Source organism: Paenibacillus shenyangensis (genome assembly GCF_000346635.1).
In the GTDB taxonomy this organism is placed as follows: Bacteria; Bacillota; Bacilli; order Paenibacillales; family Paenibacillaceae; genus Saccharibacillus; species Saccharibacillus dauci.
This window is the reverse complement of the sequence record NZ_AOIG01000006.1, coordinates 115343-173013: the sequence shown is the minus strand read 5'-3', so window position 1 is coordinate 173013 and position 57671 is coordinate 115343. Positions and strand designations below refer to the sequence as shown.

The following is a 57671-nucleotide window of genomic DNA, read 5'->3' as shown; positions in this document are numbered from 1 at the left end:
TCCCCAAGAGCAGTCTGCTCAGAATGGATGCGGCTTTTTGGATACTGGTGGGACTGCCTCTGTTATTTATAGTGTACCAGTATGTACTGGAACATACCGATCGCCGGTTGATTGGCCTGCTGACCATGAATAATGTGCTAAATGGCATTATGAATGGACTGGCAGCTTCCATTATTGTGGAATCACTGCTGAGCCGGGTAGCGATTGGGCATCGGCCATTTTATCCGATATCGCTGGGACGTATTATTTTCAAATATTTGCTGGCATCGGTTGTGCTGACTTCTGTGCTGGTTATGTTCGTTAACGGACGTCAGCAATTTGAAGATATATTGGGGTACGGCTCGGAATATATGACTCGTTCATCGCGGCTCTATATACAGCAGATTCAGCAGAATTTGCTCGTACGCCCTGACCGGATTCAACTGTTAATGATCGATTACAAAAAGGACTTTGCTATTGATTCGTTGCTGGTCGATGATACCGGCCAGACGCTGTATACTACGATGAAAGCACCAATGGCAGAACGGTTTGCAGAAAATACAGGATATCAGACGCTGCTGCTGGAGCATCAGCCTATGCATGGAAGCATGTATCAGCAGTTTCCTGACAGGCCCCTGTACAAGCTGGAACGATGGCAGGAGTCTTATCTGGTAATGAATGTACCATTGTTGCAACAATATCGTCTCATCTTAACTATGCCGCTTAACTTTTATTTAAACCCATATTATGTATTTTATCTATGCAGTATTATAAAAATACTACTCGTCGTTATTTTGGCACTTATTCTGGCCTGGCCGATCAGCCGCAAACTAAACCGTCCGCTGATGCAGCTAGCACAGGCTTCTAATAATATTCCGTCCAAAATCAAAGAGAACCGCGCTCTTCACTGGCCGGAGACGAATATTCTGGAAGTGCGGAGGCTGATTCGGAACTTCAAGTCCGTTGTCAGTACGATGGAATATCAGTATTTGCAGATCAAGAAGGATAAAGAATTGCTGGAAATACGGGTAGTGGAGCGTACGTTTGATCTGGCGGAGAGCGAAGCGCAAAAAAGCGCTATTCTGCAGATGGCTATTGATGGAATTATTTCGACAGATAGTCAGCTGCGGATTACCGAGTTCAATCCGGCTGCCGAGCAGATGTTTCGCTGCAGGCAGGACGATGTCATAGGTCGTCCTTTGTCGGACATTATTCTGCTCGAACCTGCAGATGACGGTGAGAGCTGTATTGCGGTACAGGCGATTCGTCTGGATGGAACCTTGTTCCCGGTAGAACTCACACGCAGCAAAGTGCTGGCGGAAGGCAATTCATTCCGTACCTTTTTTGTGCATGATCTGACAGAGGAGGAACATCTGAAGCAGCAGCACACCGAGCAGGAGCGCCAGTTGCAACTCCTCAGTGAACGATTGCTGGAAGAACAGGGAGCTGCCGAAAAGCAGAAAAGTATTACAGGCAATCTGCTGCAGTCTGTTGAAGAAGGAGTCATTATGTGTGATTCCCAACAGCTGATTTCCTTTATTAATCCGACTATGCAGACCTGGTTCGATCTGGATGATTATACAGGACGGCCCATCACTGAGCTGTTGATTCATATGGATCAGCTTACAGGTAGTACCTTTTCCCTGAATGACAGACTGGAGCATTATATGAACAGCGGGGAGCACTGGGAGCAGGGCGAACTGATCCGCTTGAACAACAATCGCATTCTGTCGCTTTACGTTACACCGGTGATCGATCCGATAGCAGAGATTAAGCATGGATTTCTACTGGTCTTCCGTGATTGTACGGAAGAGAAAAGGGTACGTCAGATGCAGGATGAGCTGATTACCGTTGTCTCACACGAGCTGAGAACGCCGCTGTCGGCGATTATGGGCTATATTGAGATGCTGACCATGTATGAGGATATGCCGGCTGCCAAGCGCCAGGAGTTCATGCATACGATCCAGCAGGAAGGGAACCGGTTGTCCAGACTGCTGGATGATTTTCTGGACAGTCAGCGTATCGAAGCAAGGCATATTGAATATCATATGAGCTGTCTTCCGGTACGTGAGCTGGTCCAGACTGTGTGCTACCAATGGGACATTCATTCACGGCATCGCATTCGTATACATGGTGATGGTGAGGAAATGTATATTTTGGGTGATCAGCACCGTATGATTCAGGTCATTCATAATCTGATCAGCAATGCGCTCAAGTATTCACCGGACAGCATGGCTGTTGATATCAGTGTCAAAGAGGAAGCAGATTCTGTAGTTATTGCAGTCGAAGATTACGGAATCGGTATTCCGGAGCAGGATCAGCCGCATGTGTTCCGCAAATTTTTCCGTTCGCATTCGGCTGCTTCCCGCAAAGTAAGCGGCACCGGTCTGGGATTATATATCGCGAATCTTATTGTAAATGATCATCAGGGTCAGCTTCAGGTACTTTCCAATCCGGGTCATGGCTCTAGATTTATACTGACACTGCCGAAGTATACACCATCCCAAGATTTCCTCTAAAAAAGGTTTGCGCGAAACGGAAAGCGGACAATTTTATCCAAGCGCGAAGTAACTTTGGGCAGGGGAATTGACAGTGTCATACCCGCTGAATTAAGCTAGGGGTGACAAGGATAATGAGCAGAACCAAAGAGGGGTTTTCCCTATGAAAATAGACTGCGAATGAAGATAGCGGGAGAGTCTGCGGATGTATGTGATCCGCCACCGAAGGAGCAAGTCGGCGGGAATGCCAACCCCCGGCCAATCTCTCAGGTACCAGGAACCGCTGCCGGACGCAACTCTGGAGAGAGCGCAAGCCACCCAAGGGGTATGACAGGAGCAATGTCAGTAGGCAATACTGGCATGTCCGTCCAAACTCTCAGGTAACGAGGACAGAGCAATAGGCCCTTGCAGGCCATGCTCTGTCCTTTTTTGCTGTTAATTGATTTAGATATGGCAATATGTTCATATTTAGCGGAGACAGACGGCAGGGCGGAGAACATCTGCAGCACACTCTGCCGAAAAACAACTTGTTCAAAATAACAATTCACAGGCGCATATGCGGGAAAGAGGAATCAGAATGCGTTTTAAAAATGTATTCAATATTATCGGTCCATCGATGGTCGGTCCATCCAGTTCACATACGGCAGGAGCAGCACGTCTGGGCCGGGCAGCCAGACAGCTGCTAGGCGTTTGTCCGGAACATGCGGATATTATTCTATACGGTTCATTTGCAGAGACGTACTGGGGGCATGGTACGGATCTGGCGCTGGTGGGCGGATTGCTGGACTACAGTCCGGATGATCCACGTCTGCCGGATGCAGCGGAGGAAGCTGATCAACTGGGAATGACGATTCAATTTGATAAAGGAAGCGGTAATTATCCGCATCCGAACTTTGTACGCATCCGGCTAAAACGGGGTGAGCATACCGCCGAACTGGCAGGTGCTTCGATCGGAGGCGGCAATATCGAGATCCATGAAATGAATGGGTTCGATCTCAGAGGGTCCGGTCAGTACCCTACACTGGCAGTAGAGCATCAGGACAGCAAAGGCGTACTGGCGGATATTACGCGTACCCTGAGCGAATCGGAGCTGAATATTGGCTTTATGGATGTGGACCGCAAATCACGCAGTGGTGAGGCAATGACAGTCATCGAACTTGATAGTGCCCCGGTTCAGGCAGTACTCGATCGAATCGAGCAGCTGCCTTATGTCACCCGTGCGGTAGTTATTAATCTGGATTAATGGAAGGTTGTGAATCGGAATGCAATTCCGTTCGTTAAAAGATATTATCAGACTATGCGAGGAACGTTCGCTAACGATAGCAGAACTGATGGTGCAAGAGCAGGTCAAGGAAACCGGAGTATCACGCGAAGAAGTCGTTCAGCAGATGACGGATTATTATCATATTATGAAAGAAGCCGTACACAAAGGAATCACGGAAGATACAGTGTCTCGCAGTGGATTAACCGGTGGTGATGCACGCCGGGTATACAATTACCTGAATAATGGCGAAACTGCATCTGGCAGTGATGCAACGCGAGCGATGTCCTATGCCCTCGCCGTATCCGAAGTAAATGCTTCGATGGGTCGCATTATCGCGACACCGACAGCAGGGTCCTGTGGTATTATTCCTGGTGTATTTGTAAGCACACAGGAACGGTTTGGCTGGAGCGATGAGCAGATGGTGATGGGTTTGTTCGCCGCTGGAGCGATCGGCTATGTTATTGCCAACAACTCGTCCATCTCCGGCGCAGAGGGCGGCTGTCAGGCTGAGGTAGGCTCGGCGATTGGTATGGCGGCAGGAGCAGTCGTTGAACTGCGACAGGGTACACCGGAGCAGGCGATGCATGCTGTCGGTCTGGCTCTCAAAAATACGCTGGGACTGATCTGTGATCCGGTAGCCGGACTGGTAGAGATTCCGTGTATTGTACGTAACGGTCTCGGAGCAGTAAATGCACTGGCAGCTGCCGATATGGCGCTGGCCGGCGTACGCAGTGCAATTCCTTCGGATGAAGTGGTGGATGTTATGCTACAGGTAGGGCGTTCGATGCCGAGTGAACATCGCGAAACCGCACGTGGTGGTCTGGCCCAGACACCGACCGGTCGCAAAATTACAGAAGAGCTGCGTCGTCGCAGACAGAATAACGGCAATTAATTTGCTGAATGAGAACTGTACAAAAGTATAGATTCAATACATGTATTATCAATTGTAGTCATAGAAGATCCTCTTTTATATCATGACAGGGATCGTATTATACGATAAACACAACAAAGATATATATAAGGTAGCGTCCTGTAAGGGGGCGCTGCCTTTTTTGTATAAATCAATAAAAAAACCGCAGTCATCAACAGGGATGGCTGCGGTTTGTCGGTTATAGGATTAATCTTGCAGTACCAGAGGGCGAAGTTTGGCTTCGATCTCTGTACGGTGTGGTTCCAGGAAAGGAGGCAGAGACAGCGATTCGCCCAGCGAATCCATCGACTCATCAATATCAAATCCCGGTGTATCGGTAGACAGTTCAAACAGGATACCGTTTGGCTCACGGAAATAGAGTGCACGGAAGTAGTGACGATCCACTTTACCGGAGTTCGGGATGCCCAATTTGGATAGTTTCTCCGACCAGGCATTGTACTGCTCTTCATTGGGTACACGGAAAGCTACATGATGGACACCACCACGGCCAAGTCGGGCAAATGGCAGTTCCGGACGTGTCTCGATATGCACTTCGGCACCAGCGCCGCCTTCACCAGTTGCATAGACCTGAATATCGGCATGCTGTTCACCAGCCAGGGATGGATAGGAACCGACGTGACGGAAGCCAAGTATTTCGGTCAGAATCAGTACTGTATTCTCGGGATTGGCTACAGTCAGTGTGACCGGACCCAGACCGAGGATACCATACTCTACGGGCACATCTGAGCCAGACCATGCTTGTCCGGGAGCAACGCCCTGTTCATTATTGTCAGCAACCAGAATCAGACGGGTGCCTTCAAAATCCTGAAAAGCGAGTGTATCGCGTCCAGCACGAGATTTAATTTCTTCATGGGTTACATTGAGGCTGTCAAACCGGTCGGACCAGTATTGCAGAGCAGCCGTATCAGCTACACGCAGGGAAGATGCAGAAATGCTGGATACACCCTGATACGTAGGACCAATGCCCGGCAGATCGAAGAAGGTCAACTCACTGCCTGGAGAAGCAACACCATCTCCGTAAAAGAGGTGATAGGAAGTAGTATCATCCTGGTTAACCCCTTTTTTGACAAGACGCATTCCCATTACTTTGGTATAGAATTCAAAGTTCTTTTCCGCTTTGCCCGTCATGATTGACACGTGGTGAATACCTAACAGTTCCATAATAATCATCCTCCTGAGATGGTATATATAAATTATTTTTGTATTTGAAATCTTAATGTTAAGATAATTATAGCATGAGTTTGGAAGATTGCAATAGGGCAGGAGAATTTTTGTGAGAAAAGTATAGTGACTTTATTTATGGGAGCAAAAAGCAGATTTATATGCGCTACTGGGCTTAACAAACACCGAATAATTAAACAGGATGAAAAAAACTGATATTCGTGAAGAACAAAAAAAGCTGGATTGGTTTTTCAGTTTTCGATGATTTACACGCTTCTCCATATCAAAAGGGACCTGATCTTTGGATCGGGTCCCTTTTGCGGTTGCTGATTATTTTATTTACTCAATGAGTTGTGGAAATAAGATCAATAGGAGAAGACGATTATCAATGATTCGATAGACCGCCACTTTCTGCCCGTGTAGTTACCCGAGTTCGGTATGTGTCTGTCTCCAGCCCGATTTGCGGGAAGACTTTATTCAGGTCAGGGAACTTGGCAAGAATCTGCTTGTTGTCCGTACGCAGATCCATTTTGCTATAATCGTAAAATCCTGCCTGTCCAACGGTATTGATAAAGTCATTGCCTGTTATCGTAGTATCTCCTTTTTTGGGAACAACCACACTTGGTGTGTTAACAAGCATATTGTCCATCATTTTGGTTCCGTTCGGATATTCCGGATGCCAGCTTGGATCCAGAATGCTTCCCCATAATGTATGGTCATATCCGTATTTTTCTTGAAGCGTTTTACCATATTGGGCCCATGGATTGCTGTCTGGATTCATCTCGCGCAGCTGATCAGCGAAAATACTCTTGACTCCGTGGGTCTTTTTATCACCGCGCTGGTCGATCTGGATCATGTTCGAATCTACAACCAGATTATTTTTGGCAATATTATCATGACCATTCAGCAAAATACCCTTGGTCGAACCCTGAATAATATTGTACTGGTAATTGTCCCCGCTGTCCGCTCCATCGGAATAGAAGCCATTGGAGCGCTTATTATGATGGATAAAGTTATAGCGGAGTACATTGCCATAGGATGCCCAGTCCTGCGCTGTATAGAACGCGCCGGTATCGCCCTCGATCAATGAAGTATTGTGTACCTCATTATATTCAAAAGTCAGATTGTTGCTGTATACATAACGCACAGCATCTTTGGGTACATCATGCATCAGGTTATGGTCAAACGTCACGCCGACCGAGTTACGAACCAGAATCGGTTCCAGATGAGTCAGTTCACCTACATGATGAATATGGTTGTTGGTTACACGACTGTTGGCTGCCGTCAGACTTTTACGATCACCGGCATCATTGACACTGATTCCAAATCCGCCCAGTTCATAAATATCGTTGCTCTGGATCAGATTGGAGGAGCCGCCTACATCGAGAATACCGCCATTACCCAGGTTGCGCAGGGTATTGGCAGCCAGTGTGATATGATCACTGCTTTTGAGTTCAATTCCGTTGCCCATGCTGCCTTCGATTGTAAAGCCCAGCAGCTGCACATAGGATGCATTCCGGAAAGAAACGACCGGATTCTCATTATCAGCAATAATAATATTCAGATTCTGGATCTTGCCACCTTTGGGATAGTAATACAGCTTGTGATCTTTGAAGTCGAGAGCCCATTCGCCTGGCTGGTCAATCTCGTCCAGATAGTTGAGCGCCCGCCATTCTTCAATACCTGTTCCAATCCGGTAAGGAGCACGGATCTTGGCGCTGTATCCTGAATCAGATGCTGACTCATAGACATTGGCACTTACAGTCTTGGCATACACATCTTTTGTTACTGCTGTCTGACTGATGTTCTCATCCGGATAATATACAGGAGAAGGCTGTTCGCCGAGATAAGTCACCGGTGAGTCGGTAGCAGAACGATCCGATTTCAGAGCAGCCGATTCCTTGACAAGAGTATCATCTGTGCCGGAAGCAGTAGAAGCTGCGGCAGTAGCAGTCTGGTCTGTTTTTGAAGCTGTCGGCGTTGTGACAGGATTATCCATTGACTGGAGTATCACCGGTTTGGCATCTTCGGCTTCCTGTGCAGGATCTGCGGCTTCAGTCTTCAGCAGGGAGTCTTCGGTCAGCTCTTCCTTGAGTTCAACCGACTTGGTGGTACCGCCTTCTTGGTACATCGTATAAGCGGTGCTGGATGTATCTACATCATGCAGAGCATCGTCAGCCGCAGGAGGTGTAGTCAGAGAAGGCTGATTTTTATACGCATTGGCCAGAGCGGATGTGCTGTTGCGATAATCGACAACCGCTTTGCTCCACTTGGAGCCCATTCCGCCATCCGGAATATCCTTCAGGGTGATAACGTGGTGTTTGGTATCAATTTCCTGAACCGAGCTGGTTATTGGACTCCATACGGTTCTCCAGAATCCTTTGAGATAAAGGGGATGACCGGCTTCCAGTGACTTTTTCCAGCGTTCGGAACGGTTGGTTCCATCCAGATCCAGCGTATTGGTTGTATCATCGTTCTCGGGAATTCCGCCTTCCCCGTAATAAAAGGATTTGGCATCGGCAGAGCCGTTGATAGTCGTCCAGCCTTTACGATGATTGTTCACTGATTCTCCCGGATTCGGCCACTGGGAGATAGGCTGGCGTTCACCATTGGCAATCAGATCAACAATACCCCATTGCTCGGTAAAAGAAGTGCCTCCGCTAAAGTGAAAGATATGCTTGAATCCTTTTTGAGTCATATCCAGCTCATACAGATTGTTGGCATAGACATTGGGATGAACCCTGGCTACTGCTTCCTTGCTGAGCGGCTTCCAGTCGGTTGCCGGTACATGTACACCATTGGTGAGTGTGACATGTTCGCCGGGATAACTGCGATAGATAATAGGTCTGTCCGCTGTACCGGAATCCTGTTCATTCAATTCCAGAGTAGAAGTCTCATATTCTCCGCCTTTGATCCAGACGGTTATTCCATGCTCGGGCAATTTCCCCTTTAGCGCACGGATAGCATTTTTGGCCTGCTCCAGAGTGGCATATGGTTTAGCTTCGCTGCCATCTCCACTTGTATCACTACCGGAAGTTGCAACATACAGATTCATTCCGGTTGCTGTTACCGCTCCGCTGCTCAGTACGGCAGTCCCCTGGATGGTTGCCTGTTCGGCAATCGCGTAGGGAACGACCGTCGCACTGGACAGCGCGAGTACAGTCGTAAGCGATACAATTTTTTGAAACGTCTTCATGTGTATGAATTCCCTCCATTCTCTTTGTATGCGAGTAATCGGAGCAATAAGGTGTCCCCGTCATGATGCAGTACCTGATTTGTAATCTGCAACCACCTCCTTCACAGAATCATTCAGTCAAAGCCATTATATATAATAAAAGATTGTCGAGAAATTAGCAAAAACAAAAAAATATATCATTAAATGTAAAAATAGTCTCATAATATTAATATAAGTGTTTCTTTTTTGTAACTATTTCAGCACAGCTTCTTCAATATTGTCAAGTTTAGAATAAAAAAGGCTTCACATGAAGAGCAGAGAATAGATCTCCGTCTTCCATATGAAGCCTTGCTTTTCATTGCAATTATGAGTTCGAATCAGGTGCAGAGTGGTTGCTTAATCCATTATATTGATTACGTGCAACCGGCTGAACACGGTATGAATCCTTGTACAATCCAATTTCGGTAATCACCTTGTTGAGGGAAGGGAACTTTTTGAGAATAGCCTGATTCTGGGTGCGCAGATCCAGATTGCTGTAGTTATAGAATCCTGCTTCACTCACTGTATTCAGAATTACATTTCCCTGAGCGGCTACATCACCTTTTTTGGGTATCTTGATTGTTGCTCCGCCCACCATTACGTTATTATTCAGCTTGCTGCCATTCGGGTACTGTGGATTCCAGCTGGCACTCAGTACCGAACTCCACAGATTGCCTTTCATGCCATACTGTTTGGCGAGTTTCTCACCATAAGTTTTCCACGGTCCACTCATAGGATGGAACCCGCGAAGAAGATTGGCATATTCGCTGTTCAGTCCATAATTTAGACTATCGGAGCGGTCATTGATTTCCATCGATTCCGTCTCAATCAGCAGATTGCCGGTTGCGACATTGTGATGACCATTCTCCACGATAAAGGCACGCTTGGTATTCTGGATAATATTGTTCTGATACGTGTTACCGCTGGAACCTCCATCGGCATAGAATCCATTGGAGCGCTGATTATGATGAATCATGTTATAACGAAGTACATTGCCATAGGAAGACCAATCCTGGGCCGTATAGAATGCGCCGGTATCACCTTCAACGAGCCCTGTATTATGTACCTCATTGTACTCAAATAACAGTTTGTTGCTAAAGGTGTAACGAATCGCATCCTTGGGCACATCGTGCAGCAGATTATGATCGATCCGCAGTCCAACCGACTCCCGTATAATCAGAGGCTCCAGATGGATGAGTATTCCTGTATTGTAGATATGATTATTGGTGATTCTTGTATTGGCAGCAGTTAATTTAGTTCGGCTGCCTGCCTTGTTGACACTAATGCCAAAGCTGCCGGTATCATAAATATTATTACTCTGAATCATATTCTGACTGCCGCCGGAATCGGTAATACCGCCGTTGCCCATATTGTGTATGGTCAGTCCTGCCAGTGTAATATGATTGCTGTTCTGTACATTGATAGCGTTACCCAGCCCATTTTTGAGCTCAAATCCAATAAATCGGAGATGCGAAGCACCATTAATACGAATAATCGGATCCGTACGATCGGCGATTACCGTGTTCATTTCCTTAATAGGTTTGGGCGGATAATAATAAATTTTGCCGTCTTTGAAATCCATAGCCCATTCACCGGGTTGATCGATTTCTTCCAGCAGATTGAGCAGTCGCCATTCTTCGCTGCCGTCACCTATACGATAATGATTATCGGCAGTTGCTTTATTGGCAACCGCACTGAATTTGGAGCCGATTCCGCCTGCCGGTGTCTGAGACAGATGAATAGAGCGGGAAGAGGGCTGGATTTCATTGAGACGTATCGTTGCCGGACTCCATACTGTACGCCAGAATCCCTGCAGATACACACCATGGCCAGTCTGAATCGCTCTTTGCCAGCGTGCCATTCGTCCCAGGTTACTCGTATCCTTGTTCTGTTTATCATCATAATAAAAAGAGTTCTCATTAACGATGCCCGAGGCAACTGCCCAGCCTGCACGATTACCGGCAGAAGCATCATCTTTGTTGGGCCACTGGGAGACCGGCTGCATCGCATCACCAGCAATCAGCTGCAGAATGCCCCATTTTTCGGTGAAATAATCACCACCGGTAAAGCCCTGGATATTCTGGAATCCCAGTTTTTTCACATCCAGCTCCATGAGCTGGCCAGGTTGAATCGCTGGATTCACACGCTCGCGCGCTTCTGCGCTAAGTGGTTTCCAATCGGCCGGATTCACGGCTGTTCCGTTGGAGAGCGTGGCTACTTTACCAGCGTAGGTCCGGTAAGTGATCGGTGCTCGAACCGTTCCGGAATCGGCAGCTGTCCATTCGAGTGTAGCAGTAACATTATAATTGCCTTCTTTTACCCAAACGGTAGCTCCACCAGATGGCAACGGCTTGCTGCGTTTGCGCAGATCATCGCGAGCTGCCTGAATCGTAGCATAAGGATGTTTCTGGCTGCCATCCTGATGCTGCGCACTGGCTGAACCATCCACATAAAGATTGATTGGAGTAGAGGCCTTTGTGCCGCTATCAAGTGCACCCTGTCTAGAATCTGCATGCTCTCCCTGCCATAAAGGGAATAATAAGAGCAGGATCAGACCGCTCATCAGTACTACATACTTTATGTTTTTCACCTGCAATACCTAACCTCCCTTTTTTCCTTATTAAAGGTAGTATATGAAGGGAAGAACAGTAGTGTCAATTTTTTGGATGGTTAAAGGGCTTAGTCTTTATACCTGTTTGTTAATTCACCAACTGAATCAAAAAAGAAACCAGTCCGCAGGTAGCAGTCTGGTTTCTTCTATAAAAGCATTTTATGCATAACGACAAAGGAGTTTAGTTACGGTTGGTTAATCCGCCAGTCTCTGCACGGGTCACCACGCGGATACGGTAAGCGTCCTGCTGCAGACCGATTTGCGGGAAGATGCTGTTCAGGTTAGGGAACTTGGACAGAACTTCGGAATTTTTGGAACGCAGGTCCATTTGGTTGTAATTGTAGAAAGAAGCAGAGCTTACGCTATCAATGATGCTGTTGTTGGCTACGGTGTAATCGCCATATTTGGGCTTGATTACACTGCCTACCTGAACCAGAGCGTTATCGATAATTTTGGAGCCGTTGGAGTATTCCGGACGCCATGCAGGATTCAGTATATCGGACCACAGATTGTCGGTATAACCATACTTGGCTTTGAGCTGGGCTGCATAATTCAACCATACGCCCGATGTTGGATTCTTGTCGCGCAGTGTATCGGCGAAGATACTGCTCACACCATAGTTTTGAGTGACTGTAGCGCTGATTGCCAGGGTATCGCTGCGGTTCTCGATCCGTGCTGTATTGGAAGCGACAATTACATTGTTTTTGGCAATATTATGGTGTCCATTCAGCTGCAGTGCACGATCAGATCCCTGGATAATATTGTTGTAGTAGTTATCGCCGGCATCGCTGCCATCTGCATAAAATCCATTGGCGCGCTGATTGTGATGGATAAAGTTATAACGCAGATCATTACCATAAGAAGACCAGTCTTGTGCAGTATAGAAAGCACCTGTATCGCTTTCCGCGAGTGCCGTATTATGAACTTCATTATATTCAAAAGTCAGATTGTTATTCCGCTCATAACGCATAGCGTCTCTTGGCACATCATGTACCAGGTTGTGATCGACCCATACACCTACAGAGTCACGGATTACGATACCTGCCAAATGGGCGTGTTGTCCGATATGATGAATATGATTGTTGGTAATACGGGTGCTTGCCCCTGTCAGAGTAGCACGGTCTCCAGCATTACCGATACTAATACCAAAACCGCCAGTGTCATATACATCATTGCTTTTAATCATATTGGAATAGCCGTACGTATCGATGATACCGCCATTACCGACATTCATTACTGTATTACCGGCGATAGTGATATGATGGCTTTTTTGCAGATCAATTCCGTTACCGAGAGTATCTTCGATCTGGAAGCCGAGGAAGGAGATATAGGATGCGCCATTCATTTTGACAACGGCGTTTGGTTTGTCTGCGATTTCGACATCCATATCGGCAATATTGCCGTTTGGATAGTAGTAGATTTTACCGTCTTTAAAATCGAGTGCCCATTCGCCCGGTTGATCAATCTCGTCCAGCAGATTGAGTGCACGCCATTCTTCAGTACCTTCACCTACACGGTAGACAGGATTCGAGCCGGCTACTTCTTTGCTGAATTTGGAACCCATGCCGCCAGCAGGCATATCCAGCAGAGTGATGCTGCCATCGGAAGTATTGATGCTTTGTACTTTGCTCATGAGTGGAGACCAGAGTGTTCTCCAGAAGCCTTGCAAATAAAGGTCATGTCCTTGTGCAATGGAGTTTTTCCAGCGTTCGGCACGATTGGTTCCATCTGCATTCAGTGCATCTATTGTATCTCCGTCTGCAGGAACGCCATCTTCACCGTAATAAAACGATTTGGCATCTGCCGAGCCGTTGACTGTAGTCCAGCCGCCGCGCTTGCCGCCTGCAACTTCTTCGGGATTCGGCCACTGCGAGATGGGCTGCAGTTCACTGTCAACGATCAGATCGATAATGCCCCATTTGTCGGAAAAGGAAGTTCCGCCCGGGTAAGAGTTGATATTGGTAAGGCCAAGGGAGCGGACGTCCAGCTCTACCAGCTTGGCAGCACTGACTTTGGGATTTACTCTTTTCTGTGCTTCACTGTTTAACGGTTTCCAAAGTGTAGGATCTACGGATACGCCGTTGGAGATAATTACTTTTTCTCCAGGATAGGAACGATATACAATCGATTTGCCATTGGTTCCGGAATCGGAAGCTGTTAATTCAAAAGTACCGGTGATTTTGTACGTTCCGCCTTTGACCCAGACAGTGATTCCACCAGCGGGAAGTACTCCTTTTTTGGCGCGGATAGCATCACGGGCCTGGGGAAGTGTCTTGAACGGCGTATCTTTGCTGCCATCTCCACCGACAGCTACCGAGCCATCTACATAGAGATTAAGTCCTGTATTCGTAGTAGCTCCACTGCTCAAAGTAGTTACATAGCCATTTAATGTACGATCTGCATATACAGAGGCCGGGGATGCAATAGATCCCAGCACTAATGTACTCATTAGAAGAACAGCTGCAATAGACTTCTTTCCAAACATAATAAAACTCCCTTTCTCAACTGGATATCCTGACTGGCTATATGAGATGTTTTTTAGAAAATAAGATTAGTAGAAGATAAGCAGGAATGTGTAATAGTTATTTTGTCGGATATAGTAGTCTATTTATTAATATTTATAGATAAAATTGGTTAAAAAATAACAAAAATCGACTTTTTATGCTAAGGAAAGGGAGGCGGAAATCCCGAATGAATGAGATTTCCGCCTGATAAGAAGAGAGGAAAGAGGAGGTGACCCGTCTTTATGAGTACAAAGATATAGATTCCTTAGGAAATAATTTATTCATTAAAGTGATTAACGGTTTGTCATGCCTCCGGACTCTGCACGGGATATGACTTTGGTACGATATTGATCCTGCATCAGACCGATTCTCGGGAAAATAGTGTTGAGTCCGATAAATTTGGCTTGAATTTCCGGATTATTGGAGCGGAAATCCATATTTTTGGCGTCAAAAAACTGGGCATCAGCGATATTAGTCAAATTCAAATTGTCTTGTACTGTAAAAGTACCGTTTTTGGGAGTAGTCACTGCGCCGCTTTGTACGAATACGTTGCTGGAGATATTGGAACCGTTCGGGAATTCCGGATGCCAGTTGGGATTCAGAATATCTGTCCACAGATTGGTAGTATATCCATAAGTGGCTTTCAGATCTTTACCGTATTGCAGCCATGCGCCGGAAGTCGGGTTTTTGCTGATCAGGTTCTGAGCATAAGCACCGGTAGCGGTGTAACCACGCTGGATACCACGATCATCGATTTGTCCTGCTTTTTGCGTATCAATTACCATGTTGTTACGGGCCAGATTATCATGTCCGCCGCCCATCAGGAAGCCGGTTTGGGACTGTTGGATAATATTTTTGCTGACTACATCGCCACTGTCTCCATCATCAAAGTAGAACCCGTTGGAACGTTGGTTGTGGTGGATAAAGTTATAGCGCAGTACATTACCGTATGAAGTCCAATCCTGTGGTGTATAAAAGGCACCAGTGTCACTTTCAACCAGAGAGCTGTTGTGTACTTCGTTGTATTCCATCAGCAGATTGTTGTCAGAAGGGTATTTGATAGCTGCTTTTGGAGTATCGTGCACCAGGTTATGATCTACGGTCACACCGACGGATTCACGTACTACGATACCTTCAAGGCTGGACAGGGTACCGATTTTGTAAATATGGTTGTTGCTGATTTTGGTATTGGAGTTGGTCAGTGTGGCACGGTCACCGGAGTAACCTACAGTGATGCCGCTGGCACCTGTCTCGAATACATCATTACTTTGAATCACATTGTTATTGCCGTAGTAGTCCACGATGCCGCTGCCGGTTACATAACATACATTGTTGCCAGCAATCGTAATATGATGGGAACGCTGCAGTTCGAATCCGTTACCCATACCGCCTTCAACATTGAAGCCGAGGAACTGGATATAGGCAGCATCATTGAATTTGACGATAGATGATTTGTTGTCGGCGATCGTTACGATTTGTTTGCTCAGATCGCCTGTAGGATAGTAATAGATTTTGCCGTCTTTAAAGTCCAAAGCCCATTCACCGGGTACATCGATTTCGTCCAGATAGTTGATGGCTTTCCATTCTTCCAAGCCGCTGCCGACACGATAGCTGACGCTTGTATCAGGAATAAATGGATCATTGGCAGCTGCCAGGCTATATACGCCGGATGTGACAGTAGATACGAGTGGAGGAAGAGCCAGAGAAGTAGTTCCATATACATTGGATGACACGCCATTATTGGTAGAAGACAGGTAGGTAACAGGTGATTGTGGGGTGAGTGAAGTAGAGGTGCTGTATACATTGGCAGTAACACTGGAAGGGTTGAGGGTACGATTGGTATTTACAACAGTCGGACTGAATTTGTCACCCATGCCGCCGCTTGGGATATCTTTGAGCGAGATGATGGAATCTGTAGGATAGATAGCGCCAACTTTACTTGTTACCGGGCTCCATGCTGTTCTCCAGAATCCTTTGAGATAAAGGTCGTGTCCCTGAGCGATGGATTTTTTCCAGCGTTCTGCACGATTCGTATTGTCGGCATTCAGATCATCGGTTGAATCGCCATCTTCCGGAATACCGCCTTCGCCATAGTAGAACGATTTGGAATCGGCTGAACCGTTCATTGTCACCCAACCAGCGCGATTGGAGTTGATGGATTGGTCTGCATTGGGCCACTGGGCTATTGGTTGACGGATACCGTCAACGATCAGATCGGCGATGCCCCATTTCTCGGTAAATGTGCTGCCACCTTCAAATCCGGCAATATTCTGGATACCGAGGGCTGCTGCATCAATCTCGCGCAGCTTGCTGGCACTGATTGCAGGGTTTACACGAGCAGCTGCATCTGCACTAAGCGGTTTCCAAAGAGTGGAGTCGATGCCTTTGCCTGTAGTCAGGTTGACGGTCTCACCAGGGTAAGAACGGTAGATGACCGGTTTATCGGCTGTACCGGAATCCTGAGGGAACATATCGAGTGTAGCTGGAAGATTATAAGTTCCGCCTTTCACCCATACGGTTACACCGCCAGCAGGTAGAACGCCTTTATAAGCACGTACAGCGGATCTTGCTTTGGTGATGGATTTATAGGGCGCGTCTTTGGTACCTTTGCCTGTAACATCATTGCCTGTCAGGTCCACGTAGATATTGGCACCTGTCTGAACGATATTGCCGCTGCTGATCATTCGTGTTGAGGCTGCATAAGTTGTATGGGTTTGTACTGGCAGGAAGCTAACCAGTAATGCCGCTGATAAAGTGAATGCTGTCCATTTTTTGAAGTTCATCATGATGTATTCCCCCTGATATTATGGTTCCGGGATCTGCCCGGTAAATAAATTGAAAGGTAAGAACATTTTTACTTAACCCGTGAAAAGAAGAGTAAAAGTTGGAACGTTCAGCTTCATAGCTGAGTGACCATTTTGTCGAATGACCGGGTACAAAGGAGTGGAGATGGTTCTGCCGGCTTATCGTTGCCAGTAGTTCATAGGTGAAGTAAAAATGTTCCTTTCGACATAATTTAGTATATTACAACTTATAATGTCTGATAACCGCCAGAACTTCTTATTATTTATTAGAGGAAATAGAGTAAATTAATGGGAGAATGGTACGAATATAGTAGCTCCTTCCTATTACATAGCAAGCAAATACCAAACTAGGACCTCCAAAGTGGATGAAGATCCTGTATGTGCATACAAAAAGACCCCGGAATAGCCCGGAGTCTTCGTTGGTCGTACTAGTCTAGTATAGGAGGATGCCGAATTAGCGAGAACTCGATTGATAAGGGTCATAAACAAGACCAATTCGTGCATACACCTCGTTAATATCTGGAAATACAGACAATACAGCTGGATTGCGTGTATGCGGGGTAGCGGTTGATGTACTGCTGCCAAACCCCTGCAGATCGGTTAACCGGATATTCTGAATTCGTGTATTGTGCGCAATCATGACGACTCCTTTTTTGGGAGTAGCGATTGGTCCGGTATCGACCAGAATATTATCGAAGAACCTTGATCCATTCGGATACTGCGGATTCCAGTCAGGATCAAGCACATCGGGCCATAGATTATGCGTATTGTATCCATAGGTGGCAGCCAGCACAGTGCCGTAGCTTTTCCATGGTTCGGCAAAAGGATGCTTCTCGAGCAACGGCTGTGCCTGTTCGCTGTCCGGTGTATAGTTGCGCTGAATGCCCCGGTCGTCAATCTGCACCGAAGCGGCATTGATAATTAGATTGCCATAGGCCTGGTTATAATGTCCTCCGCCAAAAATAAAAGCTTTGGAGACATCGCTGATAATATTATTATAGTAGGTATCCCCGCTGTCTCCATCATCTGCGTAAAATCCATTGGCTCTTGGACTGTCATCAATATGGTTGTAGCGCAGCACATTTCCATAGGAGGACCAGTCCCTCGCGGTATAAAAGGCACCGGCATCTCCGTCGATCAGGGAAACATGATGTACCCGGTTGTATTCAAATAGCAGATCATTGCTGAATGCATAACGAATCCCGTGCTTGGGCATGTCATGCAGCAGATTATGCCGGATCGTAACCCCGATCGATTCGGTGATGATCATGCCTTCCAGATGGATCAGGTTGCCGATATCGTGAATATGATTGTTGACGATCTGGGTATGGGAAGGAATCAACTGCATTCGATCCCCTGCCTGACCGACACTGATCCCGAAGCTTCCTGTCTCATAGATATCATTGCTTCTGATGACATTGTCATGTCCGTAATAATCAAGAATGCCCCCACCGCCAACATTGCGGATGGTATTGCCTGCCATTGTAATATGATGGGAGTGCTTGAGTTCAATCCCGTTGTTCATGCCGCCTTCAATTGTCAGCCCGATGAACTGGATATAAGCAGCATCATTCATTTTGATAATCGGACCGGAACGATCGGCTACTATAATGTCCTGATTGGCAATATCACCGTTTGGATAGTAATAGATTTTGCGGTCTTTAAAGTCCAGTGCCCATTCGCCGGGTAGATCAATCTCATCCAGCAAGTTAACGGCCTGCCATTCTTCTTTGCCTGTGCCTACGCGGTACACCTGATTGGTTACAGTAGGCGGGTCCGGCTGTTCGGTGTATACATCCTGATAGACGCTATCCTGTACACGGTATACACTATTATCTACATTCTGCGCACTCGACGAACCTGCATAAGCATGGAGATGCACAGAAGGACCGGAAGCCGGTGGCTCTTCAACGCCAGGTGCCGCCTGACTCCATTTAGACCCGATGCCGCCTTCGGGTACATTAAGCAGCCGGATTAGATTGCGATCTGCGTCAATCTTTTGTACCTTGCTCATAACCGGATCAAAGTCTGTCCGCCAAAAGCCGCGCAGATACAGGGAATGACCTTGCTCTACCGAGTTCGCCCAGCGGATGCTGCGTGCTGTTCCGTCTGCATCCAGGTCATTGGTCGTAACGCCATCCTTTGGTTGACCACCAGGACCATAATAAAAAGACTGTGCATTGGCGGATCCATTCATGGTGGCCCAACCGGGACGTCCGCCGCCAACTCCCCGATTGGGATTCGGCCACTGGGATATCGGCTGTCGGGTTCCATTGACGATCAGATCGGGAATTCCCCACTCCTGGATAAAAGTTGTACCACCAGGGAATCCCTCAATATTCCGGATATCGAGCGCTGTCAGATCAAGCTCTCTCAGATCTCCGGCGTACACGTCAGGATGAACACGTGCAGCAGCTTCGGGAGACAGCTGGTTCCATGCGGTTGAAGGAATAACTTTGGCTGTAGTAATGACAGCTTGTTCGCCTGGATAACTACGGTAAATCACAGGGCTGCCTTCAGAGCCTGAATCCGTTTCCTGAAATTCAAGTGGAGCAGGCAGAGCATACTTGCCGCCTCGCATCCAGACAGTTATCCCGCCCTCGGGCAGCGTGCTGTAGGTGTCACGGATGACGGATCGTGCTTTGCCTAGTGTACGGTAGGGACGTTCCAGCGTACCATTGTTGAGACCGTCACTTCCGGTTGGAGAGAGATAGATGTTGACTGGTGTGACAGGAGCCAACCCGGAAGGAAGCTCATCTATACCTGCTTGATCGGCAGAAGATGTACTACCGGCAGCATGAGCAGGAACACTGGTAGACAATAAGAGCAGTATACTGGTCATCAGACACAGCAGCTGCAGTACATAATGACCGCGTTTCATTATTTCACTCCTTTTATAATAGAGAATATGAATAGAAGAACATAACTGCTTGGAGGCAGAAGTAGAGCAGGCTAAAGTATTACCTGGCATTGATATAATAAATTATAGTTGTTTTGAAACAATTTTATGCAAATTAATCCAAAAATATTATAAATATGATAAAATATAGCACTAAGTCTTTAAAATGAGATATTGATCAGTGGTTGTCAAAAAGCAGGATTTTTATTTGAAAATAGTTGTGAAACGGGCTCTTGAAGCGGATTGAAGCAGCAGGACGCCGGGTTATAATGAAGTAATACAGTAGATGATGTACTGAAGGCATAGAAGTATGTGGAAACAGGTATGGATTCGATATTTAAAAGACTGCCGGATCCATATATCCTGCATTAGATATAAAAAAAAGCTGCTGTACCGAAAAGGCACAGCAGCTCAAACGTTTTAGGATTAGGCGCGATCCAGCAGAGTCTGGTAAGTGGATGCATTCATACCTTTCACAAGACGAGTCAGCAGTTCTTTGGCTGCATCATAATCATCGGTATGGATAATGGAAGAAGATGTGTGGATATAGCGGGCACAAATACCGATAACGGTCGAAGGAACGCCGATGCCATTCAGATGAACAGCGCCTGCATCTGTTCCGCCCTGGGATACAAAGTACTGTACCGGGATATGATGGGTGCTGGCTGTATCCTGAATATATTCTACCATTCCGCGGTGGGTAAACATGGTCGGATCATAGATACGCAGCAATGCGCCTTTGCCGATGTGGCCGAAGGCATTGCGGTCTCCGGTCATATCATTGGCAGCGCTGCAGTCCAGTCCGAAGAAAAGATCCGGCTGGATCATTTGTGCAGCGGTGCGGGCGCCGCGAAGTCCGAGTTCTTCCTGCACGGTAGCGCCGGAATAGACGGTACCCCCGAGTGTTTCACCATGAAGCGTCTGCAGCAGTTCAATCGCGAGACCTACCCCGTAGCGGTTATCCCAGGCTTTGGCCATAATTTTCTTGGGATTGGCCATTGGAGTGAACTCGCAGACCGGGACGATCTGTAGACCGGGACGGATACCGAGCGATTCAGCTTCTGACCGGTCATCTGCACCAATATCAATATACATGCTGCGGATGTCTACCGGTTTGTTACGCTGTTCGGGACTGAGCAGATGGGTAGGCGTAGAGCCGACCACTCCTGTAATCGGTCCATCGTCAGTAATAATATGCAGCCGCTGTGCCAGCACGACCTGGCTAAACCAGCCGCCTAAAGGCTGGAACAGTACAAGACCCTGCTCCGTAATGCCTGTCACCATAAATCCTACTTCATCAAAATGTCCAGCTACCATCATTTTTGGTCCGCTTTCTTCACCGCGCAGCACACCAAACAAACTTCCCAGCCGATCCTGTACAAATTCATTGGTATACGCAGACATCTTTTCTTTGACCAGCTGACGCAGTTCCCGCTCAAAGCCAGAAACGGCAGGGAATTCAGTTAATTGTTTAAACATCTGAAGTGTGTGTTGATCCATTCGATTGTTCACTCCTTAGCATGATTTGGCTCATATCAGTATGAAGGCACTGTCGAAAAATGTCCAACCATCTTCATAACCTTTTGGTACATGTAACCATTTTTATTTCATCCAAAAGTGACTCTATCCTATCCTTCATGTACAATATATGGTATACCAGTATTTCTGTTATGAAATATTCTTATATAGTAAAAATAATCCAGTAGCAGAAAATGGATTTTGTCGAATCTGCTGACTGGTGCTTTTGAATCTATGAACCTGATGTAGGAGGTTTTTAATATATGCCGGCACGTAAGGAATCGATGCACGTTATCGCAGCTGTAAGATCCAACCTGGAATCATGCATACTTGGCAAGTCTTTTGAAATAGAGCTTCTGCTGACTGCTCTGCTCGCAGGTGGACATGTCCTGATTGAGGATGTTCCCGGTACAGGCAAGACGCAAATGATCAAGGCGCTCGCAAAATCAATGAGCGGTCAATACCGACGGATTCAGTGTAATCCGGATTTACTGCCGAGTGATATTACCGGCGTATCTATTTTCCATCCACGCGATGAGCAGTTTTATTTCCGGCCGGGTCCGGTAATGACCAATATCCTGCTTGCCGATGAGATCAACCGTGCTACAACCAAGACTCAATCAGCGTTGCTGGAAGTTATGGAAGAACGCAATGTTACGGTAGATGGAGAGACGCATCCGCTGCCGCATCCATTTATGCTGTGTGCGACCCAGAACCCGATTGATTTTGAAGGAACCTATATGCTGCCCGAGGCGCAGCTGGATCGGTTTATGATGAAGATTACGATTGGCTACCCAGATGAGCAGACCGAGAAAAATCTGCTGCTTCAGCAGGGAGCTGCAGGCCAGCCAGTGGATCGTCTGGAGCCTGTAACCGATATGCAGAGTATTGCCGATATCCAGCATGATATTCGGGGAGTGCATATGGACGAATCCGTCAGCGATTATCTGGTACGAATTATCCGTGCTACACGGGAACATCGTTCCGTGCTGCTGGGAGCAAGTCCGCGTGCTACACTGTCCTTTATGATGGCTGTCAAAGCCTATGCTTTTATTCATGAACGCGATTTTGTGCTGCCTGATGATGTAAAGCGTCTCGCACCTTATATTATCGGTCACCGTATTCTGCCTCGTCCGGAAGCCCGGATGGAGCGGATGGGCGCAGACCGGATTATGCATCAGATTCTGGAGCAGATCCCGGCTCCCGTATCGGTGGGGCCATAATATCATGAGAGCATTATTTTCGTATTTGCGGCTCAACCTGCAGCGCCAGCACCAGCCGTCCAAATTATGGCTTGTTGTGCTGGTATGGATCGGTTGTCTATTGTATATGCTTTTTCAGGGTGGCAAAACGTCGGTCATGTTATTTTCCATGGTGACACTGCTGTCCCTGTATCTGATTGGCGGAGGCTTTCGCGGCGTGGGACGCGCGCGGGGCAGCCGTCATTTGTCTATCGGCGGTGATCATAGCGAAATTATTCATGCAGGTGATCAGGTACAAGTTCGCCTGAATGTAACGATTCCGGGATTCCTGCCACTGCCTTATGTGATTGTTCGCGAGACACTCAAGCGCCATAACGGCGAATCCTGGTCTTTTGAGGAGAGTCTGATTCCGAGTATGCGTGGCAAGGGAGAGCTGCTGTTCCAGACGCCGCCTCTGGAACGTGGACGTTATCGTTTTTATGGAACGGAATGTATCAGTGAAGATATTTTTGGATTATTGGAGAACAGAGGCAAGTTCAATGCACCAGGTGAGTTTCTTGTGCTGCCACGAACGGTTTTTGTTCCTTACTGGGAAATGGGTTCAAGACACTCCCGTCTTGGCGGACAGCAGACATCGCAGCTGATGTCCCGGCCGGAGACGAATCAGATTAATGGCGTACGCGACTACGTATATGGTGACCGTATTTCCCGTATTCACTGGAATGCCACAGCACGTACCGGCATCTGGAAATCCAAGGAGTTCGAGCACGAGGCATTGCCGAAGACCGTGCTGGTATTGGATGGTATGGCTGAACATTACGAGTCGGGTGCCCAGTTTGAATTGGCTGTCTCGGTCGCTTCTTCGATGCTGGAATATGGTATGCGTGAGCGTATGGGAATGGGACTCTTTACAATCGGTGAAGAAAATTATTCATTCCTGCCGACGGATCACGCTTCCGACTGGCACCGGATGCAGGTACATCTGGTCGATATTATGTCAGATGGACGTGGAGAGATGCTGCACAAACTGGAAAAGGATGCACGTCTGTTCCCTGCAGGTTCGCTCTTTGTTCTGATCAGCCCGCTCCAGGGAGATAAAGCCTGGGAAGCGTTCCAGTTTGCAAGACTGCGTCAGATGAATCCGGTACAGATCCGGATTGAGAGCCCGGATCAACAGGGAAATGGACAGGAGAATACGGTTGATCCTGTACGGGGAATGTCCAGCTATACGCTGAATTCGCTGGATCAGCTACCGCTGGTTTTAGGAGGTAGAACCCTATGATGAAATGGTGGAGCGGTATTCGAAGCTCCTGGTATTACTCACTGTGTCTGCTGTGGGTAATGATTATTGCTTATCAATGGATTCAATATGCAGCAGACATCTGGTATACCGAGACGACGCTGCTCGTACTCGGAACGATGGCTGCTGTTGCGGTTATAGATATTATACTGCCGGTGAATGCCTGGTACCGACTGCTGATCAAGCTGGTCGCTGTGATTGTGGTGGTCTATTATGCCCTTGACTATAATGGGATCTTTTTCTGGCAGCCGGGCGAGTCTTTCACTTCAAATCTGGAGCTGTTCATTGAGACGCTTCGGTCGTATGTATGGTTTGTCATCTCAGCCTGGGTGTTGCTAGAGGTGTCCGCGCGTATTGGTACGTCGCGTCGGGCGATTATTATGTTCGTTGGTACGAATATTCTGGCGCTCGCGGTACTGGATTCTTTTACTTCGGCGACATTATGGCAGGAAGTGGCATGGGTCGTATTTGCAGGAATGGGCTGGCTTGTTAGTAATCATTTCCGTTATTTTCAGGAAAGATTCCCCAAGGGCTGGAAGCATCTTCGTAAATACCCGCTAAAAATTATATTCAATATTGCGGTGATTTTTTCAATTGTACTGCTCGCCGGAATCAATATGCCGGAGATTCAACCGACACTCAAAGATCCATATACCGCCTGGAAAAATTGGCGCGGGGAGTCGGTAATTACGATCAATGGATCCAGTCCGCTGAATGGCCAGGGTGCTTCGTCCGGTTACAGCCGGGAAGACTCCAATCTGGGTGGCGGATTCAACTTTGACTATACGCCGGTAATGACAGTAAACACTACTAGCCGTAGTTACTGGCGCGGGGAGACCCGACTGGCTTATTCGGGTACAGGCTGGATTGATCGTTCCAGTAATGGCTGGAGGGAATTGGATCCGGTAGAAGCTGGCGACAATCTGTCCCTGGATGAAAGTTCGGATGTAGAGAAGCGTACAGTCAAGCAGCAGGTCAAAATGCTGTCCGACAATAAGACGACATATCCGGTGCTATTCGGTGCTTATACGATTGCCCGTATCGAAGACGTGAATGGTGGGGACGATACGAGCCAACTGGACTGGCGCAGTAACAATGGGGAAGTTCACTGGAGCCAGACCCGGCAGAATCGCCAGTATCCCGAATCCTATTCGCTCGTCTCCCGAGTACCGGTTGTTCCGATAACCAAGCTTGAAAATGAAACCTATAATCAGCTGTATGAAGGCAAATCACTGGAGCCGTATTTGCAGGTTCCATCGGATTTCCCCAAACGGGTCAAAGATCTGGCGAAGGAAGTAACGGCTTCGGCAGAGACGCCTTATCGCAAGATCGAGCTGCTGCAGCAGTATTTGCAAAACAATTACGCCTATACCAACAATCCCGATTTGTCCCGTAAAAAAAGCAGCGACTTTGTCGATAGCTTTTTGTTTGAGATTAAAGAAGGATATTGTGATTATTATTCCACCGCTATGGTTATGATGGCACGTTCGCTGGATATTCCGGCACGCTGGGTAAAAGGTTATGCTCCTGGTCAGGCATCCGGTTATGTCACCAATGACTATTTCCCGGACGGAGCGACGGAATATACCGTAACCAATGCAGATGCCCATTCCTGGGCAGAAATTTATTTTGCCGGTTATGGCTGGATTCCGGTCGAAGCAACACCAGGATTTGATATGCCGCTGCTGACTGAGAATGTACAGACACCAGCAGCAACTCCGGATACACCGGAGCCGGAAGCAGAAACGCAGCAGCCGGAAGCAAAAGATACCAAGACACCGGTACAAGCTTCTGATTATACTGTGCATCCTGCGATCATCTGGAGCGCATTGGTTCTGATCGCTGCCTGGGCGGGATTTATGCTGTATCGTTATCGCCGCCAACTCAAAGCTGCATACATGCGTATACGCTATGGAGAACCGATGACACCACAGCAAAAAGTCATGGAGGAATCCAAGCGCTGGCTGAGCTGGATGAAGCGGCATGGCATGGACCGTCAATCCCATGAGACGCTGAGAGAATCCGTAAGCAGGTGGCGGGAAATGCGTCCCGAGCTGGGCGGAGTACTGGATAAGATGCTGGCTCTGTTCGAACGGGCGAAGTATAGTCCGGAAGTTGTCACCGAGGACGAATGGGTATCCATGAAACAGTATGTACAGGATTTACGAAAGTTATGGCGCAAATCTGCCGCAAAGTAGTATAATGAATAAAGTGCGTATTGGACGATCTCGATAGAGTATTATCCTTTATTGTATTATGGTCACAAAAGAGCCAGAGTATCCCGATCAAAAAAATACCATGAAGTTCAAAATAACGCCGCATAGCGGCGTTTCTTTTTGTCAGAGTGGTTAAATTTATGATATAGTTTGTCGTATGAAATCGAGGTGAATAAAGCTTGTTTGAATTGCTCATTCCTAAATTACGTGTAAACACTGTATTTGATATTAATCTGGAAAAGCTGTACGCCCAGGGGTATCGGGGGATTATTACGGACCTTGATAATACACTGGTTGGTGCCAAATCACCTGCAGCTACGCCTGAACTGATAGAATGGTTCGCCAAAGTAAAAAAGTACGGATTTGAACTGATTATTGTATCCAATAATAAAATGGACAGGGTGTCCCTGTTTGCGACTCCGCTGGATATTAAGTTCGTGCATGCAGCACGTAAGCCGTCCAATGCCCCTTTCCGGAAGGCGATGAAATTGATGAACTGCCGCGATGATCAGACGATCGTTGTGGGGGATCAGCTGTTGACGGATGTGTATGGAGGGAATCGTCTGGGCTTATTCACAGTTCTGGTGCTGCCTATCGCTCTCAATGAAGAGGGCTGGCGAACCCGGTTTAATCGTCAGGTGGAACGGCTGGCAAGAACAAGACTTCGCAAAAAAGGCTTATGGTCTGAGGAGGAACGCAATAAATGACAGAATTGAGCGGATTAACCGCTGGAACCAAATGCAGCGGCTGCGGTATCGTGCTGCAGACCGAATCCCCGGATCATCCGGGCTATATACCGGCACAGGCGCTTGAACGGACACCACTGCTGTGTCAGCGCTGTTTCCGTATACGCAACTACAATGAATCGTCGACAGTAACGGTAGATCAGAGTGAATTCTTACGTCTGCTTGGTCAAGTAGGGGAACAGGATGCTCTGGTAATCCATATTGTCGACCTGTTCGATTTTCATGGCAGTGTTATCTCGGGATTGCAGCGCTTTGTAGGCAATAACCCGGTAGTGCTCGCTGTGAACAAAACGGATCTGCTGCCCAAAGTAACCAACTGGAACAAAATCCGTAACTGGGTTCAGAAGGAAGCCAAGGAGCTCGGACTCAAAGTAGAAGATATCGTACTGTGCAGTGCCAAGCAGAATACCGGCTTTGACCGTCTGCTGGATATTGTCGGTTCGGTGCGTGGTAACCGTGATGTGTACGTAGTCGGAGCAACCAATGTCGGCAAATCAACACTGATTAACCGTCTGATCTCCGATTATAGTGATCTGGAAGAAGAGTTGACCACTTCCCGTTATCCGGGTACCACACTGGATACGGTAAATATTCCGCTGGATGATGGCCACTATATTATTGATACACCGGGAATTGTATATGAATCCCGTTATACCGAGCTGGTAACCAAGCAGGATCTGGCAGCGATTATGCCGGACAAACCGCTCAAGCCGCTCGTGTATCAATTGAATGAAGGGCAATCGCTGTTCTTCGGTGCTATGGCACGATTTGACTTTGTGCAGGGAGGGCATCAGTCCTTTACCTTCTATTTAAATAATCGTCTCAAAATCCACCGGACCAAGCTGGAACGTGCAGACGAGCTGTTTGCTAATCATGCAGGGGTTATGCTGGCTCCGCCGGTCAAAGCGGATCTGGACAAGCTGCCGGCATGGACACGCCACGAATTGCGTATTCCAAAAGGCAAAAAACCGACAGATATCTTTATCTCCGGACTGGGCTGGATCAAAGCCAACAGTACGGAAGGTGCGCTGGTCGCTGTACACCTGCCAAAAGGCGTAAAAGTGATGATGCGTCCGTCGCTGATCTGATCATCTCTAAGTTATGAGGAGGATGAGAATAATGACTGACCGGAATCAGGAAAATAAATCAAATGCTCTGCTGCTGGGAGTTATGGGTGACCCAATCGGTCATTCCATGTCTCCGGTTATGCATAATATTGCGCTCGAAGCAGCCGGACTGCCTGGAATGTATGTACCGCTCCATGTAAAGCCCGATCATCTGGCCGAGGCGGTCATCGGTGCCAAAGCGCTTGGGTTTGCAGGCTTTAACGTTACGATTCCACACAAAGTAGAAATCATGAAGCTGCTTGATGAGCTGGATGAATCGGCCATCAGCTGCGGTGCAGTGAATACGGTGGTTATTCGTGATGGTCGCATGAAAGGCTACAATACCGACGGTATCGGCTATGTACGCTCTCTTCGCGAAGAAGCGGGCGAGCTGACTGGCAAGCAGGTTACCGTTCTCGGTGCGGGCGGAGCAGCCCGGGGAATTATCTACGCGCTGCTCAAGGAAAAAGTAGCCGGGATTACGATCATCAATCGTACAGTCGATAAAGCTGTGCAATTGATCGAGGAGCTGAATACATCCGGTGCAGCAATGCAGACAGCCACATATGAAGAGCTGGAGCAGTATCTGCCGCAGACCGATATACTCATTAATACGACCTCGATCGGAATGCATCCGAATGTGGACGAGACGCCTGTGGCAGCCGAGCAGATTCCGGAAGGCATTATTGTCAGTGACCTCATTTACAACCCGATGGAGACGCGTCTATTGCGTGAAGCACGTACCCGGGACTGTCGTACGGTAGGCGGCCTGGGCATGTTCATCTATCAGGGCGCGTATGCGTATGAATACTGGACAGGGCAGGATGCACCGGTCTCACTGATGCACAGTGCGGTGCTGGAAGCTCTGAACCACGAAAATCATTAATTATAATTAAGGGGATATTCAATGTTAACTGGAAAACAAAAACGTTTTTTGCGCAGTCAGGCGCACCATCTCGATCCGATTTTCCAAATCGGCAAAGCCGGTATGAATGAAGGAATCGTTCGTCACGTAGTTGATGCGATCGAGACGCGCGAACTGATGAAGGTATCTGTACTCAACAACTGCCTGGAAGAGCCAAAAGATCTGGCAGAGCAGCTGGCTGAAGGTGCAGGTGCAGAACTGGTACAGGTAATCGGTCGTACGATCATTCTGTACAAAGAGTCCAAAGATCACAAGCAAATCGAACTGCCAAGAGGTTAATACAGGCAGCCGGTCTGCAGGAATAAAAAATGATTCGGTGGTGGGTTCATGAAAGTCGGTATTATGGGAGGTACATTCGATCCTGTGCATATCGGGCATATGCTGGCCGCAGAGGCTGCGCTGGAAGGCTGCGGACTGGATGAAGTCTGGTTTATGCCGTCACATGTTCCGCCGCACAAGCATGCGGCCGGCGTGAGCGGTGAACAGCGTCTGGAAATGGTGGAGCAGGCAATTGGCACCAATCCGGCATTCCGTACGCTGGATATCGAGCTGGTACGCGGTGGTATATCCTATACGATTGAGACCATTCGTGCGCTGCAAGAGCGATATGACCAGCACGAATTCTACTTTATTATCGGAGCGGACATGGTGAATTCGCTGACCGAATGGCATGGTATCGAAGAACTGGCCGAACGTCTGACATTTGTCGGCGTGGGACGTCCGGGTTCGGTTATTCATACAGAGACGATGCCTGCCTATCTGCAGCCGCGGGTGATACTGGTCAATATGCCACAGGTGGATATCTCTTCCACAGACATCCGTGAACGTCTCGCTGCCGGAAAAACAATTCGTTATATGGTGCACGATCATGTGTATGAATATATCAAGAGGAGTGGCATCTATGAATCTGACACGCGCTGAACTCATTCAATCCGTCTCCTCTCAAATGCCGGAAAAACGCTGGCGCCATACCGAGGGGGTCATGCAGTCTGCTGTTGTGCTCGCCCGGCGTTATGGAGCCGATCCCGACAAGGCTGATATTGCCGCTATTCTGCATGATGTAGCCAAATACTGGCCGAGTGACCGTCAGGAGCAACTGCTTCGCGACAAGGCGCTCAATGATGAACTGCTGTTATACGACAAGCCGCTATGGCATTCGGAGATCGGTGCTTATGTCGCCGAGACCGAATATGGTATTGAGGATACGGAGATCCTCAATGCGATCCGCTATCATACCTCCGGCCGTGTAGGCATGACGACTCTCGAAAAGGTCATCTGTCTCGCGGATTATATTGAACCTGGTCGCGATTTCCCGGGAGTCGATCATATTCGCCGTCTGGCGGAGACCAGTCTGGAAGCCGGACTGGTTGCAGGATTTGATTCCACGATTAATCTGCTGCTCGCGCGGCGTCAGGTGATTTACCCGTTAACCGTTTTGTCCAGAAATGATCTGGTCAAACAACTTGAATTGGAGGGAGAACTTTAAATGGCATTAAATCCGGAACAATTGCTGCAAATGACAATTGACGCAGCCGAAAGTATAAAAGCTCACGACCTGGTGGCACTGGACCTGAGAGGAATCTCACTGGTAGCCGACTATTTTGTAATCTGTCATGGTAATTCCGATACTCAGGTACAATCGATTGCATCCGAAGTACGCAAGCGCGCGCATGACGCCGATGTAGTTATCCGTGGTATGGAAGGTGTAAATGCTGCACGCTGGATACTGATTGACCTTGGTGATGTGGTAGTACACATTTTCCATCGCGATGAGCGTGAATATTACAATATCGAGCGTCTGTGGTCTGACGCCAAAGTGGTGGAGAAAGTATGAGCCTGGAAGCAGGAACCATTGTTACGCTTCCCATAGGGCGTGAAGTATCCCCGTATGGCTTCTTCCTGCTCGATGGTGAACAGGAGGTCTTGATGCACTACAGTGAATTGATCGGCAAAGTAAAAGTAGGCGACCAGGTAGAGGTCTTTATTTTCCATGATACCGAAGATCGCCTGGCGGCTACCATGAAAAAGCCGCTGCTGACCTTCGGTGAACTGGGCAAGCTCAAAATTGCCGATCTGCATCCGCGTCTGGGTGCATTTCTGGAAATGGGACTGGGACGCCAACTGCTGCTGCCAATGAGTGAACTGCCGGAGAAGCCCGAACTGCGTCCGCAGATCGGTGACGAAGTCTATGTGGTGATGCAGCATGATCGTCAGGGTCGTCTGCTGGCCCGTCTTGCAGGTGAAGAAGAGTTCAGTCCGCTGGTATTCCATGCACCATCCACCTGGATGAATGAGTGGGTGGAAGCACTGGTATACAAGCCGCTGCAAATGGGTACTTTTGTACTCGTAGATGGCGGTGTACTCGGTTTTGGTGCACTGGGTCTGATTCATCAGAACGAGCGCAGCCGGATGCTGCGTCTTGGTGAGCGGGTCAAAGTCCGTGTAACCCAGGTACGTGAAGAAGACGGACGTCTCAATCTGTCCATGATCCAGCGCAAGGAAATCGGACGTGACGAAGATTCGCAGCGTCTGCTCTCCTTCATGATGGATCGTCCGGACAATGCGATGCCGTATTCGGATCGTACCCCGCCTGATGTGATCAAGCAGCGCTTTGGGATCAGTAAGGCAGCCTTCAAGCGTGCTCTGGGCAAGCTGATGAAAGAAGGCGTAGTCGTACAGGATCAGAACTGGACACGTATGGTGGACAAGGATGCTCCTGCTGCTGAAGGATCGCCGGAATCCCAGTAATACAATGAACGAATGATTTCCAATACAGACGGAAAGGCGAGGACTGCCTTATGCAGTTCGAGCCTTTCTGTTTTTGCATCAGCCCGAAATACGGACGTGCAAAAACAGGGAAGGACGGTTAAATTAGTGCCATACCGTAAGTTTGCCTATGTATATGATGAATTGATGGAAGATATGCCTTATCCGGACTGGCTTCGTTTTGTACGTGAGGTCTGGGATCGCTACGGAATGCCGCGTACTGTAGCGGAGCTGGGCTGTGGTACAGGCAGTATTACGATTCCACTGGTGAATTCCGGCTTTCGGATGACAGGGATTGATTTGTCTTCGGACATGCTGTCGGTTGCCCGTGACAAAATGGAATCGACCCCGCAGGGACACCGATTGTTTCAGGATGGCAGTGTACAGTGGATTTGCCAGAATATGACGAGTTGGCAGATGCCGGAACTCGTAGACAGTGTTATTTCTTTTTGTGACTGTCTCAATTATCTGACCGAACCGGAAGATGTGATTCATACGTTCCAGTCGACCTATAATGGTCTCAAGCCAGGTGGTACTTTTATTTTCGATGTGCATCATCCGAATACGCTGCGTCGTTATGATGAAGAGCAACCATTTATGCTGGATGACCGGTCGATCTCTTATTTATGGACTTGTGAGTATAATGGGGCACGCACAGAGATTGAGCATCATTTGACTATTTTTGCCCGGGTTAGTGAGGATAGTCAGTCTCTCTATGAGCGTTTTGAAGAAGTGCATATTCAGCGTTCGTATGAACAGGAGTGGCTGACTACCGAGCTGTACAAAGCAGGATTCCGCGATGTGAAATGCTATGCCGACTTTGAATGGGTAGAAGCAGGCGATGATGCAGCCCGTTTATTTTTTGTTGCGGTAAAGTAATCGGATTGTGATAGAATAATGGGATAATATGTAAGTTTGAAGCTCCTGAATTATAGGAGCTTTTTTATTTTGATAGCGGAATTCATTACATATTAGAGTAGCTGACAAATTGAGAAAAATGATGATATTTGTCGAAGCATGAATTGTGTATAATAAACATATTAGATAGAATCCTGCAACAAGCAAATAATCCGGTGAATTCAATGCTACGATGATGGGGACGAGAGATGCAGACGATTACTCAGACACTGTTGAACAATCTTACCTTTTTGACGACTGTACTTTTTTTTGGCAATCTTTTTTTGAAATTTATTGAGCAGAAATTATATAAAGTGAAATGGCTGGTTCCGCTGCTTGCCGGGGTGTTTGCAGGACTCATCGGGATTTGTATGATGAGCTTTTTCTCTATCCGCTTGAATGAAGGAACCAACACGGTTATGGTGGATTTCCGTCAGTTGGCTATTATGATTTCCTTTTATTATGGAGGATCATGGAGTGGTCTGATTTCGGCAGTAATTATAGGGATATATCGTCTGTTCAGTGGTGAGTCTTTGCAATTCAGTTCCTGGATCGGCTTTGGCAATGCGATGTTCACCTATGTAGTAACTTCATTGTGTATGCGCAAGCAGCGCGAAGTATCGCTAAAAGTATGGTTCAGAGCGATCATCGCTACATTGCTCGTCTATATTGTTGCCGTCACCATTTTGCAGGCAATAGAACATATTATGATGAATCTGTTGTTTGGACTGCTGTATATTTGTGCCGGTCTGTTCGCTTATTATATTATCCGCTATATTCAGCGAGCGGATGATACATTGATGAAAACCCGGCAAGCAGCCAATCATGACTTTTTGACCAAACTCTACAATCCGCGTGCTTTTGACCGTCTGTTCCGGCAGACGATTGAAGAAGCCAAGGAGCAGCAGCAATCCTTTGCATTGGTAGTAGTAGATATCGATTTTTTTAAAAAAATTAATGATAATTATGGACATCTGAATGGAGATACGGTACTGGTTCAGGTAGCCGAGGTGATCGGACGAACGATTCGTGCTGGAGATTACTGCGCCCGTAAAGGCGGAGAAGAGTTTGCAATTATCCTGAAGGACTGTAATGAACAGGAGGCACTGGATCTCGCCGAGCAGATTCGGGCTGCCATGGCACAGCATACTTTTGTACTGGAGGAAGGTCAGGATATTCATCTGACCATCTCGCTTGGAGTCAGCTGCTATCCATTAACCGATCCGACCCGATTGTTCCGTGAGGCTGACCGGGCGCTATATGAAGCGAAGGGGAATGGACGCAATCGGGTTGAACTGGCAGTTCGCTCAGTAGAAGAATAGATTATTATCAAAAAGGCTGTCCACTCCTGATGCTTACAGGAGAGACAGCCTTTTTGATGAGTATACTTTTATTTATGATACATAACGAATACATGGAAAGGAGCAATGGTCATCTAGATAATCGATTCCAGTGGAACTGGAAGTTGTTTTTTCTGCAAATCAACTCTGCCTGAGAAGAAGGTCGCACCACCGCCCATATCGGACAGACGATCCGGAGTCAGCGCATTGACCAGATGAGCAGGCTGATGATCGGAAGTATCCGCCCATAATCCTTGACTGACGACCACGCCAGGCAGTACGGTCTCTCCTACAGCGGCAATCAATTCACAGGAGCCATACTGGTTGGACACAATAACGGTATCACCATCCATAATTCCTTCATTTTCGGCATCAGCCGTATTCAAAAACAGTCGCGGCAGTTTTTCCATACCGGCATGCTTGGCATTATTCGAGAAGGTAGAGTTCAGGAAGTTATGCGTTGGTCCCGGTACAAAAATATAATTATGGCGATCCTGTTCCTGAAGCGGAATATACGTAGGCAGTGGTGGCAATCCTATTTGGGCCATGGTACTGGAGTAGAGTTCTACTTTGCCACTTGGTGTCTCCAGGCGTTCCGGATAGATCGCCGAGCGGTTTGCCTTGATATAATGATTGTCCTGCAGTGCATCATAATGAATCCCCTGTAAATACGGGTTAGCCGGATGATCCAGAGCCTGGCGGATCATCTGTTCATCGCTGTCCTGCAGCTCCGGTTCTTCAAATCCCATTGCTGCTGCCAGCAGACGAAATACTTCGGTATTGGACTTGCTCTGTCCGTACGCTTCGATAATCGGCTGTCCAAGCTGCATGTAGTGGTGCCAGTAAGACGTATAGAAGTCCAGATTCTCGAACGAAGAGGTAGCAGGCAGTATAATATCGGCATAAGCTGCTGTCTCTGTCAAAAACAGATCATGCACTACTGTAAAGAGATCTTCCCGTTCCAGCCCTTGACGTACCTGTGCAGCGCGTGGCGCTACGACAGCCGGATTGCAGCTGTATACATAAAGGGAATGAACAGGCGGCTGCGTGTCGGTTAGTGCCCGACCCAGCTGATTCATGTTAAAGGAGCGCGTATTCCGGTTTTGCAGCAGATCCGGACGTTGCAGGGCTGCTGCATTATGAGTCAGATAAGCAGAGTTGGAACGAATGGCTCCACCACCGCGTACCAGCCATTGTCCGGTCAATACGGATAGACAGGTAATGGCACGGGTATTCATGCCACCATTGTCATGATGCTGTAATCCATTGCCGATACGAATCATGGCTGGCGAAGTCTCGCTGTACATTCGTGCCAGTTTGTAAATATCATCCACAGGAACGCCTGTAATTCCGGATACAGTCACCGGATCATACGATTGCACATGCTCACGCAGTTCTTCATGACCAACTGTATAATTATGCAGGAAATGTTCATCCACCCGATTCTCGGCAAATAATATATGCATCAGGCCAAGTGCCAGTGCTGTATCCGTTCCGGGTAGTATGGGGATAAACCAGTCTGCCATCCGGCCGGTCTGATTACGGTGTACATCGATGACAACGATTTTGGCACCCTGTTTGCGTGCCTGCTGGGCGAGTGTGATCTGGTGCATATTGGTACTGACTGCATTGATGCCCCACAGGATAAATAGCCGGGTATGCACCGTATCTTCCGGATCGGTTCCGATACTGCCGCCCATCGTATATTTAAAACCGGCACCTCCAGCAGCTGTACAGATCGTCCGCTCAATCTGACTGGCTCCCAAGCGATAGAAGAACCGGCGATCCATGCCTTCCGCGTTAATATTGCCCATGTTGCCGTAAAAACTATATGGAAGAATGCTCTCCGGTCCATGCTCGGTGATCAAGCTTTTCCAGTGTGAAGTAATGGTCTCGATTGCCTCATCCCAGGTAATCGGTTCAAACTGGCGACTGCCTTTGGGACCTACACGTTTGAGCGGCTGGGTAAGACGCTGCTCATCATAGATCCGTTCGGCCATATGTCGTACTTTATTGCATATATTGCCACGGGTTACCGGATGTTCGGGATCGCCGGCGATTTTGGTGATTTTGCCATTTTCCTTGTGAACGAGCAGTCCACACTGATCCGGACAGTCCAGCGAGCAGACCGTTTTGAAGATGCCATCCGGTTGTTGAATATAAGCAGACATGAATCACTGCTCCTTTCGATAGGGGGTTCTTTATAAGGTATGCAGAGATATTTATCTACTACCATTGCACTGACAAGTGCACATGAAAATATAAAAATGTTATAAGTCGACAGAATTAGTCAGGATTATACTGCTACATATCATAGCTTGTTCATTATAATTGCACAATCCTATTATTGAATTAATCATGCCAATAGATAGTAATCTATAATAAAATTGTAAAATTAATACAAACTGACGTAGAATAATGTGTACACTGAAAGCAGGGAGGGACAGCGGTGAAGAATCGAATTTTATTAATAGAAGATGATGTATCGATCAGTGAATTGATTCAGACGCAGTTGATCAAAGAAGGATTTGATATGAGCTGTGTTTATGACGGAGAACAGGCCCTTGAAGCATTTTCGGAAAAGTCATTTGATATGATTTTGCTTGATTTGATGCTTCCGAAACTGGATGGAATTGAAATTCTAAAAATTATCCGGGCGCAAAGTACTGTGCCTGTATTGATTATGTCTGCCAAAGATGGAGATCTGGATAAGGCTCTTGGTCTGGGATTTGGAGCAGATGATTATCTATCCAAGCCATTTTCCATGATTGAACTGACAGCCAGAGTCAAAGCCAATATCCGCCGTGCGCAGCAGTATTCTGCTCCAGTAACTCCTGCCGAGAATCAAGACAATATACATATTGGTGAACTCAATCTGAATACGAATAATTATACGGTCTACAAAAATGAGTACGAAATCAAACTAACTGCCAAAGAATTTCGGATTCTGCAACTATTCATGACCCATCCAAAAAAAGTATTTACCAAAGCCCAACTATATCATCTGGTCTGGCAAGAAGATTACTACGGCGACACCAATGTGATTAACGTACATATGAGAAGACTGCGCGAGAAGATTGAAGATGATCCGTCTACCCCAAAATATATCCAGACGTTATGGGGAATCGGCTATAAGCTGGGAGAGTTCTAGATGAATATCATTGGGGCCATTATTATTGTTATGCTTCTGCTGCTCGTTGTTTTCCAGCAGCATCGTTATAGACAGCAGCAGGCCAATCTTCTATATGCATATACCAAATTAAAAGCAATTACCGATCAGCATACCGACGAGAAATTACTGCTGCAGACCGAAGATGTTCATTTGAAAGCGCTGCTTACTGAAATGAATCGACTGCTGGATCACAACCGCAAGACAACAGCCTCTTATTATCAAATGGAAATATCTATCCGCAAAATGCTCTCCAATATATCTCATGATCTGCGTACCCCACTGACAGTAGTGCTTGGTTATCTGGAAATCATATTGAATGACCCCGATCTCACCCGAGCCGAAGTGGATGTTTTGCTTGCCAAAGTTCACCACAAAACAATAGAAGTGCTTCATTTAATGAATAAGTTTTTTGATCTGGTCAAACTGGAATCTGGCGATCACGAGATTGAGATTTCCCAAATCGATGTCAGTGAAATTTGCAAAGCCAATATATTAGGCTTTTACGATATTCTAACAGCGCAGGAGATAGAAGTTGTGATTGATATTCCAGAAGATCAACCTCTTATGGCATATGGTAACGAAGAGGAACTGCACCGTATCCTGAATAACCTGCTATCCAATGCGATTCAATACGGAAGTGACGGACATGTACTGGGACTATCGGTGTATCGGCATAATGATCAGCATATAGGCATCGATGTATGGGACAAAGGCAAAGGAATCGGCGAGAAACATCAGGATCGTATCTTTGAGCGAATGTATACGCTGGAAGATTCCCGAAATCGACTGTACCAGGGAAGTGGACTGGGACTGACTATTACCAAACGGCTTGTAGAGAAAATGGGCGGTGATATTTCGGTCATCAGTAAGCCTGATGAAAAGACCGTATTTACTGTGCTGCTCAAATGTCATTTGTAATATAGACGGGTAACAGCTTCGTGGTATACAGCGAATCAGGAAATTAAGAAATAAGTAAGGGTTGATTAATAAAAAAGCAATTTCACTCCTGTAAAGTAAAAGTATCAGTCATCCATTACATGGAGGAGGTAAATCCATTGACGTATCTGATCAAAACGTATCAGTTAAGTAAAAGCTATGATGGTCATGCAGTAGTCTCCAATTTGAATATGAATGTCCAAAAAGGAGAGATCTACGGTTTGCTCGGACCCAACGGTGCAGGCAAAACAACAGTCATGAAAATGATGACCAATCTGATCAAGCCATCCAGTGGCGAAATCGAGATATTCGGCGAGACAGTAACCGAGCATTCCTATGAGATGCTGAAAAGAATCGGTAGTATAATCGAGTTTCCTGTGTTTTATGAAAAATTGAGCGCACGTGAGAATTTGCAGCTGCACTGCGAATATGCCGGCTATTATGATCATCTGGCGATAGAAGAAACACTCACACTTGTCAATTTGCAGGCAGTCAATAACAAACCGGTCAAAAGTTTCTCGCTGGGCATGCGTCAGCGTCTTGGGATCGCTCGTGCAATTATTACCAAGCCGGAGCTGCTGATTCTGGATGAGCCGATTAACGGGCTTGATCCTATAGGTATCAAAGAGCTGCGTGGTCTGTTTCAGACGCTGTGTCATGAGTACCGGATGACTATGATCATTTCCAGTCATATTCTGAGTGAAGTAGAACAGATCGCCGATACGATCGGTGTAATCAACCAGGGTCAGCTGATAGAAGAAATTACTGTAAAAGAGATCCATGAGCGTTATACCGAATATATCGAAATTCGGAGTGATGATATACAAAAAGCAGTGTATGTACTGGAGGAAATCCTGTGTATCGATAATTTCAGGGTGATGGATGGTGGCTGGATACACATCTATACGTTGTCTCTACCACAAACGGAAATTGCCAAACAATTCATTCTGTATGGTATTCATATCGAGGAAATAAAGAAAAAAAGCCTTTCGCTGGAAGATTATTTTATCCATCTGCTGGATAGGGGATTACAACATGCTTAAATTAATCCGCCTTGAAATTAAAAAATATCAATTGTGGCGTTACATAAAGGGCGTACTGATTGCGAATCTCTGCTTTTTGGCACTTCTGGTATTAATCTATGTAATGGAGACCAGAAGCAGTCGTATTCCTTTTGAGAGCTATGATATGGCATTTCTGATTATTGACAGTGTAGTACGGGCGACTTTCACTGTATTTGCTGCAGTGCTGATCGCAAAACTGTTTTTGGAAGAATACAAGACCGGGTCGATCTCTGTGCTGTTTATGTATCCGATCAAAAGACAGAAGCTGATGATTGCCAAGGTACTGTTAATCATGATATTCACTTTTGCTACAATCTTTTTGTCGAATCTGGTGCTGGGCGGATTTTTTTTATCTGATGAACCAGATGCTTCATTTTTTGGCTGAACCGATGACGCTTGGTATATTTATGCATAACTTGCGGAATATACTGATTAGTGCGCTGGCTTCTGCCGGTATTGGTCTGATTCCGTTATATATCGGAATGCACCGCAAATCGGTACCAGCTACACTCGTATCCGCAGTATTGATTGTTGGTGTTACGAGTGCCACAAGTAATGATTTCTCCATGTTCTCTATCACAGCTGTCCCGGTGAGTCTGGCTGTTGTAGGGCTGCTGTCTGCCTATCTATCCATTCGCAATGTAGAGACCAAAGACATTGTGTAATATTCATAACCATCAAGCCAATTGGCGAGGAGAGTACTGGAATGAAGCGTTCGTTATTTACAGGTATTACTATAATCATAGTAGCCGTATGCGTTATCGGCTATTGGGGCTACACTCATTTTAATCAAAAGATAAGTATTCATGAACAGAAATCCATGCCTTCTACTTCTGTTCATAGTCTGATGATCCATACCTCTGCTCCTGATGTCGAACTGCTGCCTGGAGAGCAGGATCAGATTACCGCTACACTGGATGGCAGTATATATGCCAATTCCAAAGAAAAATATTCATTCACAATGGTACCGGAACAGGGCGTTATGAATATCCAGATGGATACACAAAATAATAGACTGGGTATTCAATTGGATCCTCTCGATAATCTAAAACTGAAAATAAAAGTTCCATCCAAAATGTGGAACGAGATTACAGTCATAACTTCATCGGGTCAAATCAACCTTCATGATGTGTCAGCTAACAAGATAACGACGGAGTCCAGTTCCGGAGAGCAGCAGATCTCCGGATTACAAATTGCGGGCACTGCTCTTTTCCAGACTACCAGCGGCAACATTACAGCAAAGGATAATAATATCGCAGCGGCCGCATGGGAAACGACCAGCGGGACGATTCGCTCAGTGCAGTTATCCGGCGAGCGTACACAGATGACAACTTCATCCGGTGAAATCGAGTATATTGAAGGTCAACCGGTATTGGATGTGCAGCTGACTACTTCAAGTGGCGATGTGAACGCCGAGATTGGATCTGCCAGTAATTCATTGCAGCTGCTATTTACAAGCAGCTCGGGAACAGCAGATATCCAGATGAACAAAATGACGTTCAAGGATAACTCCGAGCACCATATACGAGGTGTGATAGGGACTGGCGCAGTTCGGCAGCAGATTACGGTAAGTACCAGTTCCGGTGATATGAGGATGAGCCAATTATAGTGTATATCTGCTTAACGATTATGCAGCAGGTTTTCTTTTTTTGACCACCGGATATTTCTTTCATTGACTTTACCGGCTAACTTTTTTACAATAAAACCATTGTTACAACCGGACAGCATCTGCTGACTGGTCCATACTTAATGCTCAGTGAAAAGGAATAGTAATATCAGCAAGCATTACATAGAGAGTCGGCGGCTGGTGCAAGCCGATATGATGCTGGTGTGAACTCACCTTGGAGATATGTGTCAGGAATCATGGGGTTGATCCGAATATTCATTTGGATGAATATAACCAATTCTGAAACACATCGGCTTCCTGCCGTTATCAGGCAACTAAGTGAGTGAATGGTGAAGCATACCTGTTCGCTAACTAGGGTGGTACCGCGAGATTCAACCTCTCGTCCCTAGCGATAATATACGCTGGGGACGGGAGGTTTTTTGTTGCTTTCGGACATAGAAGCTGTGTCGTCCGGATGGATAACAAAGCGCAGCATATGGATAATGGCATTACCGGAACAACAATACTTACTAAGAGGAGGAAATAATATGACAGAAGTACACACGTCCCAGCCGGGCTATCGTCCGCAGGAACTGGAACCCAAATGGCAAGGCTATTGGGATGAGAACAAAACATTCAAAACAACCGAGGAGCCGGGCAAACCGAAGTTTTACGCGATGGACATGTTTCCTTATCCATCCGGTGCCGGTCTGCACGTAGGTCACCCGGAAGGCTACACAGCGACAGATATCGTTTCCCGCTACAAGCGTATGCAGGGTTACAATGTGCTGCATCCGATGGGCTGGGATGCATTCGGTCTGCCGGCCGAGCAATATGCGATCGATAATGGCGGTCACCCGCGTGAATTTACCATTCAGAATATTAATAATTTCCGCCGTCAGATCAAGTCTCTTGGTTTCTCCTACGACTGGGATCGCGAGATCAGTACAACCGATCCGGATTATTATAAATGGACCCAGTGGATCTTTATCCAGCTGTATAACAAGGGTCTGGCTTATATCGCCGAGATTCCGGTAAATTGGTGTCCGGCACTGGGTACGGTACTGGCGAATGAAGAAGTTATCGACGGCAAGAGCGAGCGCGGCGGTCATCCGGTTATTCGTCGTCCGATGCGTCAATGGATGCTGAAGATTACCGAGTATGCAGATCGTCTGCTGGAAGATCTCGATGAGCTGGACTGGGCAGAAAGCATCAAGGATATGCAGCGCAACTGGATCGGCAAATCAAAAGGTGCAGAAGTTACTTTCCAGGTAGATGGAACAGAAGAAGAGATTCGTGTCTTCACAACTCGTCCGGACACCCTGTTCGGAGCTACTTACTGTGTACTGGCACCTGAACATCCGTTGGTAGAGAAGATTACAACGGCTGACCAGCAGGATGCAGTCAAAGCGTATCAGGAGAAAGCTTCTCACAAGAGTGACCTGGAACGTACGGATCTGAACAAAGACAAGAGCGGTGTATTCACAGGCGCTTACGCAGTGAATCCGGCCAATGGAGAGAAACTGCCGATCTGGATCGCGGATTATGTACTGGCTGCTTATGGTACCGGTGCAATTATGGCAGTTCCGGCTCATGATACACGCGACTGGGAATTCGCGCAGAAGTTCGAACTGCCGATTATCGAAGTGGTTGCTGGCGGCGATGTGACGAAGGAAGCTTACGCCGGCGAAGGCGAGCACGTGAATTCCGGTATGCTGAACGGTATGCAGATGGAAGAAGCAATCTCTACCATGATTCAATGGCTGGAAGAAAACGGCAAAGGCGAAGGCAAAACGACCTACCGTCTGCGTGACTGGCTGTTCAGCCGTCAGCGTTACTGGGGTGAGCCAATTCCAATCCTGCATCTGGAAGATGGCACGATCAAGCCGGTACCTGAAGACAGCTTGCCGCTGTTGTTGCCGGATCTGGAAGAAATCAAGCCATCCGGTACAGGAGAATCACCACTGGCCAATGCAACCGATTGGGTCAACACCATCGATCCGGAAACAGGCATGAAAGCACGCCGCGAGACCAACACGATGCCACAATGGGCAGGCAGCTGCTGGTATTACCTGCGTTATATCGATCCGAAAAACAATGACGAACTGTGCTCCAAGGAAAAGCTTGATTTCTGGATGCCGGTTGACCTGTATATCGGCGGAGCCGAGCATGCGGTACTGCATTTGCTGTATGCACGTTTCTGGCACAAAGTACTGTACGATATCGGCGTAGTCAATACCAAGGAGCCTTTCCAGAAGCTGATTAACCAGGGCATGATCCTCGGTACCAACAACGAGAAAATGAGTAAATCCCGTGGTAATGTCATTAACCCGGATGATATCGTGAATGAGTATGGTGCGGATACGCTGCGTCTGTATGAGATGTTCATGGGACCACTGGAAGCCACCAAGCCATGGAACGAGAATGGTGTGGAAGGTATGCACCGCTTCCTGGCACGTGTATGGCGTTTGTTTATTAATGAAGAAGGTGGCATCAGCTCCAAGATTGTCGACAACGGTGGCGATGACAACTTCAAACGTACCTGGCACAAAACGATCAAAAAAGTAACCGAAGATATGGAAAATCTGCGCTTCAATACGGCGATCAGCCAGCTGATGATCTTTATCAACGAAGCTTACAAAACGGATGAGCTGCCTCGTGAGGCGATGGAGAACTTCCTCCAGTTGCTGTCTCCTCTGGCTCCGCATATTGCCGAAGAATTGTGGTCCCGTCTGGGTCATAGCGGCGGCATCACCTATGTAGAGTGGCCGAAGTACGATGAAGCTTGGACAACCGAATCCGAAGTAGAGATTGTTATCCAGATTACCGGCAAAATTGTACAACGTGTTAATGTAGCCAAAGATATGGACGCCAAAGCAATGGAAGAATTTGCGATGTCCCTCGATGCAGTCAAGCAGGCAATCGAAGGCAAAACGGTTCGCAAAGTTATTGCAGTACCGGGCAAACTGGTTAACATTGTAGCCAACTGATTAAGCGTTTCTTTGTTATAAGAAACAAGCCTAACGGGTAGACATACAGATACCAGCAATTCATGCTTAATCGAATATCTATCGAACAGTTAACATTTAATTAGTATTACCTCCTATGCGATGGGAGACCAATTACCGGGATACCCGGTAATGAACCGGGTCCCGACAAACAGAGGTGCAGGTATGAAACGTAATATGATGTGGATAGCAGCCGTGTCGGCTGTACTTGGAATCGGCCTGATCTGCTTTGGAGCAGGACAGCCGGACGATCAGGGAACTTCGTGGGTGGTGCTGAACGAACGAGCATCAGCTTCACTCACCGAGAATCCGCCGGCTGATCAGGCAAAGAAACCTGCTGCGAATGCGCTGCCCAATGCTGGAGCTACTGCTCCGCAGCCAGTCAGTGCCCCGCCGGCAGTGTCATCAATTCCCGCCGATCAGCTGTCTTCCTCAGCCAATCAGACTTCAGAACAATCGGAGGCTTCGCTGAAGAGCAAGGATCAACAAGCAGTCGTATCCGGTTCACCGACCAGTACAGCTGCTGCTTCAGCAGAGTCGTCTGCAGAAGCAGGGAACGGCACTGATTCGTCCGTTACCGGTACAGCACACCGTTCAGATGAGACAAGCTCCCGATCGGGTTCTGCTATTGAATCTCCCGCCAGCGCTAATTTGGCAGAAGATACATCCGGCAGAATTAGCCTCAACCAGGCAGGCTTAACCGAACTTACTGAACTGCCGGGAATCGGCGAAAAGAAGGCACAGGCTATTATCGATTACCGTAATGCACACGGTCCTTTTCGAAGTGTAAGCGAACTGGACAATGTCAAAGGGATCGGCAGCAAGATGCTTGCCAAACTGCTGCCATACGCAAGGCTTTAGATGGTTAAGGAGGAAGACCAGGATGCGTAAAGACTGGGATACGTACTTTATGGATATTGCGCATATGGTATCCACACGTTCACGCTGTCTGCGCCGTCACGTGGGATCTGTACTTGTACAGGGCAAAAAGCTGCTCGGTACTGCGTATAATGGAGCACCGATGGGTGTGCCGGACTGCTCGGAAGCAGGCTGTATGATTTCCGAAGAAGTGGAACTGGTCATATCGGGCGGCATAGAGACCATGGTCAAAAAGCAGCGCTGCATTCGTACCATTCATGCCGAGCAGAATCTGCTGCTGTTTACCGACCGCGCAGACCGAGAGGGCTCGACAGTATATGTAACGGATGAACCCTGCTGGACATGTGCCAATATGCTGGCCAATAGTGGGATTATCGAGGTGGTCTATCACCGCGCCTATCCCAAGGATACCCGTAAAGTACATGAAATGATGCATCAAAAAGGAATCGTATTTCGTCAGCTGCAGGCTTATGAGCCTCCGCAGCAGACTGTAGTTATCGATTAATGGAATAAATTGATTTGCCATGCATACAAGTACTGTCTGTTATCTCTCATCGCACAAGAGAATACGAAGTAGAACATAATGGAAGAACCATTATTCGATCCGCCGGATGTCCGACATCCTGACGAGAAGATAATGGTTCTTTTTTGTGCTGTTATTTGGAGAATATCCATCAAATCTTGCTGATATATGTTTGTGCAGGTGAATTTGATGATTATAAAGGCTTCTCCCATACCTCTGCTTCTATACCATTATTCTCTCTGTGTGATGGGATGGTATCAAGAACGATCTGCAAATTTGATAGTCAAAAGGAGAAGCAATGAAAACAAGACCTCTGGTTGCACTCTGTACAGCCTGGGTTACAGGCTGTACGTTTGCAGCTGTTTTACAATATGGAGGCTTTGGATGGGGAGTGCTCGGTCTGCTGCTAATCGTAGGGGCGCTGTGGATTAGCCTTCCGGTTCATCGGCGTTCTATTCTGATTCTGGGCTTAACACTTGTCTGTGCTGCCGTATACTGGAATTGGAATGACAGACATAACAATAGCATTCTTCCTTCATTGCTTCAGCAGTCGCCGCAGCAGATGAACGAGCAGCCCGTTCAGACAGAAGGCGTGATTACCAATCTGCCGGAAATCGATGGAGATCGGGTTAGCTTTCGGATGAAGCTGTATGTACTGCCGCAGTTGGGAGCAGCCAGTAGTCTTCCACAACCGGAGACAGTCATCGTCCAACTAAAGCTGACCGCCCGTCAGGAGCTGCAGGAGGCAGCCAATTGGCAGCGTGGAGATCGGATTGTTCTTCGTGGAACCTGGAAAATGCCTGGTGAAGCTCGCAACTTTGACGCTTTTGATTATCGTCGTTATTTACGGACCCAGTATATTCACTGGATGATCAAAGCCGAGGGTGCTTCTGCTGTACAACCTTCTGCACTTACGGTCAATGGGCCTGCGTCCTGGAGTTGGCAACTGCTGCGCTGGAATGATCATACCCGTCAGATACTCGGCAGCAGGATTGAACAGATTTTTCATACTGAAGACAATGGTTATATGAAAGGACTGCTGATCGGGGATGCGGATGATATAGACCCCGAGCAGTTCGCTTCTTTTTCAAGACTTGGCCTAACACACATTCTGGCGATATCGGGACTGCATGTAGCGATCTATACCGGTCTGCTGCTCTGGCTGTTTCGCAAAATAGGTCTGACGAGGGAAAGAGCCTGTCTTGTGGTTATGCTGCTGCTTCCTGTCTATGTGCTGTTAACCGGAGCCTCGCCTTCTGCTATCCGGGCAGGTATTATGGGAATGATTGCTCTCTATGCGGCCAGTCGTGGATTACTTAAGGATGGACTGCATATTTTATGTGCGGCCTGCTGGGGGATGCTGCTGTATGAACCGTATTTTCTGCTAAATGTAAGTTTTCAGCTTTCTTTTGCTGTAACGGCAGGATTGATTCTGTATGTACCATTGATGCAGCCTTTGCTGCAAAAACTACCTTCCCGTCTGGCTGGCGCGATAGCAGTTACGCTGGTGGCGCAGCTAATTTCGTTTCCGCTGACGATTTATTATTTTAACCAGTTCTCGCTATTGTCATTCGCAGCCAACTTTCTGCTGGTTCCTGTATCGAGTCTGATTGTGCTGCCGGTAGGATCGATAGCACTGGTACTTAGCTATGGTTGGCTGCAGGGGGCGATATGGCTCGGAAGTATCGTCTCCTGGATCAATATCCTATCGTTTCGGATGATTGACTGGCTGGATGGGCTACCAGCTATGTTGACGATCTGGCATGCTCCGCCGCTCACTTGGATACTATTCTATTACGTAACCTTATATATGTTGCTTCGCTATGGTAGTGACTTACTGAGATGGAAAAAGGAACAGATTTCTGGTGACAGTAATCCGTCTGATCGTCTACATACTGCAATATCAGGCAGCGGAGATATACATCCTACAGCGCCGCTGCCTCCGGTACATCGAAGCATGAGAGAGAAACAATATGGAATATATAGTCACAAATCATATCGTATGATGTCACCATGGCTCCGTCGCCGAATAATCGGAATATTAATATCGCCATGTCTGCTGCTTGTTTTAGTAATCTATGCATATCTCAGTCCCCTGCAGCATGGGGATGGTATTGTCCAGTATCTGGATGTAGGTCAGGGAGACAGTATTTTGATTACTACTCCAGGTGGCAAGCATATTCTGGTGGATGGCGGCGGTACGATGGATTTTGGGCAAAAAGGGAAGGAATGGCGCAAACGCAAAAATCCGTATGAGATCGGGCTCAAACTGCTAGTTCCTCTGCTCAAGCAAAGAGGCATTCATCAGCTGGATGCCGTTATTTTGACACACGGCGATCATGACCATGCAGGCGGACTGCTGGCAGTAGCAGAACAGATACCGATTCGCCAGTTTGTATTCAACGGGACGATGCCCAAAGGCAGTGGATTGGACAAATTAATACAGGTGCTGCTAGAGAAGAAAGTTCCGATATACGGTTCCCTGCCAGGACTGAAGTTGCAGCCAGATCAGCAGACAGAACTTTCTTTTCTGGCGCCGATTGCTGTTACTTCTGGTACAGGAGTGAATACCAAATTGTCCAGTGATACCGAACAGCCTGCTACTCGCTATGCAAGTACGCAGCAGTTCAGTAATCCAGCAAGCCAGCCCCTTCCACGCAAAGAAGAGCAGAATCATTATTCGGTCGTTTTTTTGCTAACGATGAATTCACGTCGGTTTTTGTTTACAGGTGATGCCGATCAGACGCAAGAAAAAGGAATCCTCTATGATCTGACATCCAGATACCAATCGCAGTCTCTCCTGAGGCAGCAGAATCAGCAGCAAACTTCCGATAATCCAACCACCTCTGTACCTGTGGATGTGCTCAAAATAGGTCACCATGGCAGCCGAACATCTACTTCGGCAGAATGGCTTCATTACTGGAACCCTGCATTGTCTGTCATTTCGGTCGGTCAATATAATACCTATGGGCATCCTACCGAGGAAGTACTGGAACGAATCGAGGAAGTTGGCTCCGATGTAGCACGTACAGATCAGAATGGTGAAGTGCAGATAAGGGTAAATGCAGACGGTCAATTGCTGCGGCGCACGCTGCTGCCTTCTCCTGTATCATCGAAATAGCAGAAATTTCGTCGACCATATGTCAAACTCTTTTACTCGGTAAGTGACTTCAGCCCGCAGCCCAAAAAGCTGCGGGTTTTTAAAGTTATGGCCCAGAAGATGACGAACAGGTCGGATTTTGGTATCCTGAATACAGCTCTCATCCGTATTGACGCCGCAATTGCTCCAAATTCGCTCCAAAAGTGATCTGGAAATGGCCCGGATTCGAATGTTTCCTACATAGGGTAAGTGTTTACAAAGCCATTCATCAGTATCTTCCGGGATGCATCAATAAATTGAAATTATTTTAAAAGTACTGCAACAATTAGACGGTGTTATACGTCTAGGGGTTGTAAGGAGAGGGGGATCCTCCGTGGTGGAGCAGGGACTCATCAAGGCCGCCCAAGAGGGAGACCGAGATGCTCTAATCACCCTATTAAGAGAGATAGAACATCATGTGTACAAAACAGCTTACTACATTTTGAACAATGAACAGGATGCTCTGGATGCGGCTCAAGAGGCACTGATCCGTATTTACACCAAAATCGGTTCCTACGAAGAAAAAGCACAATTCAAGACCTGGGTACAGCGAATCGTGACGAATATTTGTATTGATAAATTCAGACGCAGTAAACCTACCGTTTCCATTGAGGAACACGAAATGGTGTTCGAAGGTCATGACGATGTAGAGCATGAAGTGATGCGCGCCTATACATCCAAGGATGTGCGGGAAGCGATCAATCAGCTGCCGGAACATCATCGTACCGTGATTGTACTCCGGTATATTCAGGACCTGTCTTACAATGAAATTGCGGATTGTCTGGATCTACCTTTGAATACAGTAAAATCGTACCTGTTTCGAGCCCGTCAACAATTACAGAATCTGCTAGCAGATTATGAGAAAGGAGGAATGATTGGATGAAACGTGAAGTAGCGGAAGAATGGATGAGCCGCTATTTGGACGGTGACCTGAATGGGGAAGATACGAAAGCCTTGTTCCGTTATATGGATGAGAATCCAGATGCGGCAGAGACATTCCGGATTATGACGGCTTTATCGTTACGCCTGGAAAAGTTACCTGATGTCACACCAAAGTACAGTCTGGTAGATGCTATTCTGCCAGAGCTCGATCTGCTTGATGAAGAACGGCGTGCAGAAAGTGCTTCCGAGATCGGTATTATGGAACCAGAGCAGAACGATCAGGATGAATTGGCAGAACGCCGTCGTCAGCGTCGAACCTGGCGTGAACGATTGCCGGTACGTACAATCGGTGGTATCGTTGCTGCCGGTGTGGTACTGGGTGTATCGATCGCCAGCTATGAACCCAAAACACTTACCGACGCAGGAGCGCCTTCTTCACCATTCACTTACAAACAACAGGAAGAAGCCCAGCCGGACCCAGGCAGTATCTCTTCACCAGCGAATACAGAAAGTACTCTGGATTCGCCGGAATCAGATCAATCGTCTACCGGAAGTCAGGAACCATCCAATAGCAAGGATATCAAGGAACCTGAGACTTCATCCAATACGCCTTCTGCAAGTGAGAGCACAAAGACACCTCCAGCTTCCAAAGAGCCGGAGCGCAGCGTGACTCCACAGGAAAGTACCAATACACCGGATACCCGCGAGGAGCAACCTCCTGCATCGGGTAACCGTGGTGGAATTTCTTCAGGGGACAATGGAAATTCGTCAAATGATCGCTCACAGCAGCCAGCTTCGAATCCGAAAGTATCTTCCGAGAAGGACTCCAGTCCAGCAGACAGCACCAAAGCACCGTCTGCAGATACGGGTACTGCGAACAAAGATGCGGCTCAGGATAAGCAAAGCGCAGCGGATAGCAATCCGGAATCAACCGATGCTCCTTCGATGCAGTCGCAGGAAAGCACTACACCTGATCCGAATGCATCCAGTGGCGATACACCAAAAGCGGATAATGCGCCAGCAGATACGCCTACACTCGAAACTAAGAGTACCGAACGTTCCCTGCTACCTTCCACTTCCAGTGTGAATGCACCGAAGCAAGAGCAGGAATGGAAGTCTCCGGGTGCAGATTATACGGTCGTACTCACAACAGATAATATTCTGCGGCTGGATAGTATCGCGGAGGATAACGTGAATGGACGTACGGTTGTTTCTTCCATTACGCTGAAGGGGAGCTTGGTCAGCGGCAGATGGTCGGATGATGGCAAAATATTCACTTATCAAGTTAACGAAAACGGCATAAGCAAAACGTACAAAATTACGATCGGTAACGATTAACAAGAGAGATAAAAAGGTTAGAATGACCTGGAATCCTGCCGTGCTGGTATACAAGCAGGATACGGGGTAAAGCATCCTGTAGATAAAATATAGTACATTGCTGAAATAAAGGACTTTCTGCGAGAAAAAGCAGGAAGTCCTTTGTCGTCTGTTCCTTTTTCCGTTACAATAATGATATTGAAATCAGGAGGAACGGAATATGGATCTGAAGACAGCAAGTAAAGACATTCAAAATAACAAACCTGCCGCTATCTATGTATGTTACGGGGCGGAGAAATACCGAATCAAGGAATTTATCGACTTTGCGACCCAGCAACTGATTGAGCCGGAGCATCGCGATTTTGCGCTGGCGCATTATGATCTGTCAGAGACGGCTCTCGAAACAGTCGTAGAGGAAGCGGAAGAGATTCCTTTTATGGTGCCGCGCAAGCTGATTATTATCAAGGATTCTTCGGTGCTCACAGCCGGCAAGGATAACAGCAAGCTCGAACACCGGGTAGAATCGCTGCTGCGCTATATGGAAGAACCAGCCGAGTACTCCATTTTGCTGTTTTGGGTCAATGGAGAGAAACTCGATGAACGCAAAAAAATCGTTAAAGCGATCAAAAACCATGCCTGTGTACTGCCGTTTCAGCCGATGGGAGCCGAAGAGCTGCTAGGCTGGCTGATCCGCCATGCCAAAAAGCAGGAATGCGAATGCTCTACAGCAGCGGCTGAAGCGCTCGTACAGTCAGCAGGCACGGGACTGGGGATTTTGTCGGCAGAAATGGATAAGCTCTGTCTGCATGCAGGCAGAGGCGGTACAATTACTATAGATAGTGTGCAGCAGCTGGTTGCCCGCAGTACCGAACAAAATGTATTTATGCTGGTAGAGCAAATTGCAGCGGTACGCCTGGAACAGGCGTTGACTATTTTCTATGACCTGCTCAAGCAGCGCGAAGAACCGATCAAGATCGCTGCCCTGATTGCCCGCCAGTTCCGGATTATGCTGCAGGTAAAAGAGCTGTCGGGGCAAAACTATTCCCAACAGCAGATCGCTTCACAGCTTGGTCTGCATCCATATGCGGTCAAAATCGCTGGTGAACAATCCCGCAAATTCGAAAGCCAGAAGCTGCGCTCGATCGTCGCTCATCTGGCCCGGCTCGATTACCAGATGAAAACAGGTGCTATTGATAAGGTACTCGGACTGGAAATGTTTTTGCTACGGTTGGGTGCGTAATTGAACTTAAATAAATCAAAAAAAGCTCAGGAGCATAAATCCTGAGCTTTTTTAATCATGATCAGTAGAAGTGTGGACTCGGTACACGAATAGAACTCTCGACCAGGTGCCTGGTTATAGGCTAACAGAGAGTAATGAGATTATTGTATCGAGATATTTATTTTCTGTACCACAACAATAAACCCCTGACCGGAGAACCGATCAGGGGTTTATATTAATCAAGCTTAGGCTTGGCTGGAAATTGCGTTCAGTTTCTTAGCCAAACGGGATTTTTTACGAGCAGCCGCGTTTTTGTGGATATGGCCTTTAGATACAGCTTTATCAAGGCTTTTGGAAGCAGCAGCAACAGCAGTTTTTGCAACTTCAACATCAGTATTCACAAGTGCAGTATCTGCAGCTTTCACGCTAGTACGCAGAGCGGACTTTTGTGCAGCATTCAGAGCACGACGCTTTTCGCTAGTTTTTACACGTTTTACTGCGGATTTAATGTTAGGCATTACATTCACCTCCTGTAAAGCATATACGGTTCATCGTTAAGACTCACAACTCTAAATATTTTAGCATGGACTATTATCAAATGCAATACTATCTTACTTGTAGAAATTTATTCCCGATAATCCTTTCATTTTACTTCCTGTTGTGGGATTGCTGGGATATCAACCAACTGCTATAATAAATTGATTAATGGAATGGTTGACCTTTCAAGTAGGACCGGACCATCAGCATTATATTTCAGGCTTATGTTGGGGGTAAGGAATGACTGATATTGCAGCAAGACAGCAAAAAATTCGTAATTTCTCAATTATTGCGCATATAGACCACGGTAAATCAACACTGGCTGACCGTATTCTGGAGTACACTGGCGCACTGACTTCACGCGAAATGCAGGAACAGGTACTGGATCAGATGGACCTGGAGCGTGAACGCGGAATCACTATCAAACTGCAGGCAGTACGTCTCACGTACAAAGCCGATGATGGCGAAGAGTATCTGCTTAACCTGATCGATACACCGGGACACGTCGACTTCACGTATGAGGTATCCCGCAGTCTGGCAGCCTGTGAAGGCGCTCTGCTGGTTGTGGATGCGGCGCAGGGGATCGAAGCACAGACACTGGCCAACGTGTACCTGGCACTCGATAATAACCTGGAGATTCTGCCGGTTATTAACAAAATCGACCTGCCAAGCGCTGATCCGGAGCGTGTAAAGCAGGAAGTAGAAGATGTCATCGGCCTGGATGCAAGTGAAGCTGTACTGGCTTCAGCCAAAGCAGGAATCGGAATCAAGGAAATCCTGGAACAGGTTGTAGCGAAAGTTCCTGCACCAACCGGTGATCCTTCGAATCCATTGAAAGCGCTGATCTTTGACTCGCATTACGATCCATACAAAGGGGTTATTATTTACTCCCGGATCGTGGACGGCAAAATCAAAGCCGGCTCCAAAATCAAAATGATGGCCACCGGCAAGGAATTCGAAGTTATCGAAGTCGGTGCCTTTATGCCGCGTATGACGATTGTCGATGAACTGAATGTTGGTGATGTTGGCTTTATTGTAGCGGGTATCAAGACTGTGGGCGATACACGTGTCGGGGATACGATTACCGATGCGAAGAATCCAACCCTGGAACCATTACCCGGTTACCGTAAAATCAATCCTATGGTATATTGCGGTCTTTATCCGATCGAATCTTCCGACTATGTAGATTTGCGTGAAGCACTGGAGAAGCTGCAGTTGAATGATGCTTCCCTGAGCTTTGAACCGGAATCATCCAGTGCACTGGGCTTTGGTTTCCGTTGTGGATTCCTTGGACTGCTGCATATGGACGTTATCCAGGAGCGGATCGAGCGCGAATTCAATATTCCGCTGATTACAACAGCACCGAGCGTTATCTACCATGTTACGCTCACCAATGGAGACGTTATCACTATTGATAACCCATCCAACTATCCGGAGCTTGGCCGGATCGAGTATGTGGAAGAGCCTTTTGTCAAAGCTTCCATTATTGTACCGAATGACTTTGTAGGAACCGTAATGGAGCTTTGCCAGACCAAACGCGGTGAATTTATCAATATGGAATATCTGGATACAACCCGTGTTACGATTACGTATCAGGTGCCATTATCCGAGATTGTATATGACTTCTTCGATCAACTGAAATCCAGCACCAAAGGGTATGCATCCTTTGACTATGAGATTTCTGGTTATCGCAAGTCCAATCTGGTCAAAATGGATATTCTGCTGAACGGCGAACAGGTCGATGCATTGTCCTTTATCGTTCACCGGGATCGTGCGTATCATCGTGGACGGATTATCTGTGAGAAGCTGCGTGAGCTGATTCCACGCCAGATGTTCGAAATTCCGATTCAGGCTTCTGTTGGTACCAAAGTCGTTGCCCGTGAGACCGTCAAAGCGATGCGTAAAAACGTTCTCGCCAAGTGTTACGGCGGTGACATCTCCCGTAAGCGTAAATTGCTGGAGAAGCAAAAAGAAGGTAAAAAACGTATGAAACAGGTCGGTAACGTAGAAGTTCCTCAGGAAGCCTTTATGGCGGTACTGCGTATCGACGACTAGTCTGTCCTATAATCAATTTGTAGCGGTGAGACAAGGGAGGGCCTGGCAACAGGCTTTCCCTTTTGTCCATTGCACCATTAAATTTGCAAAAGCTTCATCTAACCATGACCATATCCTGGCACTTGCAGCCAGGTTCAAAATAGAATGACGGGGAGGAAAAGAGTCATGAATAAACCATTGAATAACGACGCGCCCCGTGCGATATACATGCACATTCCGTTCTGCACGAACAAGTGCTTTTACTGTGACTTTAATTCTTATGTTCTCAAAGACCAGCCGGTAATGGATTACCTGCGTGCTTTGGAGCGTGAGATGGAATATACGGTGCAGCAGCATCCGCCGGGCACCATCGATACGATCTTTGTTGGAGGAGGTACGCCTACTGTCCTCAAAAATGACGAGATGGAATACTTCCTCAAGTCGATTCGCACGTATTTCCCAAATTGGTCGGATAATATCGAATTTACGATGGAAGCCAATCCGGGAACAACGGATGCAGACAAGCTGGCAATCATGAAAGAAGGCGGCGTCAACCGTGTCAGCTTCGGCGTACAGGCTTTTCAGAATGAACTTCTGACCGGTATCGGACGTATTCATAACACAGATGATGTGTACCGCAGCCTGGAGAATGCCCGCAAGATGGGACTAAACAATCTCTCGATCGACCTAATGTTCGGATTGCCCAATCAGACGCTGGATATGCTGTCCTACAGCGTAGATCGTGCACTGGAGCTGGATCTGCCGCATTACTCCATTTACAGTCTCAAAGTAGAAGAGAATACGCTGTTCCACACGATGTTCCAGAAAAACCAGCTGCCGCTGCCGGATGAAGAGAGCGAGCTGAATATGTATCTGCTGCTGATGGACAAAATGAAAAAAGCTGGTTATGAGCAGTATGAGATCAGCAATTTTGCCAAACCGGGTTACGGCAGCCGTCATAATATGACGTACTGGCGCAATGAAGACTATTATGGTCTGGGTGCCGGAGCACATGGCTATGTCGCCGGAGAGCGTCATATGAATATCAAAGGTGTCAATCCATATAATGAAGCTGCCCAGCAGGGTCTGCCGCGTCTGGATCATGCCGAGATTGATCGCAACGAGGCCATGGAAGACTTTATGATGGTAGGACTGCGAATGCTGGAAGGCGTATCCAAGGAACGCTTTGCCCGTCAATTTGATGGTCAGCAGCTGGATGATGTATTCCAGGCACAGATTCGCAAGCTACTGAATGGTCAACTTCTGGAGCCTACCGATACGGGCTATCGCTTAAGTGAGAAAGGCCTGCTTTTTGGTAATGATGTGTTCGGCGAGTTTGTCGGCAGTCTCGTAGAAGAGACCGTATAATTTAAATATAGTTATTTATCGCCAAGCGCTGATTCCTTCTGGAGTCAGCGCTTTTTTGTATATTTTATAGTTACTTAGAATTGATTTTTTGATATGATCATATAGGAAGAAATTGTAAAAATAAAAGAGGTGAATTGTATGAGCTGGACTGATCCGCGTATTATTCCAAATGAGTACAGTGATGAAGCCAAAGAAATTGATCATCAATTGATTGGACTTATTAAACAGCGGCACAAATTGTCTGTAGGTAAACGCTTTTTTCCACCGGAGGAATATTTGGAACAATGGTCTGAAGAATTTTCCATGGATATTGATAAAGTACGTTTTATTCTGCAAAATCTTAAAGAGAATCGTTATTATTATTTGCCGGATGGCCCTGGCGCCTTGAAAAGTGTCATTCCAATGATGAAGAAAACGGTATCTGGTGAGTGCGAGTACACATTGACCCATATTATGCAGTATGAGCTTGGGAGCGTTATTAAAATAGATATTAAGTACCTTGGTGAAAATCCAGATGGGGTCATGTTAAAAATGAATCTAATGCTTGAGGTTATCAGTGAGCAAATCTATCAAGTAAATCGCAATGGAAGCCATGGAGGGGGAGGTTATGGTTATATTGAATTTATGGTCGTTCCTGCGCTTCCGGATCAATTGGAAGGTATCGAGTTTTCACTGGTGCGCTCACTTGATCTTTTTGCCTATGAGCCCAGAGAAGTGATATTAAATCAGCAGGTTGATTTCTAGGCTATAAATGACAATCGAACGGAAAATACTTATTAGGCGATAAAAGAAGCTGCACATAGCTCTATTCATATACAGTTTCTTTATATATATTGCTTTAGTTGATTGAATAAAAATCTGAGGTTTAAATATGATGTATAAAATGCAGTGATTTGATTTAGAAAATGTATTTTACAAAATACAAGAAAACACGTCCGCAAAGTAATGGAACATCTGATTACTTCATATAAATAAAGGATCAACGCTAATTATAGAATAGGATCTCCTGAAAAATAATTATTCTTTTTTGAATAAATCTATTGAATTTAAATTTGTATCATTGTATATTTATACGTATTCATTTGACATTTTATTCGTTGTATTCACATATACGAATCACTTTTTCAAATCAACCCAGGCAGATTGCTGATCGCATTCTGACCGATCCGCATCGCGACACGAGGAGGAACGTATTATGCAGGCTGTAGTTACGTGCAGAGCAGCTGTACCCGAAGATGTAGAATCTCTCTATCAATTAATTTCAGGTTATGCTGAGCGGGGTATTATGCTTCCGCGTTCCCGTGAAGCGCTGCATCGGCAGCTGCGGCATTTTGTAGTGGCAGAGATCAATAATGAACTGGTAGGCTGTGGCTCTCTGTGTCAGCTTGGGCAAGAACTGGTAGAGATTCGCTCGCTGGGCATTTCAGAGGGTCATAAAGGCCAGGGAATAGGCTCCCATCTGGTCGATAAGCTGATGGAACATGCAGCTGCACGTGGATTACGCAAAGTAATGGCGCTGACCTATGAAGTCTCCTTCTTTGTAAAAAACGGCTTTGAAGTAGTGGACACCAGTATTTTCCCGGAAAAAGTATGGGCAGACTGCAGACATTGTCCCAAACAGGATCGTTGTGACGAGATCGCTGTACTCAAAGTTCTGGATATCTGATAACGACATAAATATTCACCCGCTGCAGTCATTCTGTATGCGGGTATTACGATTTTACAAAACAACAACAGTAAAATAGCCAAACTGACTTGACAATAAATGAGGCAGTTTGGTATTTTTGTATTAGTCGTTAGCACTCAACATTAGTGAGTGCTAACGAGGTGGATATCTTTCTCTACAAGGAACCGGTATATCCCTTATGTTGTTTCTGTTCGGGGAATCCGATTTGTAGTTGGAACGGACCCTGAATCAGAAAAACAGCATCGGCGCATATGGCCCTGATCCTCGCGGAATGGATATCATACAAAAAGGAGGGAGCCTCATGTTAACCGAGCGTCAAAAAATGATTCTGAATGCAATTGTGGATGATTACATTCGTTCGGCGGAACCTGTCGGGTCCCGTAGCATATCCAAAAGAGGCGACGTGAATTACAGCCCCG

At 47.0% G+C, this 57671-nt stretch carries 43 protein-coding genes, 1 riboswitch and 1 other annotated feature (2 of these 45 running past the window's edge); of the genes, 34 read left to right on the top strand and 9 right to left on the bottom strand.

Features of this window, described 5'->3' with window-relative positions:
* From H065_RS0104860 to sdaAA, 3 genes are all read left to right on the top strand, one after another.
* Positions 1 to 2498, top strand: the 3' portion of a protein-coding gene (locus tag H065_RS0104860) for a sensor histidine kinase (RefSeq protein WP_017811896.1). The gene continues 286 nt to the left of window position 1, outside the view; 2498 of the gene's 2784 nt are visible here — the last part of the coding sequence; its start codon lies beyond the left edge, outside the window; it ends in the stop codon at positions 2496 to 2498.
* A 159-nt stretch (positions 2499 to 2657) separates the two neighbouring features.
* Positions 2658 to 2770: riboswitch (glycine riboswitch) on the top strand.
* 284 nt (positions 2771 to 3054) lie between these two features.
* A complete protein-coding gene (gene sdaAB / locus H065_RS0104855) occupies positions 3055 to 3720 on the top strand; it encodes an L-serine ammonia-lyase, iron-sulfur-dependent subunit beta (protein ID WP_017811895.1) in 666 nt (221 codons plus the stop codon).
* A gap of 19 nt (positions 3721 to 3739) precedes the next feature.
* Positions 3740 to 4633: an L-serine ammonia-lyase, iron-sulfur-dependent, subunit alpha gene (sdaAA, locus tag H065_RS0104850; protein WP_017811894.1), complete on the top strand. Its 894-nt coding sequence runs from the start codon at positions 3740 to 3742 to the stop codon at positions 4631 to 4633.
* Positions 4634 to 4858: 225 nt separating this feature from the next.
* Here the strand turns inward: sdaAA and H065_RS0104845 are convergent, their stop codons facing one another.
* From H065_RS0104845 to H065_RS0104815, 7 genes are all read right to left on the bottom strand, one after another.
* On the bottom strand, positions 4859 to 5833 hold the full coding sequence (locus H065_RS0104845) for a ring-cleaving dioxygenase (RefSeq protein ID WP_017811893.1): 975 nt from the start codon (positions 5831 to 5833) through the stop codon (positions 4859 to 4861).
* Between the two features lie 385 nt (positions 5834 to 6218).
* Positions 6219 to 9029, bottom strand: a complete 2811-nt coding sequence (locus H065_RS0104840) for a right-handed parallel beta-helix repeat-containing protein (RefSeq protein WP_017811892.1) — start codon at positions 9027 to 9029, stop codon at positions 6219 to 6221.
* A gap of 343 nt (positions 9030 to 9372) precedes the next feature.
* The gene (locus H065_RS0104835) at positions 9373 to 11637 is read right to left on the bottom strand and encodes a right-handed parallel beta-helix repeat-containing protein (protein ID WP_238557885.1); all 2265 of its coding nucleotides are present in this window, start codon (positions 11635 to 11637) and stop codon (positions 9373 to 9375) included.
* A 202-nt stretch (positions 11638 to 11839) separates the two neighbouring features.
* Positions 11840 to 14107: a right-handed parallel beta-helix repeat-containing protein gene (locus tag H065_RS0104830; RefSeq protein ID WP_238557884.1), complete on the bottom strand. Its 2268-nt coding sequence runs from the start codon at positions 14105 to 14107 to the stop codon at positions 11840 to 11842.
* A gap of 348 nt (positions 14108 to 14455) precedes the next feature.
* Positions 14456 to 16948 carry a right-handed parallel beta-helix repeat-containing protein gene (locus tag H065_RS0104825; protein WP_017811889.1) on the bottom strand — a complete coding sequence of 831 codons (2493 nt, stop codon included), beginning with the start codon at positions 16946 to 16948 and terminating at the stop codon, positions 14456 to 14458.
* Positions 16949 to 17420: 472 nt separating this feature from the next.
* Positions 17421 to 19847 (bottom strand): right-handed parallel beta-helix repeat-containing protein, encoded by a 2427-nt coding sequence (locus H065_RS0104820; protein WP_017811888.1) that lies wholly within the window; start codon positions 19845 to 19847, stop codon positions 17421 to 17423.
* A 444-nt stretch (positions 19848 to 20291) separates the two neighbouring features.
* The gene (locus H065_RS0104815; RefSeq protein WP_017811887.1) at positions 20292 to 21365 is read right to left on the bottom strand and encodes a M42 family metallopeptidase; all 1074 of its coding nucleotides are present in this window, start codon (positions 21363 to 21365) and stop codon (positions 20292 to 20294) included.
* Between the two features lie 281 nt (positions 21366 to 21646).
* Between H065_RS0104815 and H065_RS0104810 the strand changes: the two genes are divergently transcribed.
* The 13 genes from H065_RS0104810 to H065_RS0104750 all read left to right on the top strand — a co-directional run bounded on the left by H065_RS0104810 (position 21647) and on the right by H065_RS0104750 (position 33863).
* Positions 21647 to 22606 carry an AAA family ATPase gene (locus tag H065_RS0104810; protein ID WP_017811886.1) on the top strand — a complete coding sequence of 320 codons (960 nt, stop codon included), beginning with the start codon at positions 21647 to 21649 and terminating at the stop codon, positions 22604 to 22606.
* A 4-nt stretch (positions 22607 to 22610) separates the two neighbouring features.
* Positions 22611 to 23867 carry a DUF58 domain-containing protein gene (locus H065_RS0104805; RefSeq protein ID WP_017811885.1) on the top strand — a complete coding sequence of 419 codons (1257 nt, stop codon included), beginning with the start codon at positions 22611 to 22613 and terminating at the stop codon, positions 23865 to 23867.
* Positions 23864 to 26083 (top strand): DUF4129 domain-containing transglutaminase family protein, encoded by a 2220-nt coding sequence (locus H065_RS0104800; protein WP_017811884.1) that lies wholly within the window; start codon positions 23864 to 23866, stop codon positions 26081 to 26083. The genes H065_RS0104805 and H065_RS0104800 overlap by 4 nt, the downstream gene beginning before the upstream one ends.
* Positions 26084 to 26280: 197 nt before the next feature.
* Positions 26281 to 26808 carry a YqeG family HAD IIIA-type phosphatase gene (locus H065_RS0104795; protein ID WP_017811883.1) on the top strand — a complete coding sequence of 176 codons (528 nt, stop codon included), beginning with the start codon at positions 26281 to 26283 and terminating at the stop codon, positions 26806 to 26808.
* Positions 26805 to 27935 carry a ribosome biogenesis GTPase YqeH gene (yqeH, locus tag H065_RS0104790; RefSeq protein WP_017811882.1) on the top strand — a complete coding sequence of 377 codons (1131 nt, stop codon included), beginning with the start codon at positions 26805 to 26807 and terminating at the stop codon, positions 27933 to 27935. Before H065_RS0104795 ends, yqeH begins: the two co-directional genes overlap by 4 nt.
* A 31-nt stretch (positions 27936 to 27966) precedes the next feature.
* Positions 27967 to 28839: a shikimate dehydrogenase gene (gene aroE, locus H065_RS0104785; protein ID WP_017811881.1), complete on the top strand. Its 873-nt coding sequence runs from the start codon at positions 27967 to 27969 to the stop codon at positions 28837 to 28839.
* Positions 28840 to 28860: 21 nt separating this feature from the next.
* On the top strand, positions 28861 to 29157 hold the full coding sequence (gene yhbY, locus H065_RS0104780; protein WP_017811880.1) for a ribosome assembly RNA-binding protein YhbY: 297 nt from the start codon (positions 28861 to 28863) through the stop codon (positions 29155 to 29157).
* 48 nt (positions 29158 to 29205) lie between these two features.
* Positions 29206 to 29799 carry a nicotinate-nucleotide adenylyltransferase gene (gene nadD, locus H065_RS0104775; protein ID WP_017811879.1) on the top strand — a complete coding sequence of 198 codons (594 nt, stop codon included), beginning with the start codon at positions 29206 to 29208 and terminating at the stop codon, positions 29797 to 29799.
* A complete protein-coding gene (yqeK, locus tag H065_RS0104770) occupies positions 29780 to 30364 on the top strand; it encodes a bis(5'-nucleosyl)-tetraphosphatase (symmetrical) YqeK (RefSeq protein ID WP_017811878.1) in 585 nt (194 codons plus the stop codon). Before nadD ends, yqeK begins: the two co-directional genes overlap by 20 nt.
* Positions 30365 to 30712: a ribosome silencing factor gene (gene rsfS, locus H065_RS0104765; protein ID WP_017811877.1), complete on the top strand. Its 348-nt coding sequence runs from the start codon at positions 30365 to 30367 to the stop codon at positions 30710 to 30712. It begins immediately after the preceding gene.
* Positions 30709 to 31626: a CvfB family protein gene (locus H065_RS0104760; RefSeq protein WP_017811876.1), complete on the top strand. Its 918-nt coding sequence runs from the start codon at positions 30709 to 30711 to the stop codon at positions 31624 to 31626. Before rsfS ends, H065_RS0104760 begins: the two co-directional genes overlap by 4 nt.
* 165 nt (positions 31627 to 31791) lie before the next feature.
* Positions 31792 to 32523, top strand: coding sequence for a class I SAM-dependent DNA methyltransferase (locus H065_RS0104755; protein ID WP_051058691.1), 732 nt, complete (start codon positions 31792 to 31794; stop codon positions 32521 to 32523).
* A 227-nt stretch (positions 32524 to 32750) separates the two neighbouring features.
* The gene (locus H065_RS0104750; protein WP_017811874.1) at positions 32751 to 33863 is read left to right on the top strand and encodes a GGDEF domain-containing protein; all 1113 of its coding nucleotides are present in this window, start codon (positions 32751 to 32753) and stop codon (positions 33861 to 33863) included.
* 113 nt (positions 33864 to 33976) lie between these two features.
* On the opposite strand, the gene H065_RS0104745 is transcribed toward H065_RS0104750, so the two are convergent.
* Positions 33977 to 36052: a molybdopterin-dependent oxidoreductase gene (locus H065_RS0104745; protein ID WP_017811873.1), complete on the bottom strand. Its 2076-nt coding sequence runs from the start codon at positions 36050 to 36052 to the stop codon at positions 33977 to 33979.
* A gap of 278 nt (positions 36053 to 36330) precedes the next feature.
* Between H065_RS0104745 and H065_RS0104740 the strand changes: the two genes are divergently transcribed.
* The 13 genes from H065_RS0104740 (at position 36331) to holA (ending at position 51647) form a co-directional block, all read left to right on the top strand.
* Positions 36331 to 37032 (top strand): response regulator transcription factor, encoded by a 702-nt coding sequence (locus H065_RS0104740; protein WP_017811872.1) that lies wholly within the window; start codon positions 36331 to 36333, stop codon positions 37030 to 37032.
* Positions 37033 to 37971: a sensor histidine kinase gene (locus H065_RS0104735; protein WP_017811871.1), complete on the top strand. Its 939-nt coding sequence runs from the start codon at positions 37033 to 37035 to the stop codon at positions 37969 to 37971.
* Positions 37972 to 38108: 137 nt separating this feature from the next.
* The gene (locus H065_RS0104730) at positions 38109 to 39032 is read left to right on the top strand and encodes an ABC transporter ATP-binding protein (protein WP_017811870.1); all 924 of its coding nucleotides are present in this window, start codon (positions 38109 to 38111) and stop codon (positions 39030 to 39032) included.
* Positions 39025 to 39438 carry an ABC transporter permease gene (locus tag H065_RS26840; RefSeq protein WP_051058689.1) on the top strand — a complete coding sequence of 138 codons (414 nt, stop codon included), beginning with the start codon at positions 39025 to 39027 and terminating at the stop codon, positions 39436 to 39438. Before H065_RS0104730 ends, H065_RS26840 begins: the two co-directional genes overlap by 8 nt.
* Before the next feature lie 31 nt (positions 39439 to 39469).
* Positions 39470 to 39718 carry a hypothetical protein gene (locus tag H065_RS26835; protein WP_238557883.1) on the top strand — a complete coding sequence of 83 codons (249 nt, stop codon included), beginning with the start codon at positions 39470 to 39472 and terminating at the stop codon, positions 39716 to 39718.
* A 41-nt stretch (positions 39719 to 39759) separates the two neighbouring features.
* Positions 39760 to 40662, top strand: coding sequence for a DUF4097 family beta strand repeat-containing protein (locus H065_RS0104720; RefSeq protein ID WP_017811869.1), 903 nt, complete (start codon positions 39760 to 39762; stop codon positions 40660 to 40662).
* A 138-nt stretch (positions 40663 to 40800) separates the two neighbouring features.
* Positions 40801 to 41070 (top strand) — a binding site (T-box leader).
* Positions 41071 to 41207: 137 nt separating this feature from the next.
* Positions 41208 to 43649 (top strand): leucine--tRNA ligase, encoded by a 2442-nt coding sequence (gene leuS / locus H065_RS0104715; RefSeq protein ID WP_017811868.1) that lies wholly within the window; start codon positions 41208 to 41210, stop codon positions 43647 to 43649.
* Positions 43650 to 43832: 183 nt separating this feature from the next.
* Positions 43833 to 44528 carry a ComEA family DNA-binding protein gene (locus tag H065_RS26830; protein ID WP_238557882.1) on the top strand — a complete coding sequence of 232 codons (696 nt, stop codon included), beginning with the start codon at positions 43833 to 43835 and terminating at the stop codon, positions 44526 to 44528.
* 22 nt (positions 44529 to 44550) lie between these two features.
* Positions 44551 to 45051, top strand: a complete 501-nt coding sequence (locus H065_RS0104705; RefSeq protein ID WP_017811866.1) for a deoxycytidylate deaminase — start codon at positions 44551 to 44553, stop codon at positions 45049 to 45051.
* 316 nt (positions 45052 to 45367) lie between these two features.
* Positions 45368 to 48190, top strand: a complete 2823-nt coding sequence (locus tag H065_RS25220; RefSeq protein WP_017811865.1) for a ComEC/Rec2 family competence protein — start codon at positions 45368 to 45370, stop codon at positions 48188 to 48190.
* Positions 48191 to 48542: 352 nt separating this feature from the next.
* Complete coding sequence (locus H065_RS0104695) at positions 48543 to 49091, top strand: RNA polymerase sigma factor (protein WP_017811864.1); 549 nt, start codon at positions 48543 to 48545, stop codon at positions 49089 to 49091.
* Entirely contained in the window at positions 49088 to 50428 is a 1341-nt protein-coding gene (locus H065_RS0104690; RefSeq protein WP_017811863.1) for a hypothetical protein, read from the top strand. The genes H065_RS0104695 and H065_RS0104690 overlap by 4 nt, the downstream gene beginning before the upstream one ends.
* Positions 50429 to 50627: 199 nt before the next feature.
* Positions 50628 to 51647 carry a DNA polymerase III subunit delta gene (holA, locus tag H065_RS0104685; RefSeq protein WP_017811862.1) on the top strand — a complete coding sequence of 340 codons (1020 nt, stop codon included), beginning with the start codon at positions 50628 to 50630 and terminating at the stop codon, positions 51645 to 51647.
* A 224-nt stretch (positions 51648 to 51871) separates the two neighbouring features.
* Here the strand turns inward: holA and rpsT are convergent, their stop codons facing one another.
* Positions 51872 to 52144: a 30S ribosomal protein S20 gene (gene rpsT / locus H065_RS0104680; RefSeq protein ID WP_017811861.1), complete on the bottom strand. Its 273-nt coding sequence runs from the start codon at positions 52142 to 52144 to the stop codon at positions 51872 to 51874.
* Positions 52145 to 52403: 259 nt separating this feature from the next.
* On the opposite strand from rpsT, the gene lepA reads away from it, so the two are divergent.
* From lepA to hrcA, 5 genes are all read left to right on the top strand, one after another.
* The gene (gene lepA / locus H065_RS0104675) at positions 52404 to 54218 is read left to right on the top strand and encodes a translation elongation factor 4 (protein ID WP_017811860.1); all 1815 of its coding nucleotides are present in this window, start codon (positions 52404 to 52406) and stop codon (positions 54216 to 54218) included.
* Positions 54219 to 54383: 165 nt separating this feature from the next.
* On the top strand, positions 54384 to 55565 hold the full coding sequence (gene hemW, locus H065_RS0104670; protein WP_017811859.1) for a radical SAM family heme chaperone HemW: 1182 nt from the start codon (positions 54384 to 54386) through the stop codon (positions 55563 to 55565).
* A 138-nt stretch (positions 55566 to 55703) separates the two neighbouring features.
* Entirely contained in the window at positions 55704 to 56309 is a 606-nt protein-coding gene (locus H065_RS0104665; RefSeq protein ID WP_017811858.1) for a hypothetical protein, read from the top strand.
* Positions 56310 to 56760: 451 nt separating this feature from the next.
* Entirely contained in the window at positions 56761 to 57231 is a 471-nt protein-coding gene (locus tag H065_RS0104660) for an N-acetyltransferase (protein WP_017811857.1), read from the top strand.
* 322 nt (positions 57232 to 57553) lie between these two features.
* Positions 57554 to 57671, top strand: the beginning of a protein-coding gene (gene hrcA, locus H065_RS0104655) for a heat-inducible transcriptional repressor HrcA (RefSeq protein WP_017811856.1). The gene runs 914 nt beyond the window's last position; 118 of the gene's 1032 nt are visible here — the first part of the coding sequence; the start codon lies at positions 57554 to 57556; its stop codon lies off the right edge, out of view.

Excerpts from the sequence above, each read along its gene's own strand:
- sdaAB (WP_017811895.1), top strand. The coding sequence starts at position 3,055 with ATGCGTTTTAAAAATGTATTCAATATTATCGGTCCATCGATGGTCGGT.
- sdaAA (WP_017811894.1), top strand. The coding sequence starts at position 3,740 with ATGCAATTCCGTTCGTTAAAAGATATTATCAGACTATGCGAGGAACGT.
- H065_RS0104845 (WP_017811893.1), bottom strand. The coding sequence starts at position 5,833 with ATGGAACTGTTAGGTATTCACCACGTGTCAATCATGACGGGCAAAGCG.
- H065_RS0104840 (WP_017811892.1), bottom strand. The coding sequence starts at position 9,029 with ATGAAGACGTTTCAAAAAATTGTATCGCTTACGACTGTACTCGCGCTG.
- H065_RS0104830 (WP_238557884.1), bottom strand. The coding sequence starts at position 14,107 with ATGAGTACATTAGTGCTGGGATCTATTGCATCCCCGGCCTCTGTATAT.
- H065_RS0104825 (WP_017811889.1), bottom strand. The coding sequence starts at position 16,948 with ATGATGAACTTCAAAAAATGGACAGCATTCACTTTATCAGCGGCATTA.
- H065_RS0104820 (WP_017811888.1), bottom strand. The coding sequence starts at position 19,847 with ATGAAACGCGGTCATTATGTACTGCAGCTGCTGTGTCTGATGACCAGT.
- H065_RS0104815 (WP_017811887.1), bottom strand. The coding sequence starts at position 21,365 with ATGGATCAACACACACTTCAGATGTTTAAACAATTAACTGAATTCCCT.
- H065_RS0104810 (WP_017811886.1), top strand. The coding sequence starts at position 21,647 with ATGCCGGCACGTAAGGAATCGATGCACGTTATCGCAGCTGTAAGATCC.
- H065_RS0104805 (WP_017811885.1), top strand. The coding sequence starts at position 22,611 with ATGAGAGCATTATTTTCGTATTTGCGGCTCAACCTGCAGCGCCAGCAC.
- H065_RS0104800 (WP_017811884.1), top strand. The coding sequence starts at position 23,864 with ATGATGAAATGGTGGAGCGGTATTCGAAGCTCCTGGTATTACTCACTG.
- yqeH (WP_017811882.1), top strand. The coding sequence starts at position 26,805 with ATGACAGAATTGAGCGGATTAACCGCTGGAACCAAATGCAGCGGCTGC.
- aroE (WP_017811881.1), top strand. The coding sequence starts at position 27,967 with ATGACTGACCGGAATCAGGAAAATAAATCAAATGCTCTGCTGCTGGGA.
- yhbY (WP_017811880.1), top strand. The coding sequence starts at position 28,861 with ATGTTAACTGGAAAACAAAAACGTTTTTTGCGCAGTCAGGCGCACCAT.
- nadD (WP_017811879.1), top strand. The coding sequence starts at position 29,206 with ATGAAAGTCGGTATTATGGGAGGTACATTCGATCCTGTGCATATCGGG.
- yqeK (WP_017811878.1), top strand. The coding sequence starts at position 29,780 with ATGAATCTGACACGCGCTGAACTCATTCAATCCGTCTCCTCTCAAATG.
- rsfS (WP_017811877.1), top strand. The coding sequence starts at position 30,365 with ATGGCATTAAATCCGGAACAATTGCTGCAAATGACAATTGACGCAGCC.
- H065_RS0104760 (WP_017811876.1), top strand. The coding sequence starts at position 30,709 with ATGAGCCTGGAAGCAGGAACCATTGTTACGCTTCCCATAGGGCGTGAA.
- H065_RS0104755 (WP_051058691.1), top strand. The coding sequence starts at position 31,792 with ATGGAAGATATGCCTTATCCGGACTGGCTTCGTTTTGTACGTGAGGTC.
- H065_RS0104750 (WP_017811874.1), top strand. The coding sequence starts at position 32,751 with ATGCAGACGATTACTCAGACACTGTTGAACAATCTTACCTTTTTGACG.
- H065_RS0104745 (WP_017811873.1), bottom strand. The coding sequence starts at position 36,052 with ATGTCTGCTTATATTCAACAACCGGATGGCATCTTCAAAACGGTCTGC.
- H065_RS0104735 (WP_017811871.1), top strand. The coding sequence starts at position 37,033 with ATGAATATCATTGGGGCCATTATTATTGTTATGCTTCTGCTGCTCGTT.
- H065_RS26840 (WP_051058689.1), top strand. The coding sequence starts at position 39,025 with ATGCTTAAATTAATCCGCCTTGAAATTAAAAAATATCAATTGTGGCGT.
- H065_RS0104720 (WP_017811869.1), top strand. The coding sequence starts at position 39,760 with ATGAAGCGTTCGTTATTTACAGGTATTACTATAATCATAGTAGCCGTA.
- leuS (WP_017811868.1), top strand. The coding sequence starts at position 41,208 with ATGACAGAAGTACACACGTCCCAGCCGGGCTATCGTCCGCAGGAACTG.
- H065_RS26830 (WP_238557882.1), top strand. The coding sequence starts at position 43,833 with ATGAAACGTAATATGATGTGGATAGCAGCCGTGTCGGCTGTACTTGGA.
- H065_RS0104705 (WP_017811866.1), top strand. The coding sequence starts at position 44,551 with ATGCGTAAAGACTGGGATACGTACTTTATGGATATTGCGCATATGGTA.
- H065_RS25220 (WP_017811865.1), top strand. The coding sequence starts at position 45,368 with ATGAAAACAAGACCTCTGGTTGCACTCTGTACAGCCTGGGTTACAGGC.
- H065_RS0104690 (WP_017811863.1), top strand. The coding sequence starts at position 49,088 with ATGAAACGTGAAGTAGCGGAAGAATGGATGAGCCGCTATTTGGACGGT.
- holA (WP_017811862.1), top strand. The coding sequence starts at position 50,628 with ATGGATCTGAAGACAGCAAGTAAAGACATTCAAAATAACAAACCTGCC.
- rpsT (WP_017811861.1), bottom strand. The coding sequence starts at position 52,144 with ATGCCTAACATTAAATCCGCAGTAAAACGTGTAAAAACTAGCGAAAAG.
- lepA (WP_017811860.1), top strand. The coding sequence starts at position 52,404 with ATGACTGATATTGCAGCAAGACAGCAAAAAATTCGTAATTTCTCAATT.
- hemW (WP_017811859.1), top strand. The coding sequence starts at position 54,384 with ATGAATAAACCATTGAATAACGACGCGCCCCGTGCGATATACATGCAC.
- H065_RS0104665 (WP_017811858.1), top strand. The coding sequence starts at position 55,704 with ATGAGCTGGACTGATCCGCGTATTATTCCAAATGAGTACAGTGATGAA.
- H065_RS0104660 (WP_017811857.1), top strand. The coding sequence starts at position 56,761 with ATGCAGGCTGTAGTTACGTGCAGAGCAGCTGTACCCGAAGATGTAGAA.